This window comes from Streptomyces cellostaticus (assembly GCF_001513965.1).
In the GTDB taxonomy this organism is placed as follows: Bacteria; Actinomycetota; Actinomycetes; order Streptomycetales; family Streptomycetaceae; genus Streptomyces; species Streptomyces cellostaticus.
In genome coordinates this window covers 213,454-265,228 of sequence record NZ_KQ948025.1, presented here as the reverse complement: position 1 = coordinate 265,228, position 51,775 = coordinate 213,454, and the positions used below count along the sequence as shown (strand labels likewise).

Sequence of the window (51,775 nt, the reverse complement as noted above, 5' to 3'; positions counted from 1 at the left end):
TTATCAGAAGTCTTTGACCGGTCTGACCGGCCGCTCATTTCTGAGTAATCGGGGGGTGCTCCTCCGAATCGCATGCGCGACTTCTCGGGAAGCAAGGTTGATTCTAGCGATCAGCCCCGAACCTGTCCAGTTCTAGGCAACTCATTGAATCTACCTCCCCACTCCTCCCGTGTCAACGGGTCTTGCGGGGCGAAGAGGAGATTAGCAGCTCACAGGCACCGGACGCACATCAGGCGGCCGTGGGAACGGTCGCGCTGCGTTCGGCCGCTTCGAGGTCACCCGTCTCGCCTACGCGTACTGCGCGGCCGCCGAGGACGTAGACGTAAGCCAGGAATGCCAGCTCGGCCGCGACCCCGATGCCGATCCGGGCCCAGGTGGGCAGGCCGGACGGGGTGACGAAGCCTTCGATGGCGCCCGAGACGAACAGGACCAGGGCAAGGCCGATCGCCATGCCCACGGCGGCCCGGCCTTCTTCGGCGAGGGCGACGCGGCGGCTGCGGGGACCGGGGTCTATGAGCGTCCAGCCGAGTCGGAGGCCGGTGCCGGCGGCGACGAAGACCGCCGTCAGTTCGAGCAGACCGTGCGGGAGGACCAGGCCGAGGAAGGTGTCCAGACGGCCGGCGGAGGACATCAGGCCGAAGCCGACGCCCAGGTTGAGCATGTTCTCCAAGAGGATCCAGAGGACGGGCAGGCCCAGGAAGATGCCCAGGACCAGGCACATGGCGGCGGCCTGCGCGTTGTTCGTCCACACCTGGGCGGCGAAGGAGGCCGCGGGGTGGCTCGAGTAGTAGGTCTCGTACTCGCCGCCGGGGCGGGTCAGCTCGCGCAACTGGCTGGGCGCCGCGATGGTCGACTGCACCTCCGGGTGGGTGCCGATCCACCAGCCCAGGAGGATCGCGATGGCGGTGGATATGAGCGCTGTGGGCACCCACCAGTGGCGCGCGCGGTAGACCGCGGCGGGGAAGCCCTGTCCCAGGAACCGAGTGACGTCGCGCCATGAGGCCCGGCGGGAACCGATGACGGCACTACGCGCGCGTGCCACCAGCTGGCTGAGCCTGCCGGTCAGCTGCGGGTCGGGGGCGCTGGACTGGATGAGCGAGAGGTGGGTGGCAGTGCGCTGGTAGAGCGCGACGAGTTCGTCTGCCTCGGCGCCGTTGAGTCGTCGCTGGCGGCGGAGCAGGGTGTCGAGGCGGTCCCATTCTGCTCGGTGTGCGGCGACGAAGACGTCCAGGTCCATCGGGTCTGCCTGCTCCTCGGCTGGTCGTCCACTGCTCGTCGTGGATGCTCGTGATGCTGTCAGCTTGTCGTACTGCGGCGCGACGCGCCCTCAGCTTGGCAGACTTGCGGTTCTCGGGGCAGACCAGGGAAGGACGGCGAGCGTGAGTGAGCTGGTGACCGGCGAGGCGGTGGCGCTCGAACTGCGGCCCGCCAAGCTGCCGAGCAGGGCGTTGGCGGTCCTGCTCGACCTGATCGTGGCCATGGTCGTGTACATCGGCGTGAGCGTCACGCTGGCGGCGGCGACCTCGTCCTTGGACGAGGCCGCGCAGGTCGCCCTGTCGATCGCCACCTTTCTGTTGGTGCTCGTCGGCGGGCCGATCGCCGTGGAGACACTCAGCCACGGGCGCTCGCTGGGGAAGCTGGCGTTCGGGCTGCGAGTCGTGCGGGACGACGGCGGGCCCATCCGGTTCCGGCACGCCCTGGTGCGGGGTGCGATCGGTGTGGTCGAGATCCTGATGACGTTCGGGGTGGTGGCTTGCATCGCCTCCCTGGTGTCGGGACGGGGGCGACGGCTCGGGGACGTCTTCGCCGGCACCCTCGTCGTGCGTGAGCGGATTCCCGTCGGGCAGGCCGCCTTCGTTCCCCCTCCGCCGCCGTGGCTCGCGGGACGCTTCGCCGACCTGGATCTGTCGGCCGTACCGGACGGGCTGTGGCTTGCCGTCCGGCAGTACCTGACGCGGATGCAGCAGCTTGATCCCCAGGTTTCCTGGGACATGACGCAGCGACTCGCCGCCGACCTCACGGCTCGTACGGGGACTCCGGCGCCGCAGGGCGTGCACCCGGCCGCTTTCCTGGCGGCCGTGGTTCACGAACGGCAGGCTCGCGATGCCCGGCAGGCCTTCGGGGGCACGGGGGTGGATGCGCCGGAGGCCACACCTCTCGGCTATCAGCCCCAGGCTCCGGTCTGGCCCCAGAACTCTGCTGAACCCGTGCAGTCGCCAGCCCAGGTCCAGCACCAGTACCAGTACCAGTACCAGGACCCGGGCTCACCGCAGGCTCCGGCTCCGGTGGCGCAGACCGCGCCGCCACAGACGGGCGAGGCGCCGTCCCACCGTCCCACCACCGGTTCCGGTCCCGGATCCGGTGGCGGGTCCACCGGATTCGCGCCGCCGGCGTAGACCCCGTCCCGCTGGTGCCTCACCTCTGTCGGAATCAGTCGAATCTCGACGGCGGTGACTGAAGGTCCTCCAGCTCGATTCCGGGCGCGGCCAGGACCACGTCGCCGGCGATGTGGACGGTGTGCTGCTCGCCCGTGTCCAGGGCTGTGACCTGGTATTCGTCCACGAGCAGAGGGCCGTTGTCAGTGGCGTGTGCTTCGCTGTTCATCAAGGCCCAGGACTGGTCCACAGTGCGTGGGGCGAGGACCGGGTCCGTGAAGGCCACGAGGCGTACACGGGTCGCGGAAGAGGAGGGGGTGAGGCGCAGGAGACGGACGGTGGCGACCAGGAATGCGGGGGACGTGCCGGTGAAGGCGTGGGCGCGCACATTGCCTTCGGTGGCATGAACGCCGGTGGGGTCGGTGCGGACCCAGGTGACGCCGTCGAGGGCGGCGCCGCGCACCTGCCAGCCTCCCGCGTGGAGTTCAAGGCGGATGGGGCGGCCGAGGTCGTCCAGGGCCAGGTCGACCGAGCCGCGGTGGTCGCCCGCGGGGGTGGTCAGCTGGGAGACGTAGCGCCAGCCGGACGGGCCGGGGGCGCACTGGAAGTGCTCTTGTGCGAGGGGGGTGTGATCGTGCGGATCATGGAGCGAATAACGGCCGCGGGGCATGGGGGTCCTGGGTCTTGACGGGCTGGTCCGGCCAGAGGCCAAAGGGGCAGGCCCCCGGCACGGGGGTGCGGGGGCCTGCCTCGGAGGATCTGCGGACCTGCTGCCGGGGAGCGCGGCAGTGCACCGGCGCGCTCCCCGGTGGGCGGGGCTGCGGACTCAGTAGCGGTAGTGATCCGACTTGTACGGGCCCTCGACCTTCACGCCGATGTACGCGGCCTGCTCGGGGCGCAGCTCGGTGAGCTTCACGCCGAGCGCGTCGAGGTGGAGGCGGGCGACCTTCTCGTCGAGGTGCTTGGGCAGCGTGTAGACGCCGGTCGGGTACTCGTCGGGCTTGGTGAACAGCTCGATCTGGGCCAGGGTCTGGTCCGCGAAGGAGTTGGACATCACGAACGACGGGTGACCGGTGGCGTTGCCCAGGTTCAGCAGGCGGCCCTCGGACAGCACGATGATCACCTTGCCGTCGGGGAACTTCCAGGTGTGAACCTGCGGCTTGACCTCGTCCTTGACGATGCCGGGGATCTTGGCGAGGCCGGCCATGTCGATCTCGTTGTCGAAGTGGCCGATGTTGCCGACGATCGCCTGGTGCTTCATCTTCGCCATGTCCGACGCAAGGATGATGTCCTTGTTGCCGGTGGTGGTGACGAAGATGTCGGCGGTCTCGACGACCTCGTCGAGGGTCGTGACCTGGTAGCCGTCCATCGCCGCCTGCAGGGCGCAGATCGGGTCGATCTCGGTGACGATCACCCGGGCGCCCTGGCCGCGCAGGGACTCCGCGCAGCCCTTGCCCACGTCGCCGTAGCCGCAGACGACGGCGGTCTTGCCGCCGATCAGGACGTCGGTGGCGCGGTTGATGCCGTCGATCAGGGAGTGGCGGCAGCCGTACTTGTTGTCGAACTTGGACTTGGTGACGGCGTCGTTGACGTTGATCGCCGGGAAGAGGAGGACGCCGTCGCGCTGCATCTCGTACAGGCGGTGGACGCCGGTGGTGGTCTCCTCGGTGACGCCGCGGATCTCGGACGCCAGCTGGGTCCACTTCTGCGAGCCGTCCGTGATGGTGCGGTGCAGGAGTTCGAGGATGACGCGGTGCTCGTCGGACTCGGCGGTGTCGACAGAGGGGACCTTGCCGTCCTTCTCGTACTCGACGCCCTTGTGGACGAGGAGGGTGGCGTCACCGCCGTCGTCCAGGATCATGTTCGGGCCGCCGGTGGGGCTGTCCGGCCAGGTCAGCGCCTGCTCGGTGCACCACCAGTACTCCTCCAGGGTCTCGCCCTTCCAGGCGAAGACCGGGATGCCCTGCGGGTTGTCGGGCGTGCCGTTCGGGCCTACGGCGATGGCGGCGGCCGCGTGGTCCTGAGTGGAGAAGATGTTGCAGGAGGCCCAGCGGACCTCGGCGCCCAGGGCGACGAGGGTCTCGATGAGTACGGCGGTCTGCACGGTCATGTGCAGGGAGCCGGTGACACGGGCGCCGGCGAGAGGCTGTGCCTCGGCGTACTCCTTGCGGATCGCCATCAGGCCCGGCATCTCGTGCTCGGCGAGGGTGATCTCCTTGCGGCCGAACTCGGCCAGGGAGAGGTCGGCGACCTTGAAGTCCTGTCGGTTGTCGACAGTCGTCATTGCGAGCTGCTCCTCGGGATTGGGTCGAGGTGGTTACGGCTGGTCTGCGCGGCGGCGGACACAGGGGTGCCCGAGAAAAGGACACAGGCATGCCCGCGTACGCACAGCGCAGTCCGTCGGAGGCCCTCTCTCCCTCGGCCGGTCCGCGCCGGGACCGCCCGACCGCCATCAGCAGCGACGTCTGGCTCTGTCCCAAGCTACACCGCAGGGCCCGGCCGACCCCAGTCCGCCTCCGGACGGTTCGCGCCGTTCGAGGGGGGCGGGCGCGGGGTGTCGAAGGGGCGGGCGGCTGGCCGGAAAGCGTGGGGCAGGAGCCAACAGACCTGGGTGAACTGGAACTTTCGCATCTATGACCGAGGGGCGGGGTGTTGCAGGATGCAGGGAGATCGGGAGTTCCGATCGATCTCGCGGGGTGTCCGGGACGGCGCCTCGTGTGACGAAGGCGTTAGGAGATCGACGTGACCAATCCGGCCGGCCCTCCCCTCACGGGCAGCGGTGGTGACCAGCGGCAGCGGCTCAAGCTGCTCGCGGTGACCGCGTGCCCGACCGGCATCGCGCACACCTACATGGCGGCGGAGAAGCTCGGGCAGGCCGCCGCGAGCCTTGGCATCGAGATGAAGGTGGAGACGCAGGGATCCATCGGGGCCGAGAACGTCCTCGATGACAACGATGTCAGAAGCGCGGACGGGATCATCGTCGCCGCGGACAAGGACGTCGACCTGAGCCGTTTCGCGGGCAAGCGCGTGCTGACGGTCGGGGTCGCCGAGGGCATTCACCACCCGGAGCGGCTGCTCGAGCAGGTGCGCTCGGCTCCCGTGCACACGCCTGACGGGGCTGCCGCAGGGCCGACGGCCTCGACCGGTGGCGGCAAGGAGCGGGGCACGGTCTACAAGGCGCTGATGAACGGTGTCTCGTACATGATCCCGTTCGTGGTCGTCGGCGGCCTGCTGATCGCGGTCTCGCTGGCGCTCGGCGGCCACGCGACGGCCAAGGGCTATGCGATCCCGGAGGGCACCTTCTGGGCGCACGTGAACGCGATCGGCGGGATCGGCTTCCAGCTGATGATCCCGATCCTGTCCGGATACATCGCCTACGCCATAGCCGACCGGCCCGCGCTGGTACCGGGCATGATCGGCGGCTGGATCGCCAACACGGGGGCGCTGTACGACTCCCAGGCAGGCGCGGGCTTCATCGGGGCGATCGTGACCGGGTTCCTCGCCGGCTATCTGGTGCTGTGGATCAAGAAGGTCCGGGTACCGAGGTTCGTGCAGCCGGTCATGCCGATCATCGTCATCCCGGTCGTGGCGACGACGGCGCTCGGGCTGTTTTTCATCTACGTCATCGGCAAGCCGATCTCCTGGGTGTTCGAGCACCTGACCAGCTGGCTCGGCGGGATGACGGGCACCAGCGCGGTACTGCTGGGCGCGATCCTGGGGCTGATGATCGCGTTCGACATGGGCGGGCCGGTCAACAAGACGGCGTTCCTGTTCGGCGCAGGGCTGATCGCGAGCGGCAACCAGACGGTCATGGGCATGTGCGCGGCCGCCATTCCGGTGATGCCGCTGGGACAGGGCCTGGCCACCCTGGTCCGCAGGCGGCTGTACACCGAGCAGGAGCGGGAGACGGGGCTCGCGGCGCTGTTCATGGGCTGCTTCGGTATCTCCGAAGGCGCGATCCCGTTCGCCGCGGCACGGCCCGCGCAGGTGATTCCGGCCAACATGCTGGGCGGCGCGGTGGCCGGTGCGATCGCGGGCCCGGCCGGGGTGAAGGACGCGGTGCCGCACGGCGGGCCGATCGTGGCGGCGCTGGGCGCGGTGAGCGGCGTGCCGATGTTCTTCGTGGCCGTGGCGATCGGCACGGTGGTGACGGCGCTGACGACGGTGACGCTGGCGGACGTGGCCGAGCGCAGGAGGCGTCCCGAGTCGGCCGACGGGGCCGAGCCCGTGCCGGCCGGGGCCGGTGCCGTCGTTCCGGGGCAGGCCGGGCGGGAGCCCGTGGTGGTCGCGGCTGCTGCGTCGGTCGCGGTGGCCCACGGGGCGGCCGCCGGACGGGCGGTCGGTACTGCGGAGGCCTGCGGCGAGGTGTCCGAAGTCCTCTCCGGGCACCTCACGGAGCGGACCGTCAAGACCGCCCTCGCCGCGGACGGCAAGGAGGCCGCGATCCGGGAGATGGCGGAGCTGCTGAGCCGCAGTGGCCGGGTCGCCGACGTCGAGGAGCTGGTGGCGGTCGCGCTGCGGCGCGAGGAGCAGGGGACGACCGGACTCGGCGAGGAGATCGCGGTCCCGCATGCGAAGACGGATGCCGTGACCGCGCCGGTCGTGGGTTTCGGGCGGTCGGCTCGGGGCGTCGAGTGGGGTTCGCTGGACGGTACGAAGGCCCGGCTGGTCTTCATGATCGCCGTACCGGAGGCGGCCGCGGGCGACGAGCATCTGCGGATCCTCGCGCTGCTGTCCCGCAAGCTGATGGACCCCGGCTTCCGGGAGCGGCTGCTGTCCGCGGCGGACGAGCGAGCCGTGCTCGACGTGCTCGGCGAGGTGGGCTGAGCCGACGGGACGGTGTGCGGGCCCGCCTCCCGGGCCCGCACAGGGAGTTCACAGAGGGCCGCTGTTTTCCCCGCCGCACAGGGACCGCGCGGGGAGGACGGACATGGCAGGCAGAGGGCGGGGACTGGGGATCGCAGCGCTCGTGGCGGGGCTGCTGGGGCTGGGGCCGGCGACCGGCACCTTCGTCTACGGGCGAAGCGCCTACGGCATGGGCACCCTGCCGAGCCACAGCATGTCGCCGACGTACGAGCCGGGTGAGCGGATCGTGTGGGAGCGCGTGGACGGGAGCGAGGTGCGGCGCCGTGACGTCGTGGTGTTCTCGGCGCCGGAGCATTACCGGTCCGGCGGGGTGCTGATGCAACGGGTGATCGGGGTGCGCGGCGACCGCGTGGCGTGCTGCACGCTCGTGGGGTCGCGGGAGCGGGTCACCGTGAACGGGCAGCCGGCCGGGGAGCCCTATGTGAGCGGGGGCGACGCCGACGGGGTGCACCGGCCGTACGACGTGAAGGTGCCGCAGGGCCGGCTGTTCCTGCTGGGCGACCGTCGGGTGGACTCGATGGACTCGCGCTTCTTCCCCGCGGACCACGGCGGGACCGCGTGCCCGTGGACGCTGTGCGGGGGCGGGTGACGGACGACCGTGCGGTCCCGGCGCTGCTGGGTACGGCCCTGCTCTTCGGCGGGGTGCTGGTCCTCACCGGCATCGGGCTGGGGATCGGCGCGCCGGCGGTGCGGCGGCGAAAGGCGCCCGCCGTGCCGGCGGGGCCCTGGCCCGTGCAGCCGGTCCGAGGACGGCTGTACGGAGAGCGAGCGGGGCCTGACCGGCTGTGGGCGGGCCCCGTCGTCGTAGCGGAACTCAGTGGCCGGCCGCGTGCGGGGTCGGGCCGCCCGGGGTGGCCTCCGGGTCCGGGCCCTTGGCGGCCTCGGCCTCGCTGTAGATGTCCGGTTCGAGGTAGATGACGCGGGCGATGGGGACGGCGGCGCGGATGCGGGCCTCGGCCGCGTTGATGGCGTTCGCGACCTCGGCGGCCGTGTCGTCGTGCTGGACGGCGATCTTGGCGGCGATCAGCAGTTCCTCGGGGCCGAGGTGGAGCGTGCGCATGTGGATGACGCCGGTGACCGTGTCGCCGTCGACGATCGCGTCCTCGATCTTCTTGACCTCCTCGATGCCCGCGGCCTCGCCGAGCAGCAGCGACTTGGTCTCCGCGGCCAGGACGAGCGCGATCAGGACGAGCAGGACACCGATGCAGACCGTGCCGATGCCGTCCCAGACGCCGTCACCGGTGAGCACGGAGAGGCCGACGCCGCCGAGGGCGAGGACCAGACCGATGAGCGCGCCGAAGTCCTCCAGCAGGACGACGGGCAGCTCGGGCGCCTTGGCGCGGCGGATGAACTGCGACCAGGACAGCTTGCCGCGCAGTTCGTTGGACTCCTTGATGGCCGTGCGGAAGGAGAAGCCCTCGGCGATGATCGCGAAGACGAGGACGCCGACCGGCCAGTACCAGTTCTCCAGCTTGTGCGGGTGGCTGATCTTCTCGTAGCCCTCGTAGATGGCGAACATGCCGCCGACCGAGAACAGGACGATCGAGACGAGGAAGGCGTAGATGTAGCGCTCGCGGCCGTAGCCGAACGGGTGCTGCGGGGTCGCCTCGCGCTGGGCCTTCTTGCCGCCGATCAGCAGCAGGAACTGGTTGCCGGAGTCGGCGAGCGAGTGGACGCCCTCGGCAAGCATCGACGAGGAACCGCTGAACGCGAACGCCACGAACTTCGATGCCGCGATCGCGAGGTTGGCGCCGAGTGCCGCCACGATCGCCCTGGTACCGCCTGACGCGCTCATGTGTCCGCGTTGTCCCTTCGCCCTCGTCCGTCTACGCCGTCCAGGCGTGTGCCCGGCTTTGCCCGTGCTTTGCCGGTGGGCCATTCTTGCAGCCCGGCCGGGCGGCGGCGCGTCAGGTATCCACAGCCCCGGTCATACGATCACAGTGGCGCGGAAGACCGTGCCCGGGCCGGAGACGTCGGCCTTCTCGCCCGCCGGGACGAAGACCGACCGGCCGGGGGCGAGTTCGTGGTCGCCCGCCCGGACGGAACCGGCCGTGCAGAGCAGGATCTGCGGGGTGTCCAGGGTGAGGTCGTGGACGGTGCCGCCCTCGGGAAGGACGAACCGGGAGAGCCGGAACTCGTCGATCGGCGTCTCGTAGACCTCCTCGCCGTCCGGGGAGGCCTCGGGGCGCAGCACGCCCGGGTCGCCGGCCTCGAAGCGGACGATGCGCAGGAGTTCGGGGACGTCGACGTGTTTGGGGGTCAGGCCGCAGCGCAGGACGTTGTCGGAATTGGCCATGATCTCGACGCCGAGGCCGCTCAGGTAGGCGTGCGGGATGCCGGCGCCGAGGAACAGGGCCTCGCCGGGCTGCAGGCGGACGTGGTTGAGCAGCATGGCCGCGATGACGCCGGGGTCGCCCGGGTAGTGGTGGGCGAGGTCGGCGTAGGGGGCGTAGTCGCCGCCGAGGCGGGTGCAGGCGGCGGTGGCCTCGGCGACGGTGTGGGCCATCTCCTCGGGGTCGGCGGTGAGGACGGCCGTGAGGACCTCGCGCAGGGCAGCGTCCTCGGGGTGGGCGTGCAGCAGGTCGACGTACGGCTTGAGGGAGTCGACGCCGAGCCCGTCGAGCAGGCCGGCCGTCCGGACCGGGTCGCGGAAGCCGCACAGGCCGTCGAACTCGGTGAGCGCGCAGATCAGTTCGGGCTTGTGGTTGGCGTCCTTGTAGTTGCGGTGCGGGGCGTCGATGGGGATGCCACGCCGCTCTTCGTCGGCGTACCCCTCCTTGGCCTGCGCCAGGTCGGGGTGCACCTGGAGGGAGAGGGGGGCGCCGGCGGCGAGGATCTTGAGCAGGAACGGCAGCCGCGGGCCGAACTTCGCGACCGTCCCGGCGCCCAGTTCGTGCTCCGGGTCCGCGCCGATGACCTCGACGAGCGTCCCGCGCGCGGTGCGCGAGGGGGCGCCCGGGTGTGCTCCCATCCACATTTCCGCCTGCGGCTCGCCGGTCGGCTCGACGCCGAGGAGGTGCGGGATGGCGGTGGGGGAACCCCAGGCGTAGGGGCGGATGGTGTTGTCGAGGCGGTCCATGTGGCTTCTCTGTCTCCGTACGTACGCTGCTCGGCCGGCGCCGGTGCCGGTTCGGGTGCCGGGGCTGGGCGCGGGTCGGTCGACCCGGAGCAAGATCAGGCCCCCGAAGCGAGCGCCAGGTAAACGGCGGCGAAATCCGTGACGGCGATCAGTTCCGCGAGGGTCTCCAGTTCGCCGCCCTCCTCCGGTTCGAGTTCGCTGATCGGTGTGTCGTGGCTGAGGGCCAGGTCGCGGGCGGCGGGGGCGGCGGTGAGGCCGCCGATCGGGCGGTCGCGGAGCAGCACCACGCGCGCGTGCAGCGCGGGTGTCTCCTCCACGCGATCGCGGAAGAAGTCGTCGGGGTCGGCGCTCGCCGCGAGCGGGCCGGCCAGCAGGGCGCTGTGGGCGGCCAGTGCTTCGGGGAGTTCGGCGACCAGGGCGGGGCGCCCGGCGAGTTCGGCGAGGGCGGCGGCGAACCGGCGGCCCGCGGGCCCGGCCGAGCTGCCTTCCGTCCATACGACGGGCAGCGCGTCGGCGAGTTCGGTGGCGAGGGTCTTGGCCGGGTTGCTGTAGGTCGCGATGGCCGGGCCGCAGCGTTCGGCGATGTGGTCCAGACGGTCGGCGATCTTCTCCAGGTCGTCCGGAGCGGCGGCGAGCAGGCCGATGCGGTCGAGCAGCGCCAGCAGCGGGGTGAACAGGGCCCAAAAGACGCCGGGCGAGGACGCGGCGAGGGGCTCTTCCTGGTCGTACGGCGTCGCCGCCATCGGGACGAACAGGCCGTGTGCGCCGGACACCGCCTCGGCGAGCGGGGTGCGGGCCGGGGCCACGGCGGCGACCGAGCAGCCGCGGCGGTAGGCCTGCTCGGCGAGCAGGGAGAGGCTGGGTTCGGTGCCGTCCGGGGTGGCGATCAGCAGCAGGTCGACGGAGCCGGCCCAGCCCGGGAGTTCCCAGCGCAGGGCGCCTGCGGCCGGGGCGACGCCGGTGGGGGCCAGCCGGGTGACGGGGCTGCCGGGGCCGGCCAGGGTGCCGAGGAGGTCGGCGGTGTGGGTGGCGGCGGCTCCGGGGCCGGCGATGAGGACGGCGCGCGGGCGGCCGTCGGGCTTGAGGTCGCCTACGCCGGCCTCGGCGGCGTGCCGGGCAGCGGTGCGGACGCGGGCGCCGGCCTCCGCCGCGCCGCGGAGGAGGCCTCGCCGGTCGGCGTCGGCGAGGCCCTGAGGGGCGTCGAGCAGCGATTCGTCGAGCATGGGCGACAGCCTCCGATCGCCGGGGTCCTGTGCGGGGGTCGAGCGCGGGGGTGGGCGCCTCGTCGTTACGGGGCGCCGGCCTTCTACGAGGGGCGGTGGCCCTCTTACGCGGGGCGGCGGGCCTCGTCGACGAGCAGGACCGGGATGCCGTCGCGGACGGGGTAGGCCAGGCCGCAGTCCTGGCCTGTGCAGATCAGCTCGGTGTCCTGCTCCTTGAGGGGGGAGTGGCAGGCGGGGCAGGCGAGGATCTCCAGGAGGCCGGCTTCGAGCGGCATGGGGTGTCCCTTCTGGGCGGGTACGGCTTTGCTGATGTGCTGGTCAGCGTACCGCTGGTGACGCGGTACTGGAGGGTTCGGCAGGCTCGAGCGCCGCCCGGGGTGCTCCGCCCCTGCCCCCGGCCTGCGCCCACCCGCTGCCCGTCTCGGTCGACTGGGCAGCGAGGTCCGGGCCATATGGCTCGCGCGGCCGAGAAGGGCGGGCGGCGTGGGTCGGGAGGTGTCGGTCGGCCGAGAGGCGAAGCCCCGTCGTCACGACTCGGGTGGACAAGAGGCGCGGGTTCCGCGTCTCAGCCCCGGATGATCGCCAGTGCCTCGTCGCGGATCTTGATCATCGTCCTCTCGTCCTTCGCCTCCGCGTTCAGGCGCAGCAGTGGTTCCGTGTTGGACGGGCGGACGTTGAACCACCAGTCGGCGGCGGAGACCGTGAGGCCGTCGAGGTCGTCCAGGGTGATGCCGTCGCGGCCCTCGTAAGCGGCTCGGATCGCGGCGAGGCGGGCGGTCTGGTCGGCGACGGTGGAGTTGATCTCGCCGGAGCCCGCGTAGCGGTCATACTGGGCGACGAGGGCGGACAGCGGGCCGTCCTGGCCGCCGAGGGCCGCGAGGACGTGCAGGGCGGCCAGCATGCCCGTGTCGGCGTTCCAGAAGTCCTTGAAGTAGTAGTGGGCGGAGTGCTCGCCGCCGAAGATCGCGCCGGAGCGGGCCATCTCCGCCTTGATGAAGGAATGGCCGACGCGGGTGCGGGCCGGGGTGCCGCCGTTCTCCTTCACCACCTCCGGGACGGTGCGGGACGTGATCAGGTTGTGGATGACCGTGCCCTTGCCGCCGTTGCGGGCCAGCTCGCGCACGGCGACCAGCGCGGTGATCGCCGACGGGGAGACCGGGTCGCCGTTCTCGTCCACGACGAAGCAGCGGTCCGCGTCTCCGTCGAAGGCGATGCCCAGGTCGGCGCCCTCCGCCGGGACCCGCTTCTGCAGGTCCACGAGGTTGGCCGGGTCGAGCGGGTTGGCCTCGTGGTTCGGGAAGGTGCCGTCGAGTTCGAAGTACATCGGGACGAGGGTCAGGGGCAGGCCGGCGAAGACCGTGGGGACCGTGTGGCCGCCCATGCCGTTGCCGGCGTCGACCACGACCTTCAGGGGGCGGATGGCGGTCAGGTCGACGAGGGAGCGGAGGTGCGCCGCGTAATCGTCCAACGTCTCGCGCGTGGTGAGGGTTCCCGACTCGGCGGCAGGTTCCGGGGCGCCCGACTCCAGCCACTGCTCGGCCAGTTCGCGGATCTGCGCGAGGCCGGTGTCCTGGCCGACGGGGGCGGCGCCCGCGCGGCACAGCTTGATGCCGTTGTACTGGGCCGGGTTGTGGGAGGCCGTGAACATCGCGCCGGGGAGGTTCAGCGCGCCCGAGGCGTAGTACAGCTGGTCCGTGGAGCACAGGCCGATCTCGGTGACGTCCACGCCGCGGTCGGCCGCGCCGCGTGCGAAGGCGCGGGACAAAGCGGGCGACGAGGGGCGCATGTCGTGTCCGACGACGATCGCCGCCGCACCTGTCACCTCGGCGAAGGCGGCGCCGAAGAGGCCGGCCAGTGACTCGTCCCACTGGTCCGGAACCACTCCGCGTACGTCGTACGCCTTCACGATCTGCGACAGATCAGCAGCCACGGCCAACCCTCCTGAAAGTCCTATGGGTGCCCACAAACTACCCGTCAGGGGTAAGGACCAGGTGTGCGGACACCATGTGGACTTCCAGCCGTACCCCGGGACGGCGGGTGGCGTGCGGTGGCGTTCGGTGGTGTGGGGGTGGCGTTCGAGGGCTGTACGCCGGTGAGGCGGGGCTCAGTTGTCCGGGGAGCGCAGGACCCGCAGGTGGCCGCGGCGGGCCACTTCCATGGGGTCCACGGTGCGCGCTCCGCCGCCGCCCGCCTGGGCCGCGCGCTCCTGGGGGCGGGCCGCCTCGCGCACGGCGTTGGCAAGCGCTTCCAGATCGTCTCCGCTGGGCCGTGCGGGAGCGGAGCCGTCGAGGAGTCGGACGACCTCCCAGCCGCGGGGGGCGGTGAGGCGCTCGGAATGCTCGGCGCACAGGTCGTAGCAGTGGGGTTCGGCGTAGGTGGCGAGCGGGCCGAGGACCGCGGTCGAGTCGGCGTAGACGTACGTCAGCGTCGCGACGGCGGGTCGGCCGCAGGCGGTGCGCGAACAGCGACGTACAGGGCTCACGACGTTGGACGGTACCGCACTCTTGAGCGGGCCGCGACGACTCTCCCCCAGGTCACTCCACCGTGTCGCCCTGTGAAACACCCCACACACCCTTTCGAACACGCCTCACTGACCTGCAAGGACGGGTTTGCGTGGGGTCTGGGGCGGGACTGCGTATGGTCATGAGTCGGTACAAACAACGTCAATTGCCTTGAGTTTGGCGGTCTTGGAGAGTTGCGGAAACGAGCCAGACCTTGGCTAGAACGGTCAACCTGCGACACGCGGTCGTCAGTGGCCGGTTGCCGTGCGCTCGGCGGCGGGATGGCGCGTGGGGCCGGGCGGGCTGAGCGCTCGAGGACTACGCTTCACCAGTGATGGACAACCGTGTACCGCCCCTTGCCGCCGGCCCCGGGCCCCGTCGACGTGATCGTCACGGGCGGGGTATGAGGGGGCCTATCGCGCCGCCGCAGGTGCCGCTGGCGGCCAGCCGTGCCGAGGTGTTCGCGGACCTGGTGCAGGACTCCGTGGAGCGTCTTGAGCGGCGGTGGCCGCAGTTGGCCGACATCGACTTCCTGGTGCTCGAGGTGCCTCGGCTGGACGGGCGGGGCACCGAGGGGTGGAGCGACGAAGCGGTGCCGCTGGGTGGGATCATCCCTGCGCGTGAGGGGCGGCGGGCGCGGGTCGTGGTGTACCGGCGGCCGGTGGAGATCCGGACCAAGGGACGGGACGAGCGGGCTGCGCTGGTGCACGAGGTGGTGGTGGAGCAGGTGGCCGAGTTGCTCGGGCTGACTCCGGAGACTGTGGATCCTCGGTACGGGGAGGACTAGGGCGGGGCTGTGTGGTTGCCCGGTGCGGCGGCTGGGCGGGGTGGGTTTCGCCTGCCCGCGCTTGCGGGGTGCCGCTGCGCCCACCCGTGCCGCCCTGGGGGTCCCCCAGGCCCCCAAGGCACTGGGGGAGGCACGACTGCCCGCAACTGCGCAGCCTCCGTGGCGTGCCTCGTCTACTTCTGGAGTATCGACAAGTCCTCGTCCGTTTCCGGTACCGAGACCAGGCCCCGGTCGCTGGGGAGGGTCTGGATGGTGAAGCCGGGGACGCCGGAGTCGGTGGACGAGAGGGTCCGGGAGGCGTAGACCGGGGCGCCGGAGACGGGCTCCACCGTGAGGGCGTAGGTGCCCTTCAGGCCCGAGGGGACGGGGGCGTCGACGTCCTGGGTGGTGCCTGACTTGATCGTGTAGGTCTTCGACACCGGGGTGCCGCCCTCGCTGCCCGCCGAGGCGGTGACCTTGACCGTGGCGGTGCCGGTGGGGGCGGTCAGGGAAAGGGTCGTGGACTTGCCGCTGTTGTCGGCCGAGGTCGCGCGCGCGCCGACGGGGGCCGTGGCCGGGATGAACGCCGTCTCCTGCCTGGTTCCCTTGCCCCGGACCACGCGCAGTGCCGCCACGACCGGCACCGACTGGTCGGTGGGGGTGAGAACCAGGGAGCCCGCCTCGCCGCGGGTGACGTCACGGAGGTCGACCGCGGTCGTCATGCCGGACTTGACGTGCAGGGTCTCGTTGCCGGCCGGGGTGATCAGGCCGCCGGGCGAGGCCAGGCGGACCTTCAGGTCCGCGTCGGCGTCGCCGGGTGTGAAGGCGATCAGACGGACGTCGGTGGCGTCCTTCGGGATGCCGGGCAGGACCAGGCTGCCGGCCGGGTCGGCGGCCGCGGCCAGCCAGTCGCCGCCCACCTTGTCGTCCAGGGCCTGCACGGCCGCGCCCACCCGTCCGCTGCGCACGCTGACGTGCACGGTCAGGTCGGTCTGCCGTTGGTCGGTGAGCGTGGAGAGCAGAATCGGCTTGCTCGCGTGCGCCGGGATCGTGAAGCCGTCCGTCACCGTGGACTTGATCGCGCCGTCCTTGCCGTACAGCTCGATGTCGACGACGGCGGCGGAGTCGTCCGGGTTGGTGAGGTGCACGTAGTCGGTGCGGTCGGCGGCCGTGCTGGCGCCCGGGAACCAGAACTCGGTGTCGGCGGCGGTGCAGTTGACGCCCTGGAGGCCGCGGCCGGTGCCCGCGGCGACGGCGGTGGTCTCCTGGACGGTCCAGCCGGGGGCGAACTTCCCGTCGGCGGTGCCGATGAGCGCGGGCGCGTCCGCGCCGGAGGTGTCGCCGGTGACCGGCGTGCCGGGCTCCTTCGGGGTGAGGACCGGCTTCTCCGCCTTCTTCTTGGAGTCCTTGCCGCCCTTCTTGGTGTCGCTCGTACCGTCCGCCGACTGCTCGGTGGCCGCCTGGAGTTCGGCCTTGCCGCCGCTCTCCGCGCCTTTGGTGACGGGCGTGAACGACGTGTACGACGTGTCGGCGATGTCGGAGATGCTCGGCGCGGGGCACAGCAGGCTGGTGCGCTCCACGGGCAGCTCGGCCGCCGTCTTTGCGGGGCCCGCGCCGGACGCGGAGGGCGTGTCGAGCGCGGCGAACGCGGTGACCGCGGCCAGCGCGGTCGTGCCGGCGATCAGGGACAGGGTGGTGCGGTTCACTGCTGGCTCCCGTCGGGGCGCTCGCTGCCGGTGCCGTGGGGGTGCTGGGCCGGGTCGTACGCCGGGTCGTAGCCCTGCTGGTACGCCGTCGGGTCGTACGGCAGCTGGTCTGCCGTACCGCCGTAGGCGTAGGGGTCGTACTGGCCGCTCTGGTAGGGGTCGGGCTGGTACGCCTGCTGGTCGTAGCCGCCGGCCGGGTACTGGCCGGTGCCCTGGTACTGGTCGGCTCCGTAGCCGGCGTACTCGGTGCCCTGGTAAGAGGCGGCGTCCCAGTCGGCGTACTGCTGCTGGTGCGGGACGGCGGCCGGGGCCTCCTGCGGGAGCGGCGGCACCCCGGGCTGCTCCTGGTCGGCCGGTTCCTCGGCCTGGGCGCGCAGGCGGCGGGCGCGGCGGCCCTCCCCTGCCGCGGTGGCCTGGGCGGGCAGCGGCTGCTCCTCGGGGAGGTCGTCGTCGATGTCGCGGCGGCGGCCGGGCAGGGCGAGGACGACGAGGACGACGGCCAGCGCGCCCTGGGCCCACAGCCAGGCGGTGTGGGCGACCGGGGCGTCGTAGGTGACGTCGAGCCTGCCGCCGGCCGAGGGCAGCTGGAAGCCCTGGGCCCAGCCGTCGACCGTGGTGCGGGTCAGCGGCTTGCCGTCCAGGGTGGCCGACCAGCCGTCGGAGGCGGTGTCGGCCAGGCGCAGGACGCGGCTGCCCGATCCGGAGGGGACGGTGGTGTGGATCTCCACCGGCCCGGCGGCGACGGACTGGGCCGTTCCGGAGCCGCCCGCGGGCACGAGGGTGGCGCGAGAGACCTGCTGGTCGACGCGCCACAGGGCGCTGCCGTTCTGCTGGCTGAGCCGGGTCAGGCCGGGCGTGGCGTCCAGGACACGGGTGACCTCGCGGGGCGCGCCCTTGTGGACGAGGACGTAGCGCACGGCGAAGCCGCCGAGCTGGCCGGCCTGGTCGGCGCCGGAGCCGGCGACGAGGTTGGCGACGACCTTGTCCAGCTTCGCGTTCTCTCCGTCGTCGGCGGCGAGTTCGGCGTCGCCCATACGGGCGCCGGAGCCGCGGACCAGGGTGTAGCGCACGCGTGCGGTGGAGTCGCTGTCGAGGATCAGGGTGCGGGCCTGGTCGCGGGTGGTGGCGTCCTCGGCGACGAACGCGGGCACCTGCACCGGGTCACGGCGCTCCAGCGGGCCGTCGGCGCCGCGGATCATCCAGCCGGCGGCGACGAGCAGCGGGCCCGCGGCCGAGGCGAAGGCGATCAGGGCGGCGACGGGCTGGCGCCAGCCGAAGCTCTGCTCGGCCACGCGCGCGCGTGCCCCGTCGGCGCCGAGTGCGGCGGCGGCCAGCAGGGCGATGCCGTAGACGAGGGTGGCCGGTCCGGCCCAGGTGGACTTGTTGGACAGGACGGCGAAGACGAGGCCCACCAGGGCGGCCGCCCAGGCGGTCCGGATTCCCGACTGACGCTCGGAGCGCAGGAGTGCGGCCAGGGCGGCGAGGACGATGCCGATGAGCATCAGGCCGTGCACGGTGCCGGGTCCGCCGGGGCTGGCGCCGAGCAGGTCGACCGCGGAGGCGGCCGAGGGGCCGTAGTCCAGGCCGGCCTCCTGGAAGAAGCCGAAGGGCAGCAGCGTCAGCGACCAGGGGGCGAGGACCAGCAGCGGGGTGCCCAGCTGGGCGAGGAAGCGCAGGGCGTGGGCGACCAGGTCTCCGCGGCGCAGCACCAGCACGCCGAGGCCGAGGGTCAGGGCGAGGGGCCAGACGATCGGCGTGAAGGCGGTCGTGATGGTCAGCAGCAGGGCGTAGGCCCAGGTGGCGCGCCAACTGCCGCGTGCCCCGGCAGTGTTTCCGAGGCCGTCGGCGGCGATGCCCGCGCGCGCGATGAGCGGCAGCAGCACGGCGAGGACGGCGGTGCCGATACGGCCGCCGGCCAGGGCACCGGTGGCGGCGGGCAGGAAGGCGTAGGCGATCGCGGCCCAGGCGCGCAGCAGGCGGGAGGTGACGAGCGGCCGGGAGGCGAAGTAGGCGGTGCAGCCGGCCAGCGGCACCGAGCAGATCAGCAGGACGGTGACCGCGAGCCCGGTGGAGCCGAAGAGGATCGAGGCGAGGGCCGCCACGACGGCGAGGTAGGGCGGTGCGGAGGGGGTGCCGCCCGCGGCCACCGGGTGCCAGACGTCCGCGTAGCGGGACCAGAGGTCGGCGGCGCCGGCCGGGGCGGGCAGCAGGGCGCCGCCCGCAAGGGCGCCGCCCGCGAGCAGGGCGCGGCAGGCGGCGAGCGCGACCAGGAGCAGGGCCAGGAAGAGCACGGGGCCGGGCTTGCGGGCGATCCGCTTGAGCCGGGCGAACTGCTCGATCTCCAGGAAGTCGGCGTCGTCGCCGCCGGGCCCGGACTCCACGGCGCCGCCGTGCCGGCCGGCCCCCGGAGTGTCGGTGTCGGAGCCGCCGGCGAAGTTGCCCGCGACCTGTTCCGCGGTGGCGCGGACGGTCGCGCCGGGCGGCGGGAAGAGCTGGCGCAGTTCGCCCTTGTCGATCTGCGAGGGTCCGCGGCGGCGCCGTCCGGCGAGGATCCGCTCGGGCCGCAGCAGGGTGCCCAGCAGACCGCGGATCTCGTCGACGGCCTGGCCGGGGACCTTTCCTACGAGATAGGCGACGGTCCTCAGGAGGGTGCCGAGGACGACTCGCAGCAGCACCCAGGGCAGCGCGGCGGCACGGGTGTTGACGAGGAGGGTGTAGACGGCGCCGGCCTTGTCGACCTTGTGCGGGGAGGCGGCGGTGCGGCCCACGCAGTCGACGGTGCGGCGCTCGCGGGAGGCGGCCTCGGCGTGCCGTACGACGGCCTCGGGGGCGATGAGGACGCGGTGGCCGGCCGCGTGGGCGCGCCAGCACAGGTCGACGTCGTCACGCATCAGGGGCAGTCGGCGGTCGAACCCGCCGAGCTGTTCGAAGACGTCGCGGCGCACGAGCATGCCGGCGGTGGAGACGGACAGCACGGTGCGGACGTGGTCGTGCTGGCCCTGGTCCTGTTCGCGGCGGTCCAGGCCGGTCCAGCGGCGGCCGGAGTTGGCGATGGAGACGCCGACCTCCAGCAGTTGCCGGCGGTCGTACCAGCCGCGCAGCTTGGGGCCGACGACCGCCACGTCGTCGCGGCCCAGTTCGAGTTCGTTGTCGACGACGCGCAGCATCTGGGCGAGGGCGTCCGATTCGGGGGCGCAGTCGTCGTGCAGCAGCCACAGCCACTGGATGGGCTCGCCGTGCGGCAGTTCCGGCAGGTCGTAGGCGTCGTCGCGCCATGAGCGCGTGACGGGGTCCCAGCCGCTGGGGCGCCTGAGGTACGGCAGTTCGTCGGGGGTGAGGACGGGTGCGGTGCGGCTCGCCTCCTCGACGGCCTGGCCGAAGCCGGTGCGCCGGGCGAGGTGCAGCACACGGTCGTCGCCGAGGGCCTCGGTGACCAGCCGGGCGGAGTCGTCCGCGCTGCCGGTGTCGGCCGCCACCGCGTACTGGACGGGGCGCTCCTGGCCGAGCAGCCCGGCGAGCGCGTCGGGCAGCCAGCGGGCGCCGTCGTGGGAGACGAGGACCGCGGTCACCACATGACGTGGGAACTCAGGGGTGGCAGCTCCGTCATGGGCTGCCGGGTGGCTGTGCACGGACATCGAGGTACGGGCCCCGGTTCGATGGACTGCGGTGGACGCCTGTGCCCCGAGGGGACAGCGGGGCGTCTCGGACGAGCGACCACACTATCGGCTTGGCATGAAGACGGCCCGCCGCCTGTGGATAACCCACCGGCGACGGGCCGTTCGCATGGTCCGTGTGCAGAAAGTCGCGCCGTTCGGTAAGACGGCGGCGAGGAAGTGGTCAAAGGCCGGTCAGACGGCGGCCTTCTTCAGCCTGCGGCGCTCACGTTCGGACAGACCACCCCAGATGCCGAAGCGCTCGTCGTTGGCGAGGGCGTACTCGAGGCATTCGGAGCGCACCTCGCAGGCGAGGCAGACCTTCTTGGCCTCTCTGGTGGAGCCGCCCTTCTCGGGGAAGAAGGACTCGGGGTCGGTCTGGGCGCACAGCGCGCGCTCCTGCCAGCCGAGTTCCTCGTCCGCGTCGTCGACCAGCAGTTGCTGCACCAGCTCGGTCATGTGCGCCCCTCGTCTGTCTTTCGCGTCCCCGTGCGTAGCCGTTACCGATTTCGGCTGAACGACACGAGTGAAATTACAAGTGTGCTGCTCCGGGCGAGTCAAGCCGAGATCTGCTATTGAGCCCGTTATTCACTCTGCGGAACCAAGGCCGTGCGGAAAGTGTTCAAATCGGCATAAACCTTGACGCGCAGACGAGACCCAGAGGGGCGGCGCACCCCGTACAGATCCCTGTACGAAGAAGGACGCCCCTGCGTTCGATCGCGTTCCGCGGGGCTTGAGCGCTCGGATGTGCGCCATGTGTCCTGTGATCTAGGTGCACAAACCTTTCACCTGACAGATGAACCGGATGAGGTGAAACATGTCCCACATTCCGGGCGCCGAGTTGACAGTGCAGGTGTGAACCGGTGTCCTAGGGGGCATGCTCGCGCACTTGGCACTCACCTCGACCCGCACCGCCGGGTCCCTCGGTGCTGCCCGGGTTCGCTGTAGCTGTTGTTGCTGTTCCAGCTGTTGAGCCGACGCGCTCCGGCTGGCGCCGAGTCTCCTGACCCGGCCGCTCCCTCCTTTGCAGAACCTCCAGTTCAGGGCACTCCACTCTTCCGCCGAGGAATCACAGCACTCCCATGAACAGTGACAACGACCTCCAGATCGCCGGCGACATCCTCGAAGTCCCGCATCTGCTCCAGCCGCCGCGCGAGCACCCGGCCACCGTCGCCGAGTTCGTGGGTCTCGCCCGCGCCATCACCGCCGACCGCTCGCAGTGGGCGCACCTCGTCCGCTACGACGCCACCACGCGCTGGTACCACCGGCTGCGCACCGGCCCCGGCTACGAGGTGTGGCTGCTGTCCTGGGTGCCCGGGCAGGGCAGCGGACTGCACGACCACGGCCGCTCCTCCGGTGTCCTCACCGTCCTGGAGGGCACGCTGACCGAGCGCACCGAGCGCGGCACGCGCGCGTTGGCCGCCGGCGCACAGCGGGTGTTCGCGCCGGGGTACGTGCACGAGGTGGTGAACGACGCGCTGGAGCCGGCGGTGAGCCTGCACGTCTACTACCCGGGCCTGACCGCGATGCCCATGCACACCTCCCCGCACTGCGAGGCGCGCACCGAGCCGCGCGCGGTGACCGCCTGATCGACGCGTGACCGCCTGATCGGCGAATCGACCGCCCGATTGGCGATTGACCGCCTGACGCGTTGTCGTACCCGCCTGCCAGACTTGGGCCCATGCGCATTGTGGTTCTGGCAGGCGGCATCGGTGGTGCCCGGTTCCTGCGCGGTCTCAAGCAGGCGGCACCGGACGCGGACATCACGGTCATCGGCAACACCGGCGACGACATCCACCTCTTCGGGCTGAAGGTCTGCCCGGACCTCGACACGGTGATGTACACGCTGGGCGGCGGCATCAACGAGGAGCAGGGCTGGGGGCGGGCCGACGAGACCTTCCGCCTCAAAGAGGAACTGGCGGCCTACGGCGTCGGCCCGGAGTGGTTCGGGCTCGGCGACCGGGATTTCGCCACGCACATCGTGCGGACGCAGATGCTGGGTGCGGGCTATCCGCTGAGCGCGGTCACCGAGGCGCTGTGCGACCGCTGGAAGCCGGGTGTGAAGCTGATCCCGATGACCGACGACCGCGTGGAGACGCACGTGGCCGCCGAGATCGACGGCGAGCGCAAGGCGATCCACTTCCAGGAGTACTGGGTTCGGCTGCGGGCCTCGGTCCCGGCCGAGGCGGTCGTGCCGGTCGGCGCCGAGCAGGCCAAGCCCGCGCCGGGGGTCCTGGAGGCGATCGGCCAGGCGGACGTCATCCTCTTCCCGCCGTCCAACCCGGTCGTGTCCATCGGCACGATCCTCGCCGTGCCGGGCATCAGGGAGGCGATCGCGGAGGCGGGCGTGCCGGTGGTGGGCCTGTCACCCATCGTCGGCGACGCACCCGTGCGCGGGATGGCCGACAAGGTGCTCGCCGCGGTCGGCGTGGAGTCCACGGCCGCGGCGGTCGCCGAGCACTACGGCTCGGGGCTGCTGGACGGCTGGCTGGTCGACACCGTGGACGCGGGCGCGGTCGAGCGGATCGAGGCGGACGGGATCCGCTGCCGGGCCGTGCCGCTGATGATGACCGACCTGGACGCCACCACGCAGATGGTGCGGGAGGCGCTGGCGCTGGCCGAGGAGGTGCGGGGAGCGTGAGCGAGGAGCGTGCGCAGAACCCGGAGTACCGGGTCTGGGCCCTGTCCGGCATCCCCGAGGTGCAGCCGGGCGACGACCTGGCCAAGCTGATCGTCGCGACCGAGCCCGGCCTGGCCGACGGGGACGTGGTGCTCGTCACATCCAAGATCGTTTCCAAGGCCGAGGGCCGGATCGTCGAGGCGGCCGACCGGGAGGCCGCGATCGACGCCGAGACCGTGCGGGTGGTGGCCCGGCGCGGCACGCTGCGCATCGTGGAGAACCGGCACGGCCTGGTCATGGCCGCCGCCGGCGTGGACGCCTCCAACACCCCCTCCGGGACCATCCTGTTGCTGCCCGAGGACCCGGACGCGTCCGCGCGCGCGATCCGCGAGGGGCTGCGCGAAACCCTCGGCGTCACCGTGGGTGTCGTCGTGACCGACACGTTCGGGCGGCCCTGGCGATCGGGGATCACGGACGTGGCGATCGGCGCCGCCGGGGTGCACGTGCTGGACGATCTGCGCGGGGGCACGGACGCGTACGGCAATCCGCTCGTCGCCACCGTCGTCGCCACGGCGGACGAGCTGGCCGCCGCCGGTGACCTGGTCAAGGGCAAGGCGGCGGGGCGGCCGGTCGCGGTGGTGCGCGGGCTGCCCCACGTGGTGGCGCGGGAGGACGGCGAGGGGGCGCGGGCGCTGGTGCGCAGCGCGGGGGACGACATGTTCCGGCTCGGCACCTCCGAGGCGGTCCGGGAGGCGGTGACCCAGCGGCGTACCGTACGGGCCTTCACCGACCAGCCCGTCGATCCCGGTGCGGTACGGCGCGCGGTGGCCGCCGCGGTGACCGCCCCGGCGCCGCATCACACCACGCCCTGGCGGTTCGTGCTGCTGGAGTCCGAGGAGTCGCGGGTACGGCTGCTCGACGCGATGCGGGACGCCTGGATCGCGGACCTGCGGCGGGACGGCAGAACCGAGGAGTCCATCGCCCGGCGGATCCGCCGCGGGGACCTCCTGCGCAACGCTCCCTCTTTGGTCGTGCCCTGCCTCGTCATGGACGGCTCGCACACCTACGGGGACGCGCGACGCGACGGCGCCGAGCGGGAGATGTTCGTGGTCGCGGCGGGCGCGGGGGTACAGAACCTCCTGGTCGCGCTGGCCGGGGAGCAGCTGGGCTCGGCCTGGGTGTCGTCGACGATGTTCTGCCGGGACGTGGTGCGCGAGGCGCTGGACCTGCCGGAGGGCTGGGACCCGATGGGGGCGGTGGCGGTCGGGCATCCTGCGGAGGAGCCGGGGCCGCGGCCGGAGCGGGACGCCGGGGCTTTCATCGAGGTCCGGTGAGTGTCCCGTAGGGCCGTCAGGTCTCGCCTAGTCTCATAGGACAGCCCCCGCAGCACCGGCACCCCTAGGACCTCATCTCGTGGCAGGACGTTTCGCTCCTCGGCCCACGCGTACGACCGTGCGCGGTGGCGAGGTCGCCGTGCCCGCCGGGGTGCCGCGACAGGCCGCCGCTCCGGCCCGGGTCCGGCGGTGGGTGCCGGACGGGCCGCTCGACCTCGGGCTGGTGCTGGGTCCGCTGCGGCGCGGGCCCGCGGACCCGACGTTCCGGGCGACGCGCGACGGTTCGGTGTGGCGGGCCGCCCGGACGCCCGCCGGGCCCGGGACGCTGCGGGTGTACGGGTCCGGCGGTGAGCTGTGCGCACAGGCGTGGGGGCCCGGGGCCGAGTGGCTGCTGGAGCAGGTGCCGGAGCTGCTCGGCGGCGCCGATGAGCCGGACGCGTTCGTGCCCCGGCACCGGGTGGTGGCGCTGGCGCGGCACCGGAGGCCGGGGCTCAGGCTGACCCGGACCGGGCTGGTGCTGGAGTCGTTGATCCCGTCGGTGCTGGAGCAGAAGGTCACGACCGACGAGGCGTACCGGGCGTGGCGGCTGCTGGTGCGGAGGTTCGGGGAGCCGGCGCCGGGACCCGCGGGGGTGGGCGAGCGGTCGATGTGGGTGATGCCCGCGCCGCGGACCTGGGCGCTGATTCCCTCCTGGGAGTGGCATCGGGCCGGGGTCGACGACAAGCGGGCCTCGACGATTCTGCGGGCCGTGCGGGTTGCTGCGCGGCTGGAGCAGGCGGTGGGGATGCCGGCGGTCGAGGCTCAGGCGCGGTTGGAGGTCGTGCCGGGGATCGGGCCGTGGACGTCGGCGGAGGTGGTGCAGCGCAGCCATGGGGCGGCGGACGCGGTGACGGTCGGGGACCTGCATCTGCCCGGGATCGTGGGGTGGGCGCTGGCCGGGGATCGTCATGCGGACGATGCGGAGATGCTGCGCTTGCTGGAGCCGTACGCGGGGCAGCGGCATCGGGCGGCTCGGTTGATCCTGCTGAGCGGGAACGTGCCTGCGCGGAGGGCACCGAAGATGCCTCGGGTGGACATCGGGTTGCTGTGAGGTGCGCTGTGCGGCGGCCGGGGGTGGGGGTGGGGCGGGTATCACTTGCCCGCGCTTGCGGGGTGCCGCTGCGCCCACCCGTGCCGCCCTGGGGGTCCCCCAGGCCCTTAAGGCACTGGGGGAGGCACGACTGCCCGCAGCTACGACGACCGCTGCGGGGTGGGCGCCGCCCCAGCGGCACGACTGCCCTCAGCTGAGCGCGCCCCAAAGGGGCGCGGGGAACTGCGCGACCAGCCCCCGCGGACCCGCGGCCGAGGGACGGCCCCGGGGGGCGGGGGCGCAGCCCCCGAGGACAGCACCCCACCCCAGCCGCACGACTACCGGTCGGAAGAGAAGCGGACCGCACCCGCCGGGATGCGGGCGTCGCACCACACGCGTGCGCCTTCGCGCAGTTCGTTGTCGGGACCGACCACCGCACCGTCGCCGATCACCGTGCCCGTGAGGACGGAGCGTTCGCCGACGCGGGCGCGGGTGCCGATGAGGGAGTCCGTGATGACGGCGCCGGGCTCGATGACCGCGCCGGGCAGGATCGTCGAGCCGAAGACCCGCGCCCCCTCGGCGACGAACGCGCCCTCGCCGACCACCGTGCCGCCCGTCAGCTTCGCGTCCGGCGCGACACTGGCCGTCGGCAGGATCAGGCGGTCACCGCAGCGGCCCGGGACGGCCGGGGAGGGGGCGCGGCCGAGCACCAGGTCGGCGGAGCCGCGGACGAAGGCCGCGGGGGTGCCCAGGTCCAGCCAGTACGTCGAGTCGACCATGCCCTGGAGATGGGCCCCGGCGGAGAGGAGGTCCGGGAAGGTTTCGCGCTCCACCGAGACCGGGCGGCCCGCCGGGATCGTGTCGATGACCGAGCGGCGGAAGACGTACGCCCCCGCGTTGATCTGGTCGGTGACGATCTCCTCCGGCGTCTGCGGCTTCTCCAGGAAGGCGAGGACGCGGCCCGTCTCGTCGGTGGGGACCAGGCCGTACGCGCGCGGGTCCGTCACCTTGGTGAGGTGCAGGGAGACGTCCGCGCCCGTCGACTCGTGGGTGTGCACGAGCCGCCTGATGTCCAGGCCCGTCAGGATGTCGCCGTTGAAGATCAGTACCGGGTCGTCGGGGCCGGAGTGCAGGCGGGAGGCCACGTTGCGGATGGCGCCGCCGGTACCGAGGGGCTCCTCCTCCGTCACGTACTCGATGTGCAGGCCGAGGGAGGCACCGTCGCCGAAGCAGGGCTCGAAGACCTCGGCCAGGTAGCTCGTCGCGAGGACGATGTGCTCCACGCCCGCCGCTCTCGCCCTCGCCAGCTGGTGCGTGAGGAACGGCACCCCGGCCGCCCGGACCATGGGCTTGGGCGTGTGCACCGTGAGCGGACGCAGGCGGGTGCCTTTGCCGCCGACCAGGAGGATCGCTTCTGTCACCTGTCGTCTCTGCTTCCTGCCGGGACCGGTCGAACTACTCGTTTCGGCCGGCCAGTGTATGCAGACCGTGCGACGGTGCCCTCGATGGCCGCGCGGTGTCCCGCGAGACCGGCGTCCGGTTTTCCCCACCGTCCCCCGCCGTCCCCCGCCGCCCCGCGAGCCTCCCCCACCCGTCCCCCGACGGCGGTGAACGCGATCCCTGCCCTCAGCGCCCCTGATAGCGCGCCGCGCTGGAACGGGCCGTGCCGAGCTTGGCGTAGAGCCGCTTGCCCGGGCACGAGGTGGCGAACCCGTCCCGATGGCCGGAGATCACGTTCAGTCGTACGTTCTTCCCCTTGGGGTACAGATTGCCACCACCTGACTTCAGATATGTCTTTCCGCGCGGATTGGCCCCATAGAGCCCGAGCTTCCACGCGGCGAGCCGGGCGACGGCCTTCACCGCGGCGCCGGACGGCTTGGCCGAGCCGTAGGTGCCGATCACGGCGATGCCCATGCTGTTGCTGTTGAACCCGAGGGTGTGGGCGCCCTTCACCGGCTTCGCCACGCCCCCGGCCCGGCCCTCGTAGATGGTTCCGCACTTGTCGACGAGGAAGTTGTAGCCGACGTCCCGCCAGCCCATGCTCTTGACGTGGTAGCGGTAGATACCGCGGACGACGGAGGCGGCCTGCGAGCACCTGTACTTGTTGCCCGAGACCGTGTGGTGCACGAAGGCCGCCTTGATCTTCTTCGTGTAGACGAATCCGCCTCCGCGCAGGGACTCGTCCGCGCCCCAGCCACGGCGCGTCACGATCCGCGGGCGCGGTCCGATGTAGGGCTTCGCGCGCACGGCGTCCCCTGCAACGCTCCCTTCGGCTTCAACGCCCCCTTCGAGGCGGATCAGTTCCTGCTCGGTGTCCTCCCGGCTCAGCTCGGGGATCTCCAGAGCGCCGGCGGGCACGAGGTCGGCGTTGGCCGCGTAGGCGGCGGCCGTCGCCTCCGTCAGGGCGGCGGTGCCGGACACGTCGGCCGGCGGGCCCTGGGCCGGTGGCTCGTCCCCGGGGTCGACGAGTTCCAGGCGCAGCCCCGACGGCAGCGGGGTCGGGTCGCCGGTACGGCGGTCCGGGGCTCCGGGCGCCGCGCTCGTCCCGGAGCCGGCGAGCACCCGTACGTCCACGCCGTCCGAGTCGTCCACCCACAGCGGTGCGGTGGCCCCGTGCACCCGGCCCGGGGCCCGCTCGGCCGTGCCCGGGTCGGCGCCGTGGTCCTCGTTGTGCGTCTCGACGTCCTGCCAGCCGGACCACTGCCCCGTCGCCGCGGACCGGTTGCGGATCTGGACCCGGCCCTTCAGCTCGGTGTCCGGGTCGTCCCAGACCACGCCGACCAGCGAGAAGTGCCGTACGTCGACGCGGTACAGGCCCTGCTCGGGGGCCGTGCCGAGGACGCGCTCGCGGGTGAGGGGCACGAGGGGCAGCGACTGGGTGCTGCCCGGGACCGCGTCCTTGGCCACCCGGCCCGTGGCGGCCGTCCGTTCCGCTCGCACGGAAGCGGCGGCCGCGGGCAGCACCGACGGGAGTGCGAGGGCGGCCGCACAGGTGACGCCGAGCGAGGTGGCACCGATCGAGGAAGTGAGGAATCCACGCATGCTCATGATCATGGACATAGTCATACAAATCTGTCCATCGGTGAACTGACGGGCCATCGGGAGCCGTTCCGCCGAACCGGTGGCACCGTCACGGAGTGGACGAGGGCGCCCCGGCGTACTCTTGCGCGGGTGAACGCCACCGATCGCACCCCTGCCGACCTGCTGCGTTCCGCGCTCGCCGCGGACCCCGGCCGCCCCCTGGTGACCTTCTACGACGACGCCACGGGCGAACGCGTCGAACTGTCCGTGGCCACCTTCGCCAATTGGGTGGCCAAGACCGCGAACCTCCTTCAGGGCGATCTGTCCGCCGGCCCCGGCGACCGGGTCGCGCTGCTGCTGCCCGCGCACTGGCAGACGGCCGTGTGGCTGCTCGCGTGCGCGTCGGTGGGCGCGGTGGCGGATGTGGGCGGGGACCCGGCGTCCGCCGACGTCGTCGTGAGCGGGCCCGACTCGCTGGACGTGGCGCGGGCGTGCACCGGTGAACGGATGGCGTTGGCCCTGCGGCCGCTGGGTGGGCGGTTTCCGCAGACCCCGGCCGGGTTTGTCGACTACGCCGTGGAAGTGCCGGGGCAGGGGGACCGGTTCGCGCCGTTCGCGCCGGTTGATCCGGAGGAGCCGGCCTTGATCGTGGCGGGGGCCGAGTTCAGCGGGGCGGAAGTGGTCGAGCGGGCGTTGGGCGATGCGCCGTCGCTGGATCTGACAGGGCCTGGGTCTCGGCTGCTGTCGGGGTTGTCGTACGACACGTGGGAAGGGCTCAGCGCGGGGTTGTACGCGCCGTTGGCCGTCGGGGGGTCCGTGGTGTTGTGCAGGAATCTCGACCGGCTGGATGAGGAGAGTCTCGCCCAGCGGATCGAGAGCGAGAGGGTGAGTGCTGTGCGCCGCTGAGAGGGGGTGCCTCGGCTGTACGGCGGTGCGGGTGCGTGGGGGGGTGATCGCGCCCACGCGGCGGAGCCGCATATCGACACAGCCCCGCGCCCCTGGCGGTACTACCCGTCCCCCACTTGGAGTAGCCCAGGGCGCCATCACTCCTCCTCCCCCGCCATCGTCGTAAGAGCAGCACATGACGCTCGTACGGCATGAGGGGGCCCGCACCGTGACCGGCACCGTTCGGCGGGTCCTCGGGCCCGGGCCCGGCTCCTCGGCCGGCGGGGGCGGGCTCGTGCGGCGGCGTCGGCGGCGGTGGGCCAGGGGTACGGCGCTGGCGGTGGCCGCGCTGGTCGTGGCGGCGGCCGGGGGCGGCTGGGCCGTGTACGCGAAGCTCAGTGCCAACATCACCCCGGATGACGCGGCCGCCGCCGAACTCGCCCGCTACGAGCGGGAGCGGCCCACCGCGCTGGTGCGGGGCGCGCAGAACATCCTGCTGATCGGGTCCGACACCCGGGCCGGGGACGGCAACGGGAAGTACGGCCGGGACCTGGGCAGCGAGCGGTCCGACACCACGATCCTGCTGCACCTGGCCGCCGACCGGCACAGCGCCACCGCCGTCTCGCTGCCCCGGGACCTGATGGTGGACATCCCGGGCTGCCGGCGGGCGGACGGCAGCCGCAGCGAGCCGGTGTTCGCGATGTTCAACCACGCCTTCCAGGTGGGCGGTTCGGCCTGCACCATCCGTACCGTCGAGAAGCTGACGGACATCCGGATCGACCATCACGTGGTGATCGACTTCAGCGGGTTCAAGGAGATGGTGGACGCCGTCGACGGGGTGCAGGTGTGCCTGAAGGACCCCATCGACGACAAGGCCGCCAAGTTGAAGTTGCCCGCGGGCAAGGTGACGCTCGACGGGGAGCAGGCGCTCGGGTACGTGCGCGCCCGCAAGTCGCTCGGCGACGGCAGCGACACCGAGCGGATGGAGCGGCAGCAGCGCTTCCTCGGCGCGCTGGTCGACAAGGTGCAGAGCAACGACGTCCTGCTGAACCCGGTGAAGCTGTATCCGGTGCTGGACGCGGCGACCTCCTCGCTCACCGCCGATCCGGAACTGGCAAGTCTGCGCGGTTTGTACCAGTTGGTGCGCGGGCTGCGTGACATCCCCACCGAACATGTGCAGTTCCTGACGGTGCCGCGGGAGTCGTACGTCTACGACGCCAATCGCGACCAACTCGTGGAGCCGCAGGCCGAGAAGCTGTTCGCGCGGCTGCGGACGGACCAGCCGGTGGCGGTGGCGCAGGGCGACGGGCAGGAAGCCCCCGGGCAGGCCCCGGAGGAGGACCGCACGGACGGCCCCTCCCCCGCCCCCACGTTCCGCGGCAACACGGCCGCCGAACACACCTGTGAGTAATGCACGTACCAAGCCGGCGAACTTCAGTTCAGGAAAATGAGGGGGATTGCCCAGGTGTAGGCAGGTGGAATTTGTCACCGGCGTCGCTCGACGCTGAACTGGGCGGATAGTGTGAGCGATCCGGTGCACCCGGCCACGAGGTCCGTCCTGGGGTCGTGCACCGATTCACCGAGACCCGAGCGCCTTTGAGGGGGAAGGCGCCGCGTGGCCCCGACGGAGGATTCGGACAACCGTGGACGCGCAAGGCCGTGGGCGGGCGGACAACATCGACCCCGCAGACCAGTGGGTACTCAATCCGAACACCGGCGAATACGAACTGCGACTGAGCCCTTCCGCACCGCAGTCGTCGGTGCCCGGCCCCCGCAGACCGAACGGGGACCGCGGCGGCGCGGCACGCGGCCGGCGCGACGCGGCGCCGGGCCGGACGCGCGAGACGCGGCAGGCGCGCGGCGCGGACGTGCCGCCGCAGCGCCGGCGCCGGGGTGCCGAGCCCGAGCCGCCGCCGGGGCGGCGCAACCGGCGGCCGGTGAAGAAGAAGTCGAAGGCCAAGAAGGTGCTGGCGTGGACCGGCGGCAGCATGGCGCTGGTGCTGGTCGCCGTCGGCACGGCCGGCTACCTCTATCTCAAGCACCTCGAGGGCAACGTCACCACGACGGACGTCGGCAGCGCGGGCAAGAAGGGCTTCAGCAAGGACGAGGCCTTCAACATCCTGGTCATCGGCACCGACAAGCGGACCGGCCAGGGCAACGAGGGCTACGGCGACAAGGGCAGCGTCGGGCACGCCGACACCAACATCCTGCTGCACGTGGCGAAGGACCGGACGAACGCGACCGCGCTCAGCATCCCGCGTGACCTGATGGTCAACGTGCCGGACTGCGAGACCAAGCAGGCCGACGACACCGAGAAGGTCATCCCCGGCACCGAGAACGTCCGCTTCAACACCAGCCTCGGCCAGGACGGCCGGGACCCGGGGTGCACCATGCGGACCGTGAAGGCGGTCACGGGCATCGAGCCGGACCACTTCATGATGGTGGACTTCAACGCGGTCAAGACGCTGACGACGGCCGTGGGCGGCGTCGACGTCTGCCTCGCGCACGCCGTGAACGACAAGGAGTCGCATCTGAAGCTGCCCGCCGGCCCGTCCAAGGTCGAGGGCGAGCAGGCACTGGCGTTCGTGCGCACCCGGCACAGCTGGGGCAACCAGGGCGACCTCGACCGCATCAAGGTGCAGCAGCAGTTCATGGGCTCCCTGATGCGCAAGATGTCCTCCAGCGACACCCTCACCGACCCCACCAAGCTGATCAAGCTGGCGGAGGCCGCCACCAAGGCGCTGACCGTGGACACCGGCATCGGCCACGTCTCCACCCTCAAGGACATGGCGCTGGAGCTGAAGAAGGTGCCGCCGAAGAACATCTCCTTCGTCACCCTGCCGGTGCAGGACAACCCCGCCGAGAAGGTCCACGCGACCGTCGTCGTCGACCAGGCGGCGGCCCCCCCGGTCTTCGACGCCATCAGGAACGACGTCTCCTTCACCGAGGTGAAGAAGAAGCAGAAGGCGGCCAAGGACGCGGCGGCGGCCCGGCTGAAGGGCACCAAGTCCCAGCCCTCCGAGGTACGGGTGCGGATCCTCAACGGCGGCGCCGACGCGGGCAGCGCGCAGGAGACCCTCAACTGGCTGCAGACCCAGGAAGGGGTGCTCAAGTCCGAGAACGACGGCAACGCGCCGGCGGAACTGAGCAAGACCACGCTGGAGTACGCGCCCGACCAGGCCGCCCAGGCGCGCGAGCTGGCCTCCCTGATGGGACTGCCCGGAACCGCGCTGAAGCCGGGCAAGAGCGTGACCAACTCCCAGGGACTGCCGGCGATGACGCTGACCCTGGGCAAGGATTTCAAGGGTGCGGGGGTCTCCCTCACCGCTCCGAAGAAAGCGCCGGACGTCGAGAAGTCCACGGCAGACAAGGCGAAGTGCGCCTCATAGGTAACCCTTCGGGTCCGTCGTGCGTCTAACTGGGGGCGGGACGGACCCGCTCGTGGCGCAAGGGTGGGGAGGGCAGGAAGTTTGGCGCAGAGCGATGTGCGGGGGGAGGCTCCTGCGGTCGACGACACGATGTCGCTCGCACCGCAGGCCTCGAACGCGTCGGACGGGTCCGGCCGGAACGGCGGCGGGCGGCGCAAGGGCGGCTCGAAGACCGACGGACGGCGGCGCCGACGGCGCGCTCTGCGCTGGTCGGCGACCGTGCTGGCGGTGGTCATACTCGGCACGGCGGGAGCCGGCTACCTGTACTACGAGCACCTCAACGGCAATATCCGCAAGGGCGAGCGCAGCAGCGGCGACGACTCCAAGGCGCACAGGACACCGGCGAACGCGGCCGGACAGACGCCTTTGAACATCCTGCTGATCGGCTCCGACAGCCGTAACTCCGACGAGAACGTGAAGCTCGGCGGCAGCAAGGACAGCCGCGGCAACCCGCCGCTCGGCGACGTGCAGATGCTCATCCACCTCTCGGCCGACCGCAAGAGCGCCGCCATGGTGAGCATCCCGCGTGACACCCGGGTCGCCATACCCCAGTGCAAGGACCCCCGGACCGGCAAGGTCTACGCGGCCACGAACGACATCATCAACACCTCCCTGGCCCGGGGCGGGGCCGGCTGCACGCTGGCCACCTGGGAGAACCTCACCGGGGTCTACATCGACCACTGGATGACGATCGACTTCGCGGGCGTGGTGAGCATGGCGCACGCCATCGGCGGCGTCGAGGTCTGTGTGAACCAGAACGTCTGGGACCACTCCACGCCGGCCCAGCGCGGCGGCTCCGGGCTGAAGATGAAGGCCGGGAAGCACAAGGTCGATGACGTGCAGGCGCTCCAGTGGCTGCGGACGCGGCACGCCTGGGGCAGTGACCTGATGCGCGCCCGCGCCCAGCACATGTACCTGAACTCGATGATCCGGACGCTGAAGTCGCAGAGCGTCTTCAGCGACACCGGCCGGCTGATGGACCTGGCCGAGGCGGCCACCAAGTCCCTGCAGGTGTCCGAGGAGATCGGCACGGTCAAGAAGCTGTACGACCTGGGCATGGAGCTCAAGTCGGTGCCGTCGGACCGCATCACGTCGGTGACGATGCCCAACGTCAAGGACTCGCTGAACTCCGAGCACGTCGTGCCGGACAAGGCCAACGCCGACAGGCTGTGGGAGATGCTCCGCGACGACGTGCCCTTCGACAAGAACGGCAAGACGTCGGGCGCGAAGCAGGTCGCGAGCAAGTCCAAGGCCAAGACGCCGTCCGTCGACCCGGGCCGGCTCGGGGTACTGGTGCAGAACGCCACCCAGACCTCCACCGAGGCCCCGGTTCCGAACCGGGCGCGGACGATCACCGAGGTGCTCGGGCAGCAGGGCTACAGCAGGGCGGCGGCCGACACCTCGGGCGCGGCGAAGCCCGCGGACGAGACGGTGGTGCAGTATCCGAGCGCCGAGCTGGAGGGTGACGCCCAGGCCGTCGCCAAGGCGCTGGGGATCCCGATGAGCGCGGTGAAGCGGTCGACCGACGTGTCGGGGGTCACGGTCGTCGTCGGCGCGGACTGGCGCACGGGTACGGCCTACCCCAAGCAGAAAGCCCCGAAGGCCGGCGACCTGCCCAGCGGCTCCGACGCCATCAACGGCTCGGACTCCTCCCAGTGCATGGACGTGTACAAGCCCTATCAGTGGTAGACCTGCCGTATGCAAAGCCGAGGGGCTCGCCGTCAAGGACGGCGAGCCCCTCGGCTTTGCGCACCGTGCTCAGCGGGTGCTCAGCACCGCCGGCCGGCGCGAGGCGATGACTCGCTTCGCCAGGGACTTCGGGCTCGTCAGGAACCCCCAGCCCCACGTCATGTGCATGGTGGCCAGGGCCACCGGAATCTGCAGCCGGGCCTTCAGGGGCAGTCCCCGGCCGGCCGGCACCGAGCCCGCCACGATCGCCGCCAGGTAGCCGCCCGGGATCACGAAGCCCCAGGGCGTGAGGGCCGCGCCCACCACGGTACCCACGGCGATCGCGCACACCGCCGTCGGCGGGGCGAGGTAGCGCAGGTTGATGGAGCCCTCGTGGTAGCGGGCGACGACGTGGCGCCAGCGGCCGTAGTCCTTGTACTGCTTGGCGAGCGCCTTCACGCTCGGCCGCGGCCGGTACGACACCCTCAGCTCGGGCGAGAACCAGATCAGGCCACCCGCCTCACGGATCCGGAAGTTCAGCTCCCAGTCCTGGGCGCGGATGAACTCCTCGTTGTAGCCGCCCTGCTGCTCCAGGGCCTCGCGGCGGAACACCCCGAGGTAGACGGTCTCGGCGGGCCCGGCCTCGCCACCCGTGTGGAAGGCCGCGTTGCCGACACCGATCTTCGAGGTCATCGCGGCGGCGACCGCGTGCTCCCAGTCGTTCTCGCCCTCGGCGTGCATGATGCCGCCGACGTTCTGCGCGCCGGTCTCCTCCAGGAGCCGTACGGCGGTGGCGATGTAGTTCGGCGAGAGCATGCCGTGGCCGTCGACGCGCACCACGATCGGGTGCCGGGAGGCCTTGATCGCCGCGTTCAGCGCGGCAGGGGTGCGGCCGGTCGGGTTCGGGACGGTGTGTACACGCGCGTCGTCGGCCACGAGCTGAGCGGCGATCTCGTCCGTGCGGTCCGTGGACGGACCGAGGGCGATCACGACCTCCATCTCGCCGGCGTACTCCTGCGCGAGGATCGCTTGGACGGCCCCGCGCAGATGCCGCTCCTCGTTGAGGACCGGCATGATCACAGAAACGGCGGGGAGGCGCACGTCGGGCTTGGCGTTCATAGGACGCTCACGTTACCGCGAACGGGGGACACCGGTGCGCGCCGCCGGGGCTGAGAGGCGGGCTGAGGATCGTATCGGCCTACGGTGCTCACGGATCCCACGTACGGCCGTCGTCCGGAGGTGTCCTTTGCCCAGCCCGCCACGGTCCCCTGCCCGGCCGCAGCGCCGACCGCAGCCGCCCCGCCGTGTGCCCAGGCCACCCGAACGGGCCGTGCGGCCCCGGCGGCCGCGCTGGGCCATGCGGGCGGTGACCACGCTGTCCGTGGTGGTGCTCGCCTCCGCCGGCATCGGCCACGCGGTCGTCACCAGCCTGGACGCCGGCATCGCCCGGGTCGACGCCTTCAAGGACATGAAGAACCGGCCCCGCGCGGGGCACGGCATGAACGTCCTGCTGGTCGGCACCGACGGCCGCGACAAGATCAGCGAGGCGCAGCGGCGCGCGTACCGGCTGGGCGGCCAGCCCTGCCACTGCACCGACACGATCATGATCGTGCACATCTCGGACGACCGGGAGCGGGCGACCGTGGTGAGCCTGCCCCGCGACTCCTACGCCGAGGTGCCCGCGCGCGTCGACGCGGCCACCGGGCAGCGGCACGGCCCGCACCCCATCAGGCTGAACGCGGCGTACGCCGAGGGCGGCCCCCAGCTGACCGTCGGCACGGTCGAGGCCATGACCCATGTGAAGATCGACCACTATCTGGAGGTCGACTTCACCAGTTTCATGAAGACCGTGGACGTCCTCGGCGGGGTCCAGGTCTGTACGGCGACACCGCTGAAGGACGCATACACCGGCCTCGACCTCGCGGCCGGCACCCACCTCCTGGGCGGCGGCCAGGCACTGCAGTACGTGCGCGCCCGGCACCTCGACGGGGCCAGCGACCTGGGCCGGATGAAACGACAGCAGCGGTTCCTGGCCGCGCTGATCGAGCAGGCCAGCTCCTCCGGGGTGCTGCTGAACCCGATGCGGTTCAGGGACGTGACCCGGGCGGTGCTCGGCTCGGTGCGGGCGGACGAGGGCTTCGGCACGGACGAGCTGCTCGACCTCGGCCGGGCGATGCGGAACTTCTCCCCGTCCTCCTCCGAGTTCACCACCGTGCCCATCGGGCAGATGAACTACCAGGTCAAGGGCGTCGGCTCCACCCTGAAATGGGACCCGGTGGCGGCCGGCAAGCTCTTCCAGGCCCTGCGCGACGACCAGCCGCTCACCGCGGACCGCCCGCACCGCGCCGCCGCGCCGAGGCCGGTGCCGGTGGAGGTCGACCCACGGCAGATCCGGGTCCAGCTGGAGAACGGCACCGCTACGGCCGGACTGGCCAAGCGGCTCGACGCGGCACTCGCGACGGCCGGTTTCGCCACCACCCACCAGCCGGTCACCGCGGCCGTCCACGACGTCAGGCGCACGGTGATCTCCTACGACCCGCACTGGGACCGCTCCGCCCGCTCCCTGGTCGCGGCCCTGCCCGGCAGCGAGCTGCGCCCGGTACCGGGCATGGGTCCGATGCTGAGGGTGACCGTCGGCGTGGACTTCAAGGACGCCGGCAAGGTGCGCAAGGTGGAGCTCGAGGACCCGGGCAAGCCGGAGCAGAACGTGGTGCGCGGCAACGAGGTGGTGTGCTCGGGCGGGGCGTAGGCACAACCGGGAACCGGGCACCGTATGCGCACTCACCCGGCTTGGCCGACCCCCGGGATCACGAAGGGCACATCCTTCTCCTGCTGCTCCTCTAGTCCTCGAAGCCCTCAGCCGCCCGCTTCTCGCGCAGCTCGCGGATGGCCCGGCGGCGGGCCAGGCGGTGGGTGCGGCGGATCTGGGCCTCCTGGCAGCGGCGGCGGTCGCGCTCGGTCTCCGGGACCACCGGGGGCACCCGGCGCGGCTTGCCGTCGGCGTCCACGGCCGCGAAGACCAGATAGGCCGAGCCGACCTGGGTCGCCGGGGTCGACTCGTTCCAGCGCTCGGCCAGAACCCGGACGCCGACCTCCATCGAGGTCCGGCCGGTCCAGTTGACCTGGGCCTTCACATGGACCAGATCACCCACGCGGACCGGTTCCAGGAAGGCCATCTCGTCCATGGACGCGGTGACCGCGGGACCGCCGGAGTGCCGGCCGGCCACCGCGCCCGCCGCGTCGTCCACCAGCTTCATGATCACACCGCCGTGCACCGTGCCCAGCAGGTTGGTGTCGTTGTGGGTCATGATGTGGCTGAGGGTGGTGCGGGAGGCGGACGTCGGCTTGCCCGCGATGTCCGGATCCGCGTCCGGGGCCTGGTCTGTCATGACCTCCACCTTATGCCGAAGCGACATTCGCGGAATTTGTGTCAGCTTCGCAACAGCGCCGCTCTGATTTTCCGACACCCCTTGTAAGGCACACGGCGCCGCCCTGCACACTGGGGCGCATGAATGACTGGCCCGAGGGATGGTCCGACGACAACCGCGGTCCGCGCTACGGACGCGGCAGTGGCGGCGCGCAGCCGGAAGGTGCCCGCGTGATGCGTCAGGTGCGGCGCGGCCCGGCGGTACCGCCCGGGCAGCCCGCGTACGGCACCCCCGGCCCGTCGGCACCGCCGTACGGCGCCGGGGTCCCGCAGCAGCCGTCGTACACCGACGGCCAGGGATACGACGAGGGCGCCGGCTACGGCGACTACGACAGTGGCTACAACACGGGCCAGGTGTACGGCGCGCCGGGCGGCGGCTCGGGCGGGCCCGGCGGCCCGCAGGGAGGGCCTGCCCGCGGCCCCCGCTCCGCCCCGAACTGGCGGCGCCGGATCAAGTGGACCGCGCTCACGCTGGCCACCGTGCTGATCGTCACCTCGGTGGCGACGTACTTCTGGGCCGACTCCAAGCTGCGCCGCGAGGTCGACCTGTCGAAGGTCATCGACCGGCCGGAGTCCGGCTCGGGCACGAACTACCTGATCGTCGGCTCGGACAGCCGTGAGGGCATGTCCAAGGCGGACGAGAAGAAGCTGCACACCGGAGGCGCGCCCGGAAAGCGCACGGACTCGATGATGATCCTGCACGTCGGGGACAACGGCGACACACTGATCTCGCTGCCCCGCGACTCGAATGTGACGATTCCGACCTTCCGCGGTTCGACGTCGGGCAAGATCCGTCCCGCCATGGGCCAGAACAAGCTGAACGCGGCGTACGCGTTCGACGGCCCGACCCTGCTGGTCCGCACGATCGAGTACAACACCGGACTGCACATCGACCACTACTGCGAGATCGGCTTCCAGGGCTTCGCGAAGATCGTGGACGCGGTGGGCGGCGTCGACATCACCATCGACCAGGCCTTCAAGGACAAGTACTCGGGCGCGGACTTCAAGGCGGGCAAGCAGACGCTGAACGGCGAGCAGGCCCTGGCCTTCGTCCGCACCCGGCACGCCTTCGCGGCCTCCGACCTCCAGCGCACCAAGAACCAGCAGAAGTTCCTGGCGGCCCTGGCCCACCAGGTGGCCACGCCGTCGACCGTCCTCAACCCGTTCAAGTTCTACCCGACCATGGGCGCGGGGCTGGACTCCCTGATCGTCGACAAGGACATGTCCCTGTGGGACCTGGCCTCCATGTTCTGGGCGATGAAGGGCGTCAGCAGCGGCGACGGCAAGTCCATGAACATGCCGATCTCCGGCTCCACCGGCGGCAACCTCGTCTGGGACAAGGCGAAGGTGAAGACGCTGGTGGACGAGCTGAAGAACGACCAGGCGGTCACGGTCTCCGGCAACTGACCACCACGCACCACCGTTCGAGGGCACCCGGCAGGGTGCCCTCGACTGCGTTCAGGCGGGGGTCACATCTTGGCGCCCGCCATCGCCCGGCACATCTCCGCACAGCGGCGACACGCCTCGGCACAGCGCATCATCTGGGGGTCGTCGGGCATGGACATACACGCCTCGGCGCACATGTCGCAGGCTTTGGCGCACATCGCGCACATCTCGGGCGACATCGGCGAGCGCCGCATCATCATGTCGGCGCACATGCGGGTCGTCTCGGAGCAGTCCATGAGCGCGCGCATGATCTGCATCTGGGCCTGGCCGCCCATCTGCATGCAGGAGCTCATGGTCTCCTCGCAGATGCCGTGGCAGCTCATGCAGGCCTCGACGCAGTCCTGCATCTGCTTGGTCATGGCGGTCATGGTTCCGGGCTGGGTCATGGCTCCTCCTGGGGGGCGGGAGCCCGGGGCGGGCCCCGTGCCCTTCCGTCCTACGCCCGCCCGCCGCCCCGCGCCATCGGGCGGACCCGAACAATTCCCACCAGTTGCCACACGACGCAGAGTCCCCGGCAGGCCACCCAGGGTGCCGAGGCAGGGCCATTGGAGTTACGGCCTCCGGCTTATGACATGGCACGGCCTCAGGCTCATGGCACGGCACGGCATGGCGTCGATATCGAGTTCCGCCGGATCCGGCGCCGTGACACGATGCCGCGATGATCCACAACGCACCCATACCGGCCGTCGTCCCCGCGGGGCACATGGCCCGCAGCGACCAGCCGGTGCTTCCCCTGCCCCGGGGCCTGGAGCTGCGCCCCTGGCGCCCGGCCGACGCCGGCGCCCTGGTGGCCGCCGGCCAGGATCCGGCGATCCGGCAGTGGAACCTCCTGGTGGTGGAGTCACCGGAGGACGCGCGCCAGAGGATCGAGCGCATGCACGAGCGCTGGCGGGCCGAGCAGGGCGCCGTCTGGGCCGTCGCCGGGCAGGACGGCGGTGAGGCCGTCGGGCTGATCGGCTGGAACGACGTCGATCTGGTGGGCGGCAGCGCCGAGATCGTCTACTGGGTGCTGCCCGCGGCACGCGGCGGGGGCGTGGTGGTCGAGGCGACCAGGCGGCTCAGCCGCTGGGCGCTGGACGACCTCGGGCTGCACCGGCTGCGGCTGTGCCACTCGGTGGCCAACCCGGCGTCCTGCCGGGTCGCGGAGAAGGCCGGATACGCCTTCGAGGGCACGATGCGCGGCGCTCTGCTGCATGCGGACGGGTGGCATGACCAGCATCTGCACGCCCTGGTTCAGGGGGACATGTGAAGCAATGGTGAAGTCCCAACGCCGGTTCGGTGATGGGGAGTTCAGTCGGCTGGGGCAGGCTGGCTGGCCGATTCACGACCATGTACCGTGGCCGCCGACCATCCCGACCGCAGCCGGAATCACATAATCCGGCCGCTACGAAAACGGGGAAACTCGGCTCAGGCTGCCATCAGGTTGCAAGTCGGCCACGCGCCCTGAGACGAGACGAAAGGAAAGAACATCGTGGAATCGTCGGTCATCAACAAGAGGCGCCTTCCGTGGACCAAGCGCGCCGCGGTGGGAGTAATCGGCGCCCTTTGCGTCGGCTCTCTGCCCCTGCTCACGGCGGGCCCCGCGCAGGCGTTCTCCTGGGACTGCCAGCAGTACCTGCGGAGCAAGGGCTACAACGTGCCCGTGGGCGGCAAGGCCGCCGCGGAATGCACCAGGGCTGACCGCGGCGAGGGCTCGCAGACCTCACTCGAAGTCTGCCTTCACAATCTGAAGGCCCTGGGTGTGAAGCACGAGCACGCCATGACCGCCTGCCGGAAGGGCGCCCAGCGTTAATGCACTGAGGGGCGCCCGGAACTGGCGCCCCTCAGTCATCAGCTCACCAACCGTTACGGCAGGTTGCGCGCCATCACGATCCGCTGGACCTGGTTCGTGCCCTCGTATATCTGCGTGCTTTACAGGTCATACGGCCCTGACCTGCACGAAGACCCCTCCCAGAGGGGGTGTCCCCAGCATTTCCCCATGATCGTCAGCAGTCTGCGCAGGCAGGAGGCGCGCTGGAGGCACCTCCGCCAGTCGCGCGCTATACGAGCAGGCCCGGCGCAGGTTACGCGGTTTCCCGTTCCGTCAACCGTGATCGCTTGACCAGTGCGCCCAGCCCTCGGGAGCATCAACCCAGATGCGGGGTACTGGCAGCAGCACGGGAGAGGGGAACCCAGACCATGAAGGTCACCAAGCTGGTCAGCACGTGCGACATCAAGGACTGCCCGACGATCTACGCGACGGATCGCGGCACCTTCCTGGTACAGGGCGAGACGCCGACCGATCACGGGCTTCAGATTCCCGCGCACGAAGCCCTGGTCGAGATCCCGATGGAACTGATCCAGAAGGCCATCCGTGACAACCTCATCTAGGACCCTCGGCGACCTCTTCGACGCGTTCGAACGCGAGGCATTCCGGCTGGAGACTCTGGACGACTACAGCAAGTCCGGGAGCGTCGACGCCTATCAGGCATTTCTGGCCGGGGAGCCACAGCCGGATGGCTACAACGCGGGCTGGGTCGAAGAACTACGCTCGCACACCGTGAAAGGGAAGCGGGTATACCGGGTCCATATCCTGTCCCGCCCACTCACGGACTACCTTCGGTTCGAACTCGGCTGGGGCTACCACAAGAACGTGAGCGGGGGCGAAGAGTTCTTCATCCTCGACATCACCGAAAAACCCAACCCTTTGGAGGACGTTCCGGATTTCTGGTTCTTCGACTCCGAATCCGTGGCCGTGATGAATTACGACGGAAGCGGGAAGTACCTGGGTTTGGAAGTGCTGCCGCCAGAACGAACGGAGGAATTCACGCGGTACCGTGACGCAGCACTCGCGCACGCGGAACCATTCACCGAATGGTGGGCCAAGTACGGGACGTGAACAGAGCACAGCTTGGATTCTCGTCCCGAAACGCCTGAAATGACACAGACGTCTATAGTGTAGGTAGTCGGTTACAGCTTCCGAACCATGACTGAGTACGTTGGAGTGTCTTCATTGGGCTCCGTCTCGCCCACTTTGACGTAATTCCACCGCTCATACAGCGCCTGAACTCTGGGACGGGCGGTTTCTACCAGAAGTGAGACCATGGCGGCCTCAACTTCTTTGAGCAGCGCGTCGTGAATTATCGCTGCACGCCCTGTTCCACGCCATTTCGGTACGACCATGAGTTCAGACAAGGCAAATACAGAGCCTTTGAGGTCCGATGGGCGCCGGTGACCCTTCCACCAGCCGCCAGGCTTGAACATTGAGCCGTATGTATAGCCGACTGGGCCACCTTCCTCCCAGCCTGAAATGCATCGCCAGTCTTCTCGTGAAGACCAGAGGTCGACGTAACAGGAAAAGCGCTCACGCGAGTGGAATTGGTCCGAAGTGTCAGCGTATGCCTCGTCGTGGATGTCCAAAAGCAGAGAACGCACGTCCCGCGCGTCGGCATGCGTGTAATGCTTCAGATCCATGCAGTAGACTCCTCAATCCACTCTGCAACTTCGGGAGCATTCGAACCCGAGGCTACGAGCACATTGCGTGTGGCAGCCAGGGTATTGACCGTGCGACGTGATCCGGAGGGCAGCATCAGGTGCGCCTGACGGCTGGTCGCGGTGGCAAGCTCGCACTCCCCTTGCCTGGCCTGGGCAAGGGACAGGTGCGCCGTGTACAGGGCCCGATTACGGATCATGTCATCCGGGATGGAGGCGAGAGTGCGGTGCAGGCAGTATTCGGCCCTGCCGTGGTCGCCCAGGGCCGACCATACGAACGAGGACAGGGCGTCGAACTCGCTGCTGTCGTAGAACCTCACCCACTCGGGGCGCTGTTGGTCGGAGGCCCGCGCAAAGGCGCGTTCAGCATCGCTGAGGGCTCGTAGGGCGTCGGATCGCCGCGCCGGCATGCGCGCTAGTCCGTTGGCGTTGCGTACGTGGCCAAGGGAGGCGTACAGGGGGTCCCGGCGTGCGATCGAAGACCGCTTCATCACCTCCGCACCGGCCACTGCTTCAGGGTGGTTCTCCCGCATGCTGGAGGTCAGGAACATGTGGTTCCAGACGTGAAACGTCGCCTCACTGTCCCGAGACAGGCCAGCGAAGGTCAGGGCCTTGTCGAGATGGGCACGAGCCCGCTGTGGCGCCCTGGCGTCGAGCGAAGCGAAGGCCGCGGAGCTGATGACCTCCGCGGCGAGCCGGTGAAGCATGTTCTGTACACGAGTTGAGGCCGGGGACTGCGCTAGAGAAGACTCGATTCGAGAAGCCAGCTCGACCGCAAGGTTCTCCACCTTCTTCGAGCCCCGGCCCGCGTCGTCGTCCCGAAGGATGTCCACGTACTCCTGATGGAAGCGCTGGACATCACTGATGCCGAGTCGTCCGGAGTCGCCGGCGCCCGAGGTCCCCACGGCCAGGGCTACCCCACCCGCAGCGTTGAGGAGCGTGCGACGACGCATGGGATCTTCCTCCGGGGGCGCAGTGTGCTTCTTGCGGGGCACGAACCCTAGATCCTCGGAGCTGGCGGATAGAACCCTCTCCAGACACAGCCTGATGCGGTCCTGCGGCCACTTGGTCTCGCCGCGTAGCCACCTGCGTACATCCGCGTCGGTGACGTTGCCCGGCTTCCCGGTCAGAGTGCCGATCTCAGCAGTGACCAGACGTGCTAATTCGGCCTGCTTGAGGCCGAGTTCTTCCATCCGGGCTGCAAGCGTCCGGTTCGCCTGTGGCATCCCTCCACGGTAGCTCTGAGCGACGCCGCAGACGCGAACGAAGGTAAAAATCAGCTGTGCCACGCGAGGACGTTCTCCCCTTTTCCACCTGTCCCGGATACCTCAGCCGCCGTTGACTGAGCGTCGGAAGGCAAGGGCAGGGGAGGGAGAAGCGTGGTGGTGGGCGTGACTGAAGAGAGCGTGATCAGCGAAGCCGAAGCAGATCGCTTGCCCGTCGACGTTGAGACCGTCAGGGACTCGGTTGACGCCTCATTGGCGATGCGACTGGACACGTCGACGCGCGAGCAGATCGACGCGCGGACAGGGTTCCTCATCGGTCACCTGTCCATGCTCCTGGCGGAAGACCTCAGGGCGGACCAGGACGAGACAGTCAGGGCCCACTACAGGGCTTGCTACCACCTGCTTGACCTGTCTCGGCGGCCTACGGACAAGACGCCGGCCTATGAGTGCTTCTCCTTCATGCGGGAGCTGGCCGTACGCGCTGAAGGTCTGCTGTCGGTCTACGAGAAGCAAGGACACACGGAGAAGTGAGATCGGTACTGCGCTACGTGGACTATGTGGCCAGGCCGGACCCCGATGGAGAGCAGACCTGGCAAGCCGAGTGTGTGACTGATGTCGGAGACAAGGACTGCGGGGTGAAGTGTCCCGAGCTGGGCGGAGAGCAGGCCGTAGTGGACTGGATGGCCGAGCACACCAAGGAGACCGGCCACGAGCGCTTCAAGCGCATCTACGAGGACTACGCCTTGGTCAAGAAGGCAGAGAAGTGACCCTCAAGAAGATCTGGGCACAGGGACTCTGCTGGCTCTGTCGCAGGACAGACCAGCTCGTGACGTTCATAGGCCCGATCGAGGTGAACGGCAAGCGTGCGCCAGCCTTCGCCTGCGCAGACTGCTGCAACTGGTCGCGCCAGTACGTCAACGCCTACACCCGGCAGCTCGACGCGCGGCCAGCCTGATAGCCCCCGCTCTGTCGGACGACAGTCGATGGCTCTCCAAAAACTCATCGACAGCCCCGGCAGAGCGGGCTCCCACCCCTCTCTTCGGTTCGACTCCGGGCAAGGGGACTGCTTGCCCTGGAGGAGAAGGTCCAGGACAGCCCGAGTGCCACCAGAGCGAGCCCTGCAAGGCGATTGCACGACGCATCACCTCCCATCGGAAGCGACCAACGAGAGGGAAGCGAATGACCGTCATCGTGGAGACACCGGTCATCGAGGCCGCCCGGACGACCGGCTTCGTGTGGCTGGACCTCACCCGGAAATGTCAGCTCCAGTGCAGCCACTGCCACAACGGTTCCAGCCCGGCCGGCGCACACGGCACCATGACCGCCGAGGACTGGACGCGCGTCCTGGACGACATCGCCGCGGCCGGCATTCCCCATGTGCAGTTCACCGGAGGGGAGGTGACCATGCACCCCGACGCACCGAGCCTGATCGAGCACGCGCTGACTCTCGGCCTGAGGGTCGAGGTCTACAGCAACCTCGTCCACGTCAACGCCGACTGGTGGCAGTTACTTCGGCGGCAGGGTGTCAGCCTGGCCACGTCGTACTACGGCGGAGAAGACCGACACAACGCCGTCACCAGGCGTCCCAGTCACGCCCGGACCCGAGCGAACATCAAGCGGGCGGTGGAGTACGGCATCCCTCTGCGTGCGTCCGTGATCGTCTTCGAAGCCTCCGACACCGGCAAGTCCGCGAAGACCGACCTGCGCAACCTCGGTGTCCAGGACATTGGCGTGGACCATGTCCGGCCGTTCGGCCGCGCGGCGGGCGGGCAGCAGCCGTGCACGGACGGCCTGTGCGGGCGGTGCGGAGACGGACGTGCATCCATCGGTCCTGACGGCGAGGTCTCGCCGTGTGTGTTCTCGACATGGATGGGCGTGGGCAACGTCCAGGACACGCCCTTGACCGCTATTCTCGGCGGTCCCGCGATGGCACACGCCAACGCGACCATCCGCGCGGCGCGCGACAAGCTCGCTCCGGACAACAAATGCGGCCCGGACAAGAGGTGCCAGCCCGACAGCAGTTGCGGTCCCAACAGCTCTTGCGGACCCGACCGCCAGCCCCGGCCCTGCTCACCCCAGGACTCCGACGAGTGCCGCCCTGGAACACCCCCCAGCAACTGCGGCCCCAGGAATTGACCCACCATGTGCACAGCCCCCGAATCGGCCATCCTCCCCCTGATCCGAGAGCACACCGGCACCGTCAGCGAGGTAACGCGGACAGCCGGGGGATTCAGCTCCGATCTCACCGCCGTCATCCACGGCAGCAGGGGAAGGTTCTTCGTCAAAACGATGCGCAACCGGCCCGGCGGCCGACGTGACTCTCTCATCAGAGAACGGCAGATCAATCCCTTCCTCCACGACATCACACCGCGCCTGCTGTGGGACGTCGAAGATGATGAGTGGCTCGTCCTGGGCTTCGAAGCGATCGACGGCCGCCCGTCCGACTTCGCTCCGGACTCACCGGATCTGCCCCTTGTAACCGAAGCTCTCCAGCGCATCGGGGCCCTCACGGTCCCCGATGTCGCCCGCGACTGGGCCGAGACACGATGGGACGGCTATACCGACCATCCTGAGCTACTGCGTGGGAACACCCTGCTGTACACGGACATCAACCCCAGCAACTTCCTCATTTCAGGCCAGCGCGCCTGGGCTGTGGACTGGTCCTGGCCGACGAGAGGCGCCGGCTTCATCGACCCGGCGATCTGGGTCGTCCAGCTCATCGCCTCTGGACACACCCCTGCAGGCGCCGAAGAGTGGGCGGCGCGGCTCCCGGCGTGGCAGACGGCACTCCCTGAGGGCCTGAATACCTTCGCTGACGCCGACCTGCGACTGTACGAGGCGCTGGCGGAACGCCGGCCCGATGAGACGTGGTTGAAATCCATGGTCGACGCAGCCCGCTCCTGGGCCGACCACAGAGGTATCAGCATGAAGGCATGAAGGCATGAAGCAGGGCCTCCGTCGACGGCTCGGAGGGCTTGTAACGGTAGTACGTCACCTGTACGCCGGAGTCCCCGAGAACGATGTGGCCGACTGGATGGGCCACAGCAGTACAGACGTTCTGAGGGAGCACTACCACTACATCTTCGAAGGGGCCGAGCAGCGCGGCCGAGCCGCCATCGCAACGATGTTGACGCCCGGCACCGACGACCCGACGGAGGCATCAGAGGCCGCCTGATACGCGTACGACAACAGCCCCCGGCGTCGCGCCGGGGGCTGTGTTGTTTGTACAGGTCAGTGGCTGTTTTCAGCCCGGCATCTGCCCAGGATTCCCCCAGCATGACGCCCAGGAACGGAAACAGCCTCTGACCTGCAAAAACCTACTAGGGAAGGTTCCTCGCCATGACGATCCGCTGGACCTGGTTCGTCCCTTCGTAGATTTGTGTGATTTTCGCATCGCGCATCATCCGCTCCACCGGGTAGTCCCGCGTGTAGCCGTAGCCGCCGAGGAGCTGGACCGCGTCCGTGGTGACCTCCATGGCAACGTCCGAGGCGAAGCACTTGGCGGCCGCGCCCTGGAAGGTGAGGTCGCTGTCGCCGCGCTCCGAGGCGGCCGCGGCCTGGTACGTCAGGGCGCGGGCGGCGGCGATCTTCATGGCCATGTCGGCGAGCATGAACTGGATGCCCTGGAAGTCGGCGATCGGCTTGCCGAACTGCTTGCGCTCCTGGACGTAGCCCTTGGCGTAGTCGAGGGCGCCCTGGGCGACGCCGAGGGCCTGGGCGGCGATGGTGATGCGGGTGTGGTCCAGGGTCTTCATGGCGGTCGCGAAGCCCGTGCCCTCCTCGCCGATCATGCGGTCGGCGGGGATGCGGACGTTGTCGAAGTAGACCTCGCGGGTCGGGGAGCCCTTGATGCCGAGCTTCTTCTCCGGGGCGCCGAAGGAGACGCCCGGGTCGGACTTCTCGACGACGAAGGCGGAGATGCCCTTGGAGCGCTTCGAGGGGTCCGTCACGGCCATGACCGTGTAGTAGTCGCTCACGCCCGCGTTGGTGATCCAGCGCTTCACGCCGTTGAGGATCCAGTGGTCGCCGTCGCGGACGGCCTTGGTCTTCATGCCGGCCGCGTCCGAGCCCGCCTCCGGCTCGGAGAGGCAGTACGAGAACATCGCGTCGCCCTTGGCGAGCGGGGTCAGGTACTTCTTCTTCAGCTCCTCGCCGCCGGAGAGGATCACCGGGAGGGAGCCGAGCTTGTTCACGGCGGGGATCAGGGAGGAGGAGACGCAGGCGCGGGCCACCTCCTCGATCACGATGACCGTGGCGAGCGCGTCGGCGCCGGCGCCGCCGTACTCCTCGGGTACGTGGACCGCGTGCAGGTCGTTGGCGACCAGGGCGTCGAGGGCCTCCTGCGGGAAGCGGGCCTCCTCGTCCACCGCGGCGGCGAACGGCGCGATCTTCGCCTCGACCAGCGAGCGGACGGCGTCGCGGAGCATGTCGTGCTCCTCGGACGGGCGGTACAGGTCGAAGTCAGCCGTTCCGGCCACGGTCTCTCACGCTCCAAAGACGCAGTGATACTGACGCTAATTACCGTTAAGTAACTCAAATTTTAGAGCCCTGCCCCAAAGACGCCTACGTGACCTTGGTGACAGCGGGGAAAGTGCCCGCTGGGCCGCCCTACTATGCTCGGCTCGGCATCACCGACGTACCCGATCTGGAGCACCCATGAGCCTGAAGATCACCGTGATCGGCACCGGCTATCTCGGCGCCACGCACGCCGCGGCCATGGCCGAGCTCGGTTTCGAGGTGCTGGGGCTCGATGTCGTGCCCGAGAAGATCGCGATGCTGGAGCGCGGCGAGACCCCGATGTTCGAGCCGGGGCTCGAGGAGCTGCTGCGCAGGCATGTGGCGGGCTTCGAGGGGTCATCGGGACGGCTGCGGTTCACCACCGACTGGGCCGAGGTCGCGGACTTCGGCGACGTCCACTTCGTGTGCGTGAACACCCCGCAGCGGCACGGCGAGTACGCGGCCGACATGTCGTACGTCGACGCCGCCATCGCCTCCCTCGCCCCGCATCTGCACGGGCCCGCCCTGGTCGTCGGCAAGTCGACCGTGCCGGTCGGCTCGGCCGAGCGGCTGGCCGCCTACCTCGCCGAGCACGCGCCGGCCGGTGCGGACGCGGAGCTGGCCTGGAACCCGGAGTTCCTGCGCGAGGGCTTCGCCGTGCAGGACACACTGCACCCGGACCGGATCGTGGTGGGCGTGCGCAGCGAGCGGGCGGAGAAGCTGCTGCGGGAGGTGTACGCCACCCCGGTCGGGGAGGGCACGCCGTTCGTGGTGACGGACTTCCCGACCGCCGAGCTGGTGAAGACCGCCGCGAACTCCTTCCTCGCGACCAAGATCTCCTTCATCAACGCGATGGCGGAGGTGTGTGAGGCCGGGGGCGGCGACGTGGCGAAGCTGGCGGAGGCCATCGGGTACGACGACCGGATCGGGAAGAAGTTCCTGCGTGCCGGGATCGGGTTCGGCGGCGGGTGTCTGCCGAAGGACATCCGGGCGTTCATGGCGCGCGCCGGTGAGCTGGGTGCGGACCAGGCGCTGACCTTCCTGCGGGAGATCGACTCGATCAACATGCGCCGGCGCGGCCAGATGGTGGAGATGGCCCGGGAGGCGCTCGGCGGCGGCTCCTTCCTCGGCAGGCGGGTCGCGGTGCTCGGTGCCACGTTCAAGCCCGACTCGGACGACGTCCGGGACTCGCCGGCGCTGAACGTGGCCGGGCAGATCCACCTCCAGGGCGGCCAGGTGACCGTGTACGACCCGAAGGGCATGGAGAACGCCCGCAAGGTCTTCCCCACGCTGGGCTATGCCGACTCGGCCGTCGAGGCCGTCCGGGCGGCCGACGTCGTGCTGCACCTGACGGAGTGGCGGGAGTTCCGCGAGCTGGACCCGGCGGCGCTGGGCGAGGTGGCGGCGGCCCGGGTGATCCTGGACGGGCGCAACGCGCTGGATGCGGAGCTGTGGCGGCGGGCCGGGTGGACGTACCGGGCGATGGGCCGCCCGACCGCGTAGGCGGACAGGTGACGCCGGTTCGGCCGAGGCTCAGTCGGCCGAACCGGCGTCTTCACGCATTCTGCACCACGGGACACGTACGTGGCCGGTGAACTCCCTGTGCTTTACGGCTCCTTCGCCGGCGGGTCCTTCGCCCGGTACCGGCGCATCTTGGCGCGCGCCCCGCACACCTGCATCGAGCACCAGCGGCCGCGTCCGGCGGGGCTGCGGTCGTAGTACGCCCAGTGGCAGGTCTCGGCCTCGCAGGCCTTCAGCCGGGTCCAGGTGCCCGCGACGAGCGCCTCGGCGACGGCCGCGGCGATGCGGGAGAGCAGGGGGCCGGTGTCGGCCGGGGCGAGGGTCGCCGAGCCGTCGTGGGCGTCTACGGCGACATGCAGGGGGGCGTGTGCCAGCAGCTCGCCGAGCGGGGTCGCCTCGCGGTGCGGCGGGTGGCCGGCGTGGGCGAGCAGCACGGCCCGCAGTGATTCCCGCAGGGCGCGCGCATCCGGCACCTCGTCCTCGGTGAGCCCGAAGCGTGCCCGGCCGTCCGCCGTGTCGAGCGAGTCGCGTCCCGTCTCGATGTCCAGGGTGTTCACCAGGGACTCGATCAGGGCCAAGCCGCCGGGAGCGGCCGATCTCTCGCTCATGACTGCACGTTCCTCCCGAATTCTGTTGCGAGGTTACCTCCTGTGCGAGAGCATGCAGTAACCGTTACTGGTTACCCGGTTCTATGGGTAACACGAGGAGGTAGTCATGGCTCTCGCCAAGCTCGGTGTCGTGGTCCTGGACTGTCCCGATCCCCGTGCGCTGGCCGGTTTCTACGCCGGTGTGCTGGGCGGCACGGTGGAGGGCGCAGGAGAGTGGGTGGATCTGAAGCTGCCCGGCGGGCAGGCGCTGGCCTTCCAGCAGGCGCCCGGGTTCGTGCCGCCGAAGTGGCCCGCGCCGGACGCCTCGCAGCAGTTCCACCTGGACCTGGTGGTGGAGGACCTGGACGCGGCGGAGAAGGCGGTGCTGGAGCTGGGGGCGAAGCCGCTGGACGCGGCGGACCGCTCGCGGACCTGGCGTGTGTACGCCGACCCCGCGGGGCACCCGTTCTGTCTCTGCGCCTCCTGATACCGGGAGGGCTCATGCCGGACGGCCCTCGGCTCGCCTTCCAGCGGGCCGAGGGGTACGCCCCGCCCGCTGGACCTGGAGGACCGCGAGAAGAAGGACTTCCAGGTGTACGCCGACCCGGCCAGGCATCCGTTCTGCCTGTGCCGGATCGAGGAGCCGTAGGTGCGTTGGGGGGTACGGCCCGTCAGATGTCCCTGGCTGCCTGGATCACCTCGTCCAGGGTCTCCCTGGAGCGCACCAGGTCGGTGATCATGCGGTCGATGCGGGCGCGTTCGGCGGTGAGGTCGGCGACCAGCCGCGGGGTGGCGGTCGCGGAGGGCCCGCCGTCCTGGTCGCGCATGCAGGGCAGCAGCTGCCGGATCTTCTCGCTGTGCAGTCCGGCGGCATACAGCTCCTGGATCCTGATGACCCGGTCCACGGCCGCCTCCGGGTAGTCGCGGTGCCCGCCGGGCGTCCGCTCGGCCGCGAGCAGCCCCTGGGTCTCGTAGTAGCGCAGCGACCGCTCGCTCACGCCCGTGTGCCGGGCCAGTTCGCCGATCCGCATGTCCGCCTCCGCCGGATGGGACTTGAATCTGACATCAGTGTCAGGTTCTAGCTTACGGGCATGACGCAGACCACGGACTTTCTGACCCCGGCCCGGCTCGGCCGGCTGGCCCTTGCGAACCATCTCGTGATGGCCCCGCTCACCCGCAACCGCGCGGAGGCCGACGGCACGCCGACCCCGCTGATGACCACCCACTACGCCCAGCGTGCCTCCGCCGGGCTGATCATCGCCGAGGGCTCGACGCCGAACGCGGTCGGGCAGACGTACCCGAACATCACCGCGATCCACACCGACCGGCACACGGACGGCTGGCGGCAGGTCACCGACGCGGTACGGGCGGCCGGCGGGCGGATGTTCCTCCAGCTCCAGCACGGC

At 70.6% G+C, this 51,775-nt stretch carries 49 protein-coding genes and 1 pseudogene (1 of these 50 cut by a window edge); 28 read left to right on the top strand and 22 right to left on the bottom strand.

The window, feature by feature from the left end; all coding sequences use genetic code 11:
- Positions 1-229: 229 nt before the first annotated feature.
- Complete coding sequence (locus tag AQI88_RS22560) at positions 230-1,237, bottom strand: stage II sporulation protein M (RefSeq protein WP_067002300.1); 1,008 nt, start codon at positions 1,235-1,237, stop codon at positions 230-232.
- Positions 1,238-1,379: 142 nt separating this feature from the next.
- Here AQI88_RS22560 and AQI88_RS22555 point away from each other — a divergent pair, with 142 nt between their 5' ends.
- Positions 1,380-2,396, top strand: a complete 1,017-nt coding sequence (locus AQI88_RS22555; protein ID WP_067002298.1) for an RDD family protein — start codon at positions 1,380-1,382, stop codon at positions 2,394-2,396.
- 34 nt (positions 2,397-2,430) lie between these two features.
- Here the strand turns inward: AQI88_RS22555 and AQI88_RS22550 are convergent, their stop codons facing one another.
- Together AQI88_RS22550 and ahcY are read right to left on the bottom strand one after the other, a co-directional pair.
- Positions 2,431-3,045: a hypothetical protein gene (locus AQI88_RS22550; RefSeq protein ID WP_067002296.1), complete on the bottom strand. Its 615-nt coding sequence runs from the start codon at positions 3,043-3,045 to the stop codon at positions 2,431-2,433.
- A 156-nt stretch (positions 3,046-3,201) separates the two neighbouring features.
- Positions 3,202-4,659 carry an adenosylhomocysteinase gene (gene ahcY, locus AQI88_RS22545; protein WP_067002294.1) on the bottom strand — a complete coding sequence of 486 codons (1,458 nt, stop codon included), beginning with the start codon at positions 4,657-4,659 and terminating at the stop codon, positions 3,202-3,204.
- 458 nt (positions 4,660-5,117) lie between these two features.
- Here ahcY and AQI88_RS22540 point away from each other — a divergent pair, with 458 nt between their 5' ends.
- Together AQI88_RS22540 and lepB are read left to right on the top strand one after the other, a co-directional pair.
- Entirely contained in the window at positions 5,118-7,202 is a 2,085-nt protein-coding gene (locus AQI88_RS22540; protein WP_067002292.1) for a fructose-specific PTS transporter subunit EIIC, read from the top strand.
- 103 nt (positions 7,203-7,305) lie between these two features.
- Positions 7,306-7,830 (top strand): signal peptidase I, encoded by a 525-nt coding sequence (gene lepB / locus AQI88_RS22535; RefSeq protein ID WP_317934531.1) that lies wholly within the window; start codon positions 7,306-7,308, stop codon positions 7,828-7,830.
- A gap of 225 nt (positions 7,831-8,055) precedes the next feature.
- On the opposite strand, the gene AQI88_RS22530 is transcribed toward lepB, so the two are convergent.
- The 6 genes from AQI88_RS22530 to AQI88_RS22510 form a co-directional block, all read right to left on the bottom strand.
- On the bottom strand, positions 8,056-9,036 hold the full coding sequence (locus tag AQI88_RS22530; protein WP_067002290.1) for a cation diffusion facilitator family transporter: 981 nt from the start codon (positions 9,034-9,036) through the stop codon (positions 8,056-8,058).
- Between the two features lie 132 nt (positions 9,037-9,168).
- Entirely contained in the window at positions 9,169-10,320 is a 1,152-nt protein-coding gene (gene manA, locus AQI88_RS22525; protein WP_067002288.1) for a mannose-6-phosphate isomerase, class I, read from the bottom strand.
- 95 nt (positions 10,321-10,415) lie between these two features.
- Positions 10,416-11,543 carry an SIS domain-containing protein gene (locus AQI88_RS22520; RefSeq protein ID WP_067002286.1) on the bottom strand — a complete coding sequence of 376 codons (1,128 nt, stop codon included), beginning with the start codon at positions 11,541-11,543 and terminating at the stop codon, positions 10,416-10,418.
- Positions 11,544-11,647: 104 nt separating this feature from the next.
- Positions 11,648-11,818, bottom strand: coding sequence for a Trm112 family protein (locus AQI88_RS43375; protein ID WP_079057723.1), 171 nt, complete (start codon positions 11,816-11,818; stop codon positions 11,648-11,650).
- A gap of 290 nt (positions 11,819-12,108) precedes the next feature.
- The gene (locus AQI88_RS22515; RefSeq protein WP_067002284.1) at positions 12,109-13,473 is read right to left on the bottom strand and encodes a phosphomannomutase/phosphoglucomutase; all 1,365 of its coding nucleotides are present in this window, start codon (positions 13,471-13,473) and stop codon (positions 12,109-12,111) included.
- Positions 13,474-13,647: 174 nt separating this feature from the next.
- Positions 13,648-14,025, bottom strand: a complete 378-nt coding sequence (locus AQI88_RS22510) for a DUF3499 domain-containing protein (RefSeq protein ID WP_067002282.1) — start codon at positions 14,023-14,025, stop codon at positions 13,648-13,650.
- Between the two features lie 353 nt (positions 14,026-14,378).
- Between AQI88_RS22510 and AQI88_RS22505 the strand changes: the two genes are divergently transcribed.
- Positions 14,379-14,831, top strand: coding sequence for a metallopeptidase family protein (locus tag AQI88_RS22505; RefSeq protein ID WP_079057728.1), 453 nt, complete (start codon positions 14,379-14,381; stop codon positions 14,829-14,831).
- A gap of 173 nt (positions 14,832-15,004) precedes the next feature.
- On the opposite strand, the gene AQI88_RS22500 is transcribed toward AQI88_RS22505, so the two are convergent.
- From AQI88_RS22500 to AQI88_RS22490, 3 genes are all read right to left on the bottom strand, one after another.
- Positions 15,005-16,516 (bottom strand): DUF5719 family protein, encoded by a 1,512-nt coding sequence (locus AQI88_RS22500; protein ID WP_067002279.1) that lies wholly within the window; start codon positions 16,514-16,516, stop codon positions 15,005-15,007.
- Positions 16,513-20,151 carry a glycosyltransferase gene (locus AQI88_RS22495; protein ID WP_107118626.1) on the bottom strand — a complete coding sequence of 1,213 codons (3,639 nt, stop codon included), beginning with the start codon at positions 20,149-20,151 and terminating at the stop codon, positions 16,513-16,515. Before AQI88_RS22495 ends, AQI88_RS22500 begins: the two co-directional genes overlap by 4 nt.
- Before the next feature lie 213 nt (positions 20,152-20,364).
- A complete protein-coding gene (locus AQI88_RS22490; RefSeq protein ID WP_003975777.1) occupies positions 20,365-20,628 on the bottom strand; it encodes a WhiB family transcriptional regulator in 264 nt (87 codons plus the stop codon).
- Between the two features lie 623 nt (positions 20,629-21,251).
- Between AQI88_RS22490 and AQI88_RS22485 the strand changes: the two genes are divergently transcribed.
- The 4 genes from AQI88_RS22485 to AQI88_RS22470 all read left to right on the top strand — a co-directional run bounded on the left by AQI88_RS22485 (position 21,252) and on the right by AQI88_RS22470 (position 25,213).
- Entirely contained in the window at positions 21,252-21,758 is a 507-nt protein-coding gene (locus AQI88_RS22485; RefSeq protein WP_067002274.1) for a cysteine dioxygenase, read from the top strand.
- A gap of 92 nt (positions 21,759-21,850) precedes the next feature.
- Positions 21,851-22,810: a 2-phospho-L-lactate transferase gene (cofD, locus tag AQI88_RS22480; protein ID WP_067002272.1), complete on the top strand. Its 960-nt coding sequence runs from the start codon at positions 21,851-21,853 to the stop codon at positions 22,808-22,810.
- Positions 22,807-24,123, top strand: coding sequence for a coenzyme F420-0:L-glutamate ligase (locus AQI88_RS22475; protein ID WP_067002270.1), 1,317 nt, complete (start codon positions 22,807-22,809; stop codon positions 24,121-24,123). The genes cofD and AQI88_RS22475 overlap by 4 nt, the downstream gene beginning before the upstream one ends.
- A gap of 79 nt (positions 24,124-24,202) precedes the next feature.
- Positions 24,203-25,213: a DNA-3-methyladenine glycosylase family protein gene (locus AQI88_RS22470; RefSeq protein ID WP_208615864.1), complete on the top strand. Its 1,011-nt coding sequence runs from the start codon at positions 24,203-24,205 to the stop codon at positions 25,211-25,213.
- A gap of 317 nt (positions 25,214-25,530) precedes the next feature.
- On the opposite strand, the gene manB is transcribed toward AQI88_RS22470, so the two are convergent.
- Both manB and AQI88_RS22460 read right to left on the bottom strand, forming a co-directional pair.
- Entirely contained in the window at positions 25,531-26,613 is a 1,083-nt protein-coding gene (manB, locus tag AQI88_RS22465) for a mannose-1-phosphate guanylyltransferase (RefSeq protein WP_067002269.1), read from the bottom strand.
- A 205-nt stretch (positions 26,614-26,818) separates the two neighbouring features.
- Positions 26,819-28,234 (bottom strand): peptidoglycan recognition protein family protein, encoded by a 1,416-nt coding sequence (locus tag AQI88_RS22460; RefSeq protein ID WP_244184258.1) that lies wholly within the window; start codon positions 28,232-28,234, stop codon positions 26,819-26,821.
- 129 nt (positions 28,235-28,363) lie between these two features.
- Here AQI88_RS22460 and AQI88_RS22455 point away from each other — a divergent pair, with 129 nt between their 5' ends.
- The 4 genes from AQI88_RS22455 (at position 28,364) to AQI88_RS22440 (ending at position 34,215) form a co-directional block, all read left to right on the top strand.
- Entirely contained in the window at positions 28,364-29,119 is a 756-nt protein-coding gene (locus AQI88_RS22455; RefSeq protein ID WP_067002265.1) for a TIGR03089 family protein, read from the top strand.
- A 208-nt stretch (positions 29,120-29,327) separates the two neighbouring features.
- The gene (locus tag AQI88_RS22450; RefSeq protein WP_067002263.1) at positions 29,328-30,509 is read left to right on the top strand and encodes an LCP family protein; all 1,182 of its coding nucleotides are present in this window, start codon (positions 29,328-29,330) and stop codon (positions 30,507-30,509) included.
- A gap of 232 nt (positions 30,510-30,741) precedes the next feature.
- Positions 30,742-32,487 carry an LCP family protein gene (locus tag AQI88_RS22445; protein WP_067002261.1) on the top strand — a complete coding sequence of 582 codons (1,746 nt, stop codon included), beginning with the start codon at positions 30,742-30,744 and terminating at the stop codon, positions 32,485-32,487.
- A gap of 129 nt (positions 32,488-32,616) precedes the next feature.
- Positions 32,617-34,215 (top strand): LCP family protein, encoded by a 1,599-nt coding sequence (locus AQI88_RS22440; protein WP_067002346.1) that lies wholly within the window; start codon positions 32,617-32,619, stop codon positions 34,213-34,215.
- A gap of 69 nt (positions 34,216-34,284) precedes the next feature.
- Here AQI88_RS22440 and AQI88_RS22435 read toward each other — a convergent pair whose 3' ends face one another.
- Positions 34,285-35,313: a glycosyltransferase family 2 protein gene (locus tag AQI88_RS22435; RefSeq protein ID WP_067002259.1), complete on the bottom strand. Its 1,029-nt coding sequence runs from the start codon at positions 35,311-35,313 to the stop codon at positions 34,285-34,287.
- Between the two features lie 127 nt (positions 35,314-35,440).
- Between AQI88_RS22435 and AQI88_RS22430 the strand changes: the two genes are divergently transcribed.
- Positions 35,441-36,943 carry an LCP family protein gene (locus AQI88_RS22430; protein ID WP_449657831.1) on the top strand — a complete coding sequence of 501 codons (1,503 nt, stop codon included), beginning with the start codon at positions 35,441-35,443 and terminating at the stop codon, positions 36,941-36,943.
- A 91-nt stretch (positions 36,944-37,034) separates the two neighbouring features.
- Here AQI88_RS22430 and AQI88_RS22425 read toward each other — a convergent pair whose 3' ends face one another.
- Positions 37,035-37,610, bottom strand: coding sequence for an acyl-CoA thioesterase (locus tag AQI88_RS22425; protein WP_079057722.1), 576 nt, complete (start codon positions 37,608-37,610; stop codon positions 37,035-37,037).
- 92 nt (positions 37,611-37,702) lie between these two features.
- Between AQI88_RS22425 and AQI88_RS22420 the strand changes: the two genes are divergently transcribed.
- The gene (locus tag AQI88_RS22420) at positions 37,703-39,028 is read left to right on the top strand and encodes an LCP family protein (protein WP_208615862.1); all 1,326 of its coding nucleotides are present in this window, start codon (positions 37,703-37,705) and stop codon (positions 39,026-39,028) included.
- Between the two features lie 62 nt (positions 39,029-39,090).
- On the opposite strand, the gene AQI88_RS22415 is transcribed toward AQI88_RS22420, so the two are convergent.
- Entirely contained in the window at positions 39,091-39,453 is a 363-nt protein-coding gene (locus AQI88_RS22415; RefSeq protein ID WP_067002254.1) for a four-helix bundle copper-binding protein, read from the bottom strand.
- 272 nt (positions 39,454-39,725) lie between these two features.
- On the opposite strand from AQI88_RS22415, the gene AQI88_RS22410 reads away from it, so the two are divergent.
- From AQI88_RS22410 to AQI88_RS22395, 4 genes are all read left to right on the top strand, one after another.
- Positions 39,726-40,316 (top strand): GNAT family N-acetyltransferase, encoded by a 591-nt coding sequence (locus AQI88_RS22410; RefSeq protein WP_067002253.1) that lies wholly within the window; start codon positions 39,726-39,728, stop codon positions 40,314-40,316.
- 222 nt (positions 40,317-40,538) lie between these two features.
- Positions 40,539-40,859 (top strand): hypothetical protein, encoded by a 321-nt coding sequence (locus AQI88_RS22405; protein ID WP_067002251.1) that lies wholly within the window; start codon positions 40,539-40,541, stop codon positions 40,857-40,859.
- A 386-nt stretch (positions 40,860-41,245) separates the two neighbouring features.
- Positions 41,246-41,437, top strand: a complete 192-nt coding sequence (locus AQI88_RS22400; RefSeq protein ID WP_067002250.1) for a hypothetical protein — start codon at positions 41,246-41,248, stop codon at positions 41,435-41,437.
- Positions 41,421-41,945: a DUF6879 family protein gene (locus AQI88_RS22395; protein ID WP_067002248.1), complete on the top strand. Its 525-nt coding sequence runs from the start codon at positions 41,421-41,423 to the stop codon at positions 41,943-41,945. Before AQI88_RS22400 ends, AQI88_RS22395 begins: the two co-directional genes overlap by 17 nt.
- 71 nt (positions 41,946-42,016) lie before the next feature.
- Here the strand turns inward: AQI88_RS22395 and AQI88_RS43370 are convergent, their stop codons facing one another.
- Together AQI88_RS43370 and AQI88_RS47845 are read right to left on the bottom strand one after the other, a co-directional pair.
- Entirely contained in the window at positions 42,017-42,520 is a 504-nt protein-coding gene (locus AQI88_RS43370) for a GNAT family N-acetyltransferase (protein ID WP_079057721.1), read from the bottom strand.
- On the bottom strand, positions 42,511-43,827 hold the full coding sequence (locus AQI88_RS47845; RefSeq protein WP_244184257.1) for an NsdA family TPR-like regulatory protein: 1,317 nt from the start codon (positions 43,825-43,827) through the stop codon (positions 42,511-42,513). The genes AQI88_RS43370 and AQI88_RS47845 overlap by 10 nt, the downstream gene beginning before the upstream one ends.
- A gap of 102 nt (positions 43,828-43,929) precedes the next feature.
- Here AQI88_RS47845 and AQI88_RS22385 point away from each other — a divergent pair, with 102 nt between their 5' ends.
- The 6 genes from AQI88_RS22385 (at position 43,930) to AQI88_RS46015 (ending at position 46,939) form a co-directional block, all read left to right on the top strand.
- A complete protein-coding gene (locus tag AQI88_RS22385; RefSeq protein ID WP_079057726.1) occupies positions 43,930-44,295 on the top strand; it encodes a hypothetical protein in 366 nt (121 codons plus the stop codon).
- A complete protein-coding gene (locus AQI88_RS22380) occupies positions 44,292-44,531 on the top strand; it encodes a DUF7848 domain-containing protein (RefSeq protein WP_067002246.1) in 240 nt (79 codons plus the stop codon). The genes AQI88_RS22385 and AQI88_RS22380 overlap by 4 nt, the downstream gene beginning before the upstream one ends.
- Positions 44,528-44,719 carry a hypothetical protein gene (locus AQI88_RS22375; protein ID WP_067002244.1) on the top strand — a complete coding sequence of 64 codons (192 nt, stop codon included), beginning with the start codon at positions 44,528-44,530 and terminating at the stop codon, positions 44,717-44,719. Before AQI88_RS22380 ends, AQI88_RS22375 begins: the two co-directional genes overlap by 4 nt.
- 224 nt (positions 44,720-44,943) lie before the next feature.
- Entirely contained in the window at positions 44,944-45,900 is a 957-nt protein-coding gene (locus AQI88_RS22370; protein WP_067002242.1) for a radical SAM/SPASM domain-containing protein, read from the top strand.
- 6 nt (positions 45,901-45,906) lie between these two features.
- Entirely contained in the window at positions 45,907-46,701 is a 795-nt protein-coding gene (locus AQI88_RS22365) for a protein kinase family protein (RefSeq protein ID WP_067002240.1), read from the top strand.
- Positions 46,702-46,705: 4 nt separating this feature from the next.
- Entirely contained in the window at positions 46,706-46,939 is a 234-nt protein-coding gene (locus tag AQI88_RS46015) for a hypothetical protein (RefSeq protein ID WP_159050376.1), read from the top strand.
- Positions 46,940-47,084: 145 nt separating this feature from the next.
- Here AQI88_RS46015 and AQI88_RS22360 read toward each other — a convergent pair whose 3' ends face one another.
- Complete coding sequence (locus AQI88_RS22360) at positions 47,085-48,242, bottom strand: acyl-CoA dehydrogenase (protein WP_107118625.1); 1,158 nt, start codon at positions 48,240-48,242, stop codon at positions 47,085-47,087.
- Positions 48,243-48,420: 178 nt separating this feature from the next.
- Here AQI88_RS22360 and AQI88_RS22355 point away from each other — a divergent pair, with 178 nt between their 5' ends.
- A complete protein-coding gene (locus AQI88_RS22355; RefSeq protein ID WP_067002238.1) occupies positions 48,421-49,764 on the top strand; it encodes a UDP-glucose dehydrogenase family protein in 1,344 nt (447 codons plus the stop codon).
- A gap of 104 nt (positions 49,765-49,868) precedes the next feature.
- Here AQI88_RS22355 and AQI88_RS22350 read toward each other — a convergent pair whose 3' ends face one another.
- Complete coding sequence (locus tag AQI88_RS22350; RefSeq protein ID WP_067002236.1) at positions 49,869-50,390, bottom strand: CGNR zinc finger domain-containing protein; 522 nt, start codon at positions 50,388-50,390, stop codon at positions 49,869-49,871.
- Between the two features lie 106 nt (positions 50,391-50,496).
- On the opposite strand from AQI88_RS22350, the gene AQI88_RS22345 reads away from it, so the two are divergent.
- Positions 50,497-50,856, top strand: coding sequence for a VOC family protein (locus AQI88_RS22345; RefSeq protein ID WP_067002235.1), 360 nt, complete (start codon positions 50,497-50,499; stop codon positions 50,854-50,856).
- Positions 50,857-50,919: 63 nt separating this feature from the next.
- Positions 50,920-51,018: pseudogene (locus AQI88_RS47840) on the top strand (VOC family protein); the annotation flags it as partial.
- A 22-nt stretch (positions 51,019-51,040) separates the two neighbouring features.
- Here AQI88_RS47840 and AQI88_RS22340 read toward each other — a convergent pair.
- Positions 51,041-51,400, bottom strand: coding sequence for a MerR family transcriptional regulator (locus AQI88_RS22340; protein ID WP_067002233.1), 360 nt, complete (start codon positions 51,398-51,400; stop codon positions 51,041-51,043).
- A 60-nt stretch (positions 51,401-51,460) separates the two neighbouring features.
- Here AQI88_RS22340 and AQI88_RS22335 point away from each other — a divergent pair, with 60 nt between their 5' ends.
- Positions 51,461-51,775, top strand: partial view of an alkene reductase gene (locus tag AQI88_RS22335; protein WP_067002231.1) — the 5' end (the start) only. It continues 816 nt past the right edge of the window; 315 of the gene's 1,131 nt are visible here — the first part of the coding sequence; it begins with the start codon at positions 51,461-51,463; the stop codon falls past the right edge of the window.

Coding starts and splice junctions, on each gene's coding strand:
- AQI88_RS22560 (WP_067002300.1), bottom strand. CDS start 1,237: ATGGACCTGGACGTCTTCGTCGCCGCACACCGAGCAGAATGGGACCGC.
- AQI88_RS22550 (WP_067002296.1), bottom strand. CDS start 3,045: ATGCCCCGCGGCCGTTATTCGCTCCATGATCCGCACGATCACACCCCC.
- ahcY (WP_067002294.1), bottom strand. CDS start 4,659: ATGACGACTGTCGACAACCGACAGGACTTCAAGGTCGCCGACCTCTCC.
- lepB (WP_317934531.1), top strand. CDS start 7,306: ATGGCAGGCAGAGGGCGGGGACTGGGGATCGCAGCGCTCGTGGCGGGG.
- AQI88_RS22530 (WP_067002290.1), bottom strand. CDS start 9,036: ATGAGCGCGTCAGGCGGTACCAGGGCGATCGTGGCGGCACTCGGCGCC.
- manA (WP_067002288.1), bottom strand. CDS start 10,320: ATGGACCGCCTCGACAACACCATCCGCCCCTACGCCTGGGGTTCCCCC.
- AQI88_RS22520 (WP_067002286.1), bottom strand. CDS start 11,543: ATGCTCGACGAATCGCTGCTCGACGCCCCTCAGGGCCTCGCCGACGCC.
- AQI88_RS43375 (WP_079057723.1), bottom strand. CDS start 11,818: ATGCCGCTCGAAGCCGGCCTCCTGGAGATCCTCGCCTGCCCCGCCTGC.
- AQI88_RS22505 (WP_079057728.1), top strand. CDS start 14,379: ATGGACAACCGTGTACCGCCCCTTGCCGCCGGCCCCGGGCCCCGTCGA.
- AQI88_RS22495 (WP_107118626.1), bottom strand. CDS start 20,151: ATGTCCGTGCACAGCCACCCGGCAGCCCATGACGGAGCTGCCACCCCT.
- AQI88_RS22490 (WP_003975777.1), bottom strand. CDS start 20,628: ATGACCGAGCTGGTGCAGCAACTGCTGGTCGACGACGCGGACGAGGAA.
- AQI88_RS22485 (WP_067002274.1), top strand. CDS start 21,252: ATGAACAGTGACAACGACCTCCAGATCGCCGGCGACATCCTCGAAGTC.
- cofD (WP_067002272.1), top strand. CDS start 21,851: ATGCGCATTGTGGTTCTGGCAGGCGGCATCGGTGGTGCCCGGTTCCTG.
- AQI88_RS22460 (WP_244184258.1), bottom strand. CDS start 28,234: ATGCGTGGATTCCTCACTTCCTCGATCGGTGCCACCTCGCTCGGCGTC.
- AQI88_RS22440 (WP_067002346.1), top strand. CDS start 32,617: ATGTCGCTCGCACCGCAGGCCTCGAACGCGTCGGACGGGTCCGGCCGG.
- AQI88_RS22435 (WP_067002259.1), bottom strand. CDS start 35,313: ATGAACGCCAAGCCCGACGTGCGCCTCCCCGCCGTTTCTGTGATCATG.
- AQI88_RS22425 (WP_079057722.1), bottom strand. CDS start 37,610: ATGTCGCTTCGGCATAAGGTGGAGGTCATGACAGACCAGGCCCCGGAC.
- AQI88_RS22420 (WP_208615862.1), top strand. CDS start 37,703: ATGAATGACTGGCCCGAGGGATGGTCCGACGACAACCGCGGTCCGCGC.
- AQI88_RS22415 (WP_067002254.1), bottom strand. CDS start 39,453: ATGACCCAGCCCGGAACCATGACCGCCATGACCAAGCAGATGCAGGAC.
- AQI88_RS22410 (WP_067002253.1), top strand. CDS start 39,726: ATGATCCACAACGCACCCATACCGGCCGTCGTCCCCGCGGGGCACATG.
- AQI88_RS22400 (WP_067002250.1), top strand. CDS start 41,246: ATGAAGGTCACCAAGCTGGTCAGCACGTGCGACATCAAGGACTGCCCG.
- AQI88_RS43370 (WP_079057721.1), bottom strand. CDS start 42,520: ATGGATCTGAAGCATTACACGCATGCCGACGCGCGGGACGTGCGTTCT.
- AQI88_RS22370 (WP_067002242.1), top strand. CDS start 44,944: ATGACCGTCATCGTGGAGACACCGGTCATCGAGGCCGCCCGGACGACC.
- AQI88_RS22365 (WP_067002240.1), top strand. CDS start 45,907: ATGTGCACAGCCCCCGAATCGGCCATCCTCCCCCTGATCCGAGAGCAC.
- AQI88_RS46015 (WP_159050376.1), top strand. CDS start 46,706: ATGAAGCAGGGCCTCCGTCGACGGCTCGGAGGGCTTGTAACGGTAGTA.
- AQI88_RS22355 (WP_067002238.1), top strand. CDS start 48,421: ATGAGCCTGAAGATCACCGTGATCGGCACCGGCTATCTCGGCGCCACG.
- AQI88_RS22350 (WP_067002236.1), bottom strand. CDS start 50,390: ATGAGCGAGAGATCGGCCGCTCCCGGCGGCTTGGCCCTGATCGAGTCC.
- AQI88_RS22345 (WP_067002235.1), top strand. CDS start 50,497: ATGGCTCTCGCCAAGCTCGGTGTCGTGGTCCTGGACTGTCCCGATCCC.
- AQI88_RS22340 (WP_067002233.1), bottom strand. CDS start 51,400: ATGCGGATCGGCGAACTGGCCCGGCACACGGGCGTGAGCGAGCGGTCG.